Source organism: Streptomyces sp. NPDC006925, assembly GCF_042869575.1.
Lineage (GTDB): Bacteria > Actinomycetota > Actinomycetes > Streptomycetales > Streptomycetaceae > Streptomyces.
On the sequence record NZ_JBIAGB010000005.1, the window covers coordinates 282855 to 338964 of the forward strand.

General features: G+C 73.3%; 51 protein-coding genes and 2 pseudogenes (2 of these 53 only partly in view). 22 read left to right on the top strand and 31 right to left on the bottom strand.

Going from position 1 to position 56110, the window contains the following annotated elements; all coding sequences use genetic code 11:
• Positions 1–131 carry the 5' portion of an endopeptidase La gene (gene lon / locus ACFYNS_RS10445; RefSeq protein WP_360289559.1) on the bottom strand. It extends 2326 nt beyond the left edge of the window, so only the first 131 of its 2457 coding nucleotides appear in the window; it begins with the start codon at positions 129–131; its stop codon lies beyond the left edge, outside the window.
• Positions 132–567: 436 nt separating this feature from the next.
• Between lon and ACFYNS_RS10450 the strand changes: the two genes are divergently transcribed.
• The 4 genes from ACFYNS_RS10450 (at position 568) to ACFYNS_RS10465 (ending at position 7535) form a co-directional block, all read left to right on the top strand.
• On the top strand, positions 568–1353 hold the full coding sequence (locus ACFYNS_RS10450; protein WP_360289561.1) for a spermidine synthase: 786 nt from the start codon (positions 568–570) through the stop codon (positions 1351–1353).
• A 69-nt stretch (positions 1354–1422) separates the two neighbouring features.
• The gene (locus tag ACFYNS_RS10455; RefSeq protein ID WP_360289563.1) at positions 1423–2220 is read left to right on the top strand and encodes a response regulator transcription factor; all 798 of its coding nucleotides are present in this window, start codon (positions 1423–1425) and stop codon (positions 2218–2220) included.
• 90 nt (positions 2221–2310) lie between these two features.
• Complete coding sequence (locus tag ACFYNS_RS10460) at positions 2311–3456, top strand: ATP-binding protein (protein ID WP_388602118.1); 1146 nt, start codon at positions 2311–2313, stop codon at positions 3454–3456.
• Positions 3457–3680: 224 nt separating this feature from the next.
• Positions 3681–7535, top strand: coding sequence for a multifunctional oxoglutarate decarboxylase/oxoglutarate dehydrogenase thiamine pyrophosphate-binding subunit/dihydrolipoyllysine-residue succinyltransferase subunit (locus ACFYNS_RS10465; protein WP_360289565.1), 3855 nt, complete (start codon positions 3681–3683; stop codon positions 7533–7535).
• Between the two features lie 111 nt (positions 7536–7646).
• Here ACFYNS_RS10465 and fxsT read toward each other — a convergent pair whose 3' ends face one another.
• The 8 genes from fxsT to ACFYNS_RS10505 form a co-directional block, all read right to left on the bottom strand.
• Positions 7647–10667 carry an FxSxx-COOH system tetratricopeptide repeat protein gene (fxsT, locus tag ACFYNS_RS10470; RefSeq protein WP_360289567.1) on the bottom strand — a complete coding sequence of 1007 codons (3021 nt, stop codon included), beginning with the start codon at positions 10665–10667 and terminating at the stop codon, positions 7647–7649.
• Positions 10668–10728: 61 nt separating this feature from the next.
• Positions 10729–12042 carry an aKG-HExxH-type peptide beta-hydroxylase gene (locus ACFYNS_RS10475; RefSeq protein WP_388602040.1) on the bottom strand — a complete coding sequence of 438 codons (1314 nt, stop codon included), beginning with the start codon at positions 12040–12042 and terminating at the stop codon, positions 10729–10731.
• A gap of 25 nt (positions 12043–12067) precedes the next feature.
• Entirely contained in the window at positions 12068–12430 is a 363-nt protein-coding gene (locus ACFYNS_RS10480; RefSeq protein WP_360289570.1) for a hypothetical protein, read from the bottom strand.
• 239 nt (positions 12431–12669) lie between these two features.
• Positions 12670–15879, bottom strand: a complete 3210-nt coding sequence (locus ACFYNS_RS10485) for an SAV_2336 N-terminal domain-related protein (RefSeq protein WP_388602042.1) — start codon at positions 15877–15879, stop codon at positions 12670–12672.
• A gap of 7 nt (positions 15880–15886) precedes the next feature.
• Positions 15887–16942, bottom strand: coding sequence for a MoxR family ATPase (locus tag ACFYNS_RS10490; protein WP_360289574.1), 1056 nt, complete (start codon positions 16940–16942; stop codon positions 15887–15889).
• A complete protein-coding gene (locus tag ACFYNS_RS10495; protein WP_388602044.1) occupies positions 16939–19248 on the bottom strand; it encodes a trypsin-like peptidase domain-containing protein in 2310 nt (769 codons plus the stop codon). The genes ACFYNS_RS10490 and ACFYNS_RS10495 overlap by 4 nt, the downstream gene beginning before the upstream one ends.
• A gap of 429 nt (positions 19249–19677) precedes the next feature.
• Entirely contained in the window at positions 19678–20082 is a 405-nt protein-coding gene (locus ACFYNS_RS10500; protein ID WP_388602045.1) for a CU044_2847 family protein, read from the bottom strand.
• Positions 20083–20311: 229 nt separating this feature from the next.
• A complete protein-coding gene (locus ACFYNS_RS10505; RefSeq protein WP_388602120.1) occupies positions 20312–21754 on the bottom strand; it encodes an amidase in 1443 nt (480 codons plus the stop codon).
• A 103-nt stretch (positions 21755–21857) separates the two neighbouring features.
• Here ACFYNS_RS10505 and ACFYNS_RS10510 point away from each other — a divergent pair, with 103 nt between their 5' ends.
• A complete protein-coding gene (locus ACFYNS_RS10510; protein ID WP_388602047.1) occupies positions 21858–22508 on the top strand; it encodes a TetR/AcrR family transcriptional regulator in 651 nt (216 codons plus the stop codon).
• Between the two features lie 135 nt (positions 22509–22643).
• Here the strand turns inward: ACFYNS_RS10510 and ACFYNS_RS10515 are convergent, their stop codons facing one another.
• From ACFYNS_RS10515 to ACFYNS_RS10530, 4 genes are all read right to left on the bottom strand, one after another.
• Entirely contained in the window at positions 22644–23720 is a 1077-nt protein-coding gene (locus ACFYNS_RS10515) for a helix-turn-helix transcriptional regulator (protein WP_388602050.1), read from the bottom strand.
• Between the two features lies 1 nt (position 23721).
• Positions 23722–24750: a DUF4097 domain-containing protein gene (locus ACFYNS_RS10520; protein ID WP_388602053.1), complete on the bottom strand. Its 1029-nt coding sequence runs from the start codon at positions 24748–24750 to the stop codon at positions 23722–23724.
• Between the two features lie 325 nt (positions 24751–25075).
• On the bottom strand, positions 25076–25264 hold the full coding sequence (locus tag ACFYNS_RS10525; RefSeq protein ID WP_360302757.1) for a DUF6104 family protein: 189 nt from the start codon (positions 25262–25264) through the stop codon (positions 25076–25078).
• A gap of 162 nt (positions 25265–25426) precedes the next feature.
• Entirely contained in the window at positions 25427–25639 is a 213-nt protein-coding gene (locus tag ACFYNS_RS10530) for a hypothetical protein (protein WP_360302754.1), read from the bottom strand.
• 156 nt (positions 25640–25795) lie between these two features.
• Between ACFYNS_RS10530 and ACFYNS_RS10535 the strand changes: the two genes are divergently transcribed.
• The gene (locus ACFYNS_RS10535; protein WP_388602056.1) at positions 25796–27076 is read left to right on the top strand and encodes a sensor histidine kinase; all 1281 of its coding nucleotides are present in this window, start codon (positions 25796–25798) and stop codon (positions 27074–27076) included.
• Here ACFYNS_RS10535 and ACFYNS_RS10540 read toward each other — a convergent pair.
• Complete coding sequence (locus tag ACFYNS_RS10540) at positions 27049–27858, bottom strand: HAD-IA family hydrolase (protein WP_360302748.1); 810 nt, start codon at positions 27856–27858, stop codon at positions 27049–27051. The two genes, ACFYNS_RS10535 and ACFYNS_RS10540, sit on opposite strands and share 28 nt — an antisense overlap.
• 348 nt (positions 27859–28206) lie before the next feature.
• On the opposite strand from ACFYNS_RS10540, the gene ACFYNS_RS10545 reads away from it, so the two are divergent.
• Positions 28207–28809, top strand: a complete 603-nt coding sequence (locus tag ACFYNS_RS10545; protein ID WP_388602058.1) for a transglycosylase SLT domain-containing protein — start codon at positions 28207–28209, stop codon at positions 28807–28809.
• 102 nt (positions 28810–28911) lie between these two features.
• On the opposite strand, the gene ACFYNS_RS10550 is transcribed toward ACFYNS_RS10545, so the two are convergent.
• Positions 28912–29529 (bottom strand): TetR family transcriptional regulator, encoded by a 618-nt coding sequence (locus ACFYNS_RS10550; RefSeq protein WP_360303671.1) that lies wholly within the window; start codon positions 29527–29529, stop codon positions 28912–28914.
• 220 nt (positions 29530–29749) lie between these two features.
• Here ACFYNS_RS10550 and ACFYNS_RS10555 point away from each other — a divergent pair, with 220 nt between their 5' ends.
• On the top strand, positions 29750–30328 hold the full coding sequence (locus tag ACFYNS_RS10555) for a dihydrofolate reductase family protein (RefSeq protein ID WP_360303669.1): 579 nt from the start codon (positions 29750–29752) through the stop codon (positions 30326–30328).
• Positions 30329–30400: 72 nt separating this feature from the next.
• On the opposite strand, the gene ACFYNS_RS10560 is transcribed toward ACFYNS_RS10555, so the two are convergent.
• Complete coding sequence (locus ACFYNS_RS10560) at positions 30401–30916, bottom strand: DUF2269 family protein (protein ID WP_360303667.1); 516 nt, start codon at positions 30914–30916, stop codon at positions 30401–30403.
• Between the two features lie 128 nt (positions 30917–31044).
• Between ACFYNS_RS10560 and ACFYNS_RS10565 the strand changes: the two genes are divergently transcribed.
• Together ACFYNS_RS10565 and ACFYNS_RS10570 are read left to right on the top strand one after the other, a co-directional pair.
• Positions 31045–31437, top strand: coding sequence for a helix-turn-helix transcriptional regulator (locus ACFYNS_RS10565; RefSeq protein WP_360303665.1), 393 nt, complete (start codon positions 31045–31047; stop codon positions 31435–31437).
• Positions 31434–32114, top strand: coding sequence for a permease prefix domain 1-containing protein (locus ACFYNS_RS10570; protein WP_388602061.1), 681 nt, complete (start codon positions 31434–31436; stop codon positions 32112–32114). The genes ACFYNS_RS10565 and ACFYNS_RS10570 overlap by 4 nt, the downstream gene beginning before the upstream one ends.
• Positions 32115–32174: 60 nt before the next feature.
• Here ACFYNS_RS10570 and ACFYNS_RS10575 read toward each other — a convergent pair whose 3' ends face one another.
• The 3 genes from ACFYNS_RS10575 to ACFYNS_RS10585 are packed head-to-tail and all read right to left on the bottom strand — an operon-like array spanning position 32175 to position 35269.
• A complete protein-coding gene (locus ACFYNS_RS10575; RefSeq protein WP_360297757.1) occupies positions 32175–33182 on the bottom strand; it encodes an acyl-CoA dehydrogenase family protein in 1008 nt (335 codons plus the stop codon).
• 6 nt (positions 33183–33188) lie between these two features.
• Entirely contained in the window at positions 33189–34364 is a 1176-nt protein-coding gene (locus ACFYNS_RS10580; RefSeq protein ID WP_360297754.1) for an acyl-CoA dehydrogenase family protein, read from the bottom strand.
• A gap of 2 nt (positions 34365–34366) precedes the next feature.
• Positions 34367–35269, bottom strand: a complete 903-nt coding sequence (locus ACFYNS_RS10585; protein WP_360297751.1) for an enoyl-CoA hydratase — start codon at positions 35267–35269, stop codon at positions 34367–34369.
• Between the two features lie 142 nt (positions 35270–35411).
• Here ACFYNS_RS10585 and ACFYNS_RS10590 point away from each other — a divergent pair, with 142 nt between their 5' ends.
• From ACFYNS_RS10590 to ACFYNS_RS10605, 4 genes are all read left to right on the top strand, one after another.
• Complete coding sequence (locus ACFYNS_RS10590) at positions 35412–36203, top strand: SDR family oxidoreductase (RefSeq protein WP_388602066.1); 792 nt, start codon at positions 35412–35414, stop codon at positions 36201–36203.
• 61 nt (positions 36204–36264) lie between these two features.
• A complete protein-coding gene (locus ACFYNS_RS10595; RefSeq protein WP_360297746.1) occupies positions 36265–36876 on the top strand; it encodes a TetR/AcrR family transcriptional regulator in 612 nt (203 codons plus the stop codon).
• A gap of 17 nt (positions 36877–36893) precedes the next feature.
• Entirely contained in the window at positions 36894–38057 is a 1164-nt protein-coding gene (locus ACFYNS_RS10600; RefSeq protein WP_360297744.1) for an acetyl-CoA C-acetyltransferase, read from the top strand.
• A 72-nt stretch (positions 38058–38129) separates the two neighbouring features.
• Positions 38130–38954 (top strand): hypothetical protein, encoded by an 825-nt coding sequence (locus ACFYNS_RS10605; RefSeq protein ID WP_360297741.1) that lies wholly within the window; start codon positions 38130–38132, stop codon positions 38952–38954.
• Between the two features lie 9 nt (positions 38955–38963).
• Here ACFYNS_RS10605 and ACFYNS_RS10610 read toward each other — a convergent pair whose 3' ends face one another.
• The gene (locus ACFYNS_RS10610; RefSeq protein ID WP_388602069.1) at positions 38964–40001 is read right to left on the bottom strand and encodes an SDR family oxidoreductase; all 1038 of its coding nucleotides are present in this window, start codon (positions 39999–40001) and stop codon (positions 38964–38966) included.
• On the bottom strand, positions 39998–40756 hold the full coding sequence (locus ACFYNS_RS10615) for an SDR family oxidoreductase (RefSeq protein WP_360297735.1): 759 nt from the start codon (positions 40754–40756) through the stop codon (positions 39998–40000). The genes ACFYNS_RS10610 and ACFYNS_RS10615 overlap by 4 nt, the downstream gene beginning before the upstream one ends.
• A 197-nt stretch (positions 40757–40953) precedes the next feature.
• Between ACFYNS_RS10615 and ACFYNS_RS10620 the strand changes: the two genes are divergently transcribed.
• The 5 genes from ACFYNS_RS10620 to ACFYNS_RS10640 all read left to right on the top strand — a co-directional run bounded on the left by ACFYNS_RS10620 (position 40954) and on the right by ACFYNS_RS10640 (position 45562).
• Positions 40954–41721: an enoyl-CoA hydratase family protein gene (locus ACFYNS_RS10620; RefSeq protein WP_360297732.1), complete on the top strand. Its 768-nt coding sequence runs from the start codon at positions 40954–40956 to the stop codon at positions 41719–41721.
• Positions 41718–42584 (top strand): CoA-transferase, encoded by an 867-nt coding sequence (locus ACFYNS_RS10625; protein WP_360297729.1) that lies wholly within the window; start codon positions 41718–41720, stop codon positions 42582–42584. The genes ACFYNS_RS10620 and ACFYNS_RS10625 overlap by 4 nt, the downstream gene beginning before the upstream one ends.
• Positions 42581–43354: a CoA-transferase subunit beta gene (locus ACFYNS_RS10630; protein WP_388602071.1), complete on the top strand. Its 774-nt coding sequence runs from the start codon at positions 42581–42583 to the stop codon at positions 43352–43354. Before ACFYNS_RS10625 ends, ACFYNS_RS10630 begins: the two co-directional genes overlap by 4 nt.
• A gap of 65 nt (positions 43355–43419) precedes the next feature.
• The gene (locus tag ACFYNS_RS10635; protein ID WP_388602122.1) at positions 43420–44526 is read left to right on the top strand and encodes an NAD(P)H-dependent flavin oxidoreductase; all 1107 of its coding nucleotides are present in this window, start codon (positions 43420–43422) and stop codon (positions 44524–44526) included.
• 220 nt (positions 44527–44746) lie between these two features.
• Positions 44747–45562: a class I SAM-dependent DNA methyltransferase gene (locus ACFYNS_RS10640; RefSeq protein ID WP_388602073.1), complete on the top strand. Its 816-nt coding sequence runs from the start codon at positions 44747–44749 to the stop codon at positions 45560–45562.
• Positions 45563–45716: 154 nt separating this feature from the next.
• Here ACFYNS_RS10640 and ACFYNS_RS10645 read toward each other — a convergent pair whose 3' ends face one another.
• From ACFYNS_RS10645 to ACFYNS_RS10665, 5 genes are all read right to left on the bottom strand, one after another.
• Positions 45717–46679 carry a zinc-binding dehydrogenase gene (locus ACFYNS_RS10645; RefSeq protein ID WP_388602075.1) on the bottom strand — a complete coding sequence of 321 codons (963 nt, stop codon included), beginning with the start codon at positions 46677–46679 and terminating at the stop codon, positions 45717–45719.
• Between the two features lie 115 nt (positions 46680–46794).
• Entirely contained in the window at positions 46795–47700 is a 906-nt protein-coding gene (locus ACFYNS_RS10650; protein WP_388602077.1) for a TIGR03620 family F420-dependent LLM class oxidoreductase, read from the bottom strand.
• 100 nt (positions 47701–47800) lie between these two features.
• On the bottom strand, positions 47801–48592 hold the full coding sequence (locus ACFYNS_RS10655; protein ID WP_360297712.1) for an amino acid ABC transporter ATP-binding protein: 792 nt from the start codon (positions 48590–48592) through the stop codon (positions 47801–47803).
• Positions 48589–49545 carry an amino acid ABC transporter permease gene (locus tag ACFYNS_RS10660; RefSeq protein ID WP_360297709.1) on the bottom strand — a complete coding sequence of 319 codons (957 nt, stop codon included), beginning with the start codon at positions 49543–49545 and terminating at the stop codon, positions 48589–48591. Before ACFYNS_RS10660 ends, ACFYNS_RS10655 begins: the two co-directional genes overlap by 4 nt.
• A 66-nt stretch (positions 49546–49611) precedes the next feature.
• Positions 49612–50568: an ABC transporter substrate-binding protein gene (locus tag ACFYNS_RS10665; protein WP_360297706.1), complete on the bottom strand. Its 957-nt coding sequence runs from the start codon at positions 50566–50568 to the stop codon at positions 49612–49614.
• Between the two features lie 532 nt (positions 50569–51100).
• Between ACFYNS_RS10665 and ACFYNS_RS10670 the strand changes: the two genes are divergently transcribed.
• Complete coding sequence (locus ACFYNS_RS10670; protein ID WP_360297703.1) at positions 51101–52297, top strand: NADP-dependent malic enzyme; 1197 nt, start codon at positions 51101–51103, stop codon at positions 52295–52297.
• A gap of 125 nt (positions 52298–52422) precedes the next feature.
• Here the strand turns inward: ACFYNS_RS10670 and ACFYNS_RS10675 are convergent, their stop codons facing one another.
• Positions 52423–53211, bottom strand: coding sequence for a class I SAM-dependent methyltransferase (locus ACFYNS_RS10675; protein WP_388602081.1), 789 nt, complete (start codon positions 53209–53211; stop codon positions 52423–52425).
• 77 nt (positions 53212–53288) lie between these two features.
• Between ACFYNS_RS10675 and ACFYNS_RS10680 the strand changes: the two genes are divergently transcribed.
• On the top strand, positions 53289–53966 hold the full coding sequence (locus tag ACFYNS_RS10680; RefSeq protein WP_388602083.1) for a CGNR zinc finger domain-containing protein: 678 nt from the start codon (positions 53289–53291) through the stop codon (positions 53964–53966).
• Between the two features lie 92 nt (positions 53967–54058).
• Here ACFYNS_RS10680 and ACFYNS_RS10685 read toward each other — a convergent pair.
• Positions 54059–54340: pseudogene (locus ACFYNS_RS10685) on the bottom strand (S24 family peptidase); the annotation flags it as partial.
• 162 nt (positions 54341–54502) lie between these two features.
• Here ACFYNS_RS10685 and sodN point away from each other — a divergent pair.
• Positions 54503–54898 carry a superoxide dismutase, Ni gene (sodN, locus tag ACFYNS_RS10690; protein WP_075001616.1) on the top strand — a complete coding sequence of 132 codons (396 nt, stop codon included), beginning with the start codon at positions 54503–54505 and terminating at the stop codon, positions 54896–54898.
• Positions 54899–54905: 7 nt separating this feature from the next.
• On the opposite strand, the pseudogene ACFYNS_RS10695 reads toward sodN, so the two are convergent.
• The 3 genes and pseudogenes from ACFYNS_RS10695 to ACFYNS_RS10705 form a co-directional block, all read right to left on the bottom strand.
• Positions 54906–55056: pseudogene (locus ACFYNS_RS10695) on the bottom strand (site-specific integrase); the annotation flags it as partial.
• Between the two features lie 157 nt (positions 55057–55213).
• Positions 55214–55741: an AAA family ATPase gene (locus tag ACFYNS_RS10700; RefSeq protein WP_388602086.1), complete on the bottom strand. Its 528-nt coding sequence runs from the start codon at positions 55739–55741 to the stop codon at positions 55214–55216.
• Positions 55742–55808: 67 nt separating this feature from the next.
• On the bottom strand, positions 55809–56110 hold the 3' portion of the coding sequence (locus tag ACFYNS_RS10705; protein ID WP_388602088.1) for a hypothetical protein. The gene runs 214 nt beyond the window's last position; the window shows 302 of its 516 coding nt (coding positions 215–516); its start codon lies off the right edge, out of view — the gene reads right to left on this strand; it ends in the stop codon at positions 55809–55811.

Consider the following 56110-nt stretch of genomic DNA (forward strand, 5'->3'; position numbering starts at 1 on the left):
ACGGCGGCCCGCACATCGTTGTCCGAGAGTTCCAGCGGCACCACCATTCCCGGCAGCACGACACCGTCCTCGGCGTCGATGGGCAGCACGGGCAGGGTGAGTGGTGTGGACTCCAGGGACTCAGCAGCCATGATCTCTCCCTAGGCAGGCAAGTTGAGTAGTACCCGCTCAATGCTTTTGAGGCTGCTGATGTTCCCCACAGAGGGGGAGGACGTGTTCGCCGTGAGCGATCGGGCCTCCCGGCGCCCCGCATTCCCGGCGATCGCCCGGCCACCCCTGCACCCGCCGACACGAGGCGCCCTCCGGAGTGTCGCCACCGCCGCCGTCCTGCGGGCCGGTCCCTCCCGTCAGGGCGCCGCCCTCGGACCGGTCGCCCCTGTCGCAGTCATCGCTCCCGCAAGCACCGAGCGCGCCCAGTGCGACGACAGTGGCACCGAGAGCTATGGACCGACGCGCGTTCACATTCCCCCCACGTCCCGTTGAACACCCCTGCGATACGCCCCACCTCGGGGTGAGATTGACATGATCATTCTCATCGGATCACCACAGCCGCCCTACCCTGCTCCCATGTCGAACCCCGCGATCCCCGCGACCCGCTCAGCCGCCGCGGAGCAGACAGTCACCCTCGAGCGGCGCTCGGGCCCGTACGGCGAGGTCGTCCTGCGGCAGCGCGGCGCGCACTTCGAGATCATCGCCAATGGCTGCTTCCTGATGGACACCTCCGACGGCCGCTCGGAACGGCTTCTGGTGCGGGCGGCCCGGGACGAACTCTCCCGGGGTGGGGAAGACCACTCCGGTAGGGCGGTGACTCCCCCGGACCCGGAGGACCGCACGGACGGCACGGACCACCCGGCCGGCCCGCGGCTGCTCATCGGCGGCCTCGGGGTCGGTTTCTCGCTGGCGGAAGCAGCGGCCGAGCCGCACTGGGGCCGGGTGACGGTCGTCGAACGGGAGCCCGCGATCCTCGACTGGCACCGCGGCGGACCGCTCGCCGGCATCTCGGGACCGGCACTGGCCGACCCGCGCACCGAACTGGTGGAGGCCGACCTGGTGGCGTATGTCCATCGGGCCGCCGAGACCGGGCCCCGGTTCGACGCGTTGTGTCTGGACATCGACAACGGTCCGGAGTGGACGGTCACCGACGGCAACTCCACCCTCTACTCCCCCGCCGGGCTGGCCGCCTGCCGCGCGGCCCTGGCACCCGGCGGGGTCCTGGCCGTGTGGTCGGCCCAGCCGTCGCCCGCATTCGAGGGATCTCTGCGCAATGCGGGCTTCTGCCGTGTTCGGACGGATGAGATCCCGGTCGCCCGAGGCGTCCCCGACGTGGTCCACTTCGCGGCACGACCGGCGTAGCCGAGGCCCGTAGCAGGCCCTTACGCTGCTGTCTCAGGAAAGCCGGAAGAGCCACAGGGGCGGGGTCGCATGGACCAGAAGAACACCACTCAGACACCTGGCGGCGCTGCCGCCGCGACCACCCCGGGCGCGCAGCGCCGCATTCTCGTCGTGGAGGACGACCCCACCATCGTGGACGCCCTCGCGCGGCGGCTGCGCGCCGAGGGCTTCCAGGTGCAGACCGCCGGGGACGGGCCGGCCGCCGTGGACACCGCGGAGGCCTGGCAGCCGGACCTGCTGGTGCTGGACGTGATGCTGCCCGGATTCGACGGCCTGGAGGTCTGCCGCCGGGTGCAGGCCCAGCGTCCGGTGCCGGTGCTGATGCTGACCGCGCGGGACGACGAGACCGACATGCTGGTCGGTCTCGGCGTGGGCGCCGACGACTACATGACCAAGCCCTTCTCCATGCGCGAGGTCGCGGCCCGCGTGCATGTACTGCTGCGCAGGGTCGAGCGGGCCACCCTGGCCGCGCACACGCCGCGCAGCGGCATCCTGCGGCTCGGGGAGCTGGAGATCGACCACGCGCAGCGGCGGGTCCGGGTCACCGGCGAGGACGTGCACCTGACACCCACCGAGTTCGATCTGCTGGTGTGCCTGGCCCACTCACCCCGTGCGGTGCTCTCGCGCGAGCAGCTGCTGGCCGAGGTGTGGGACTGGGCCGACGCCTCCGGCACCCGCACCGTCGACAGCCACATCAAGGCGCTGCGCCGCAAGATCGGCGCGGAGCGGATCCGCACCGTGCACGGGGTCGGCTACGCGCTGGAGACGCCGGGCAACCCGGACGGCGCGCCGGCACCGGTCACGGGCGCCGCGGCCGAGGGCTCCTGACGGCCGGAGGGACGGAGCGAGGTGTCCGTTTCCGTGTCCATCTCCCTCCGCGCGCGCACCCGCTCGTGCGCGCGCCGGGTCGTCCGCTTCCTGGGCCGTGCGCTGGTCCGCTGCCGCCGGGCCGCGGCGCGGCAGGGTGCCGAGGCCTGGGGCCAGCTGTGGGAGGGCCTGCGGCCGGTCGACCCGTACCGGTCGGTGAAGGCGGCGCTGGGCTGGCTGGTGATCGTCTCCGTGGTGATCACCACACTGCTGGCGCTCTTCGCCGTGCAGTCCGCGACCGAGCTGCGCGTCATCACGATCATCTCCATCGTGGCCTCGCTGCTGATCACCCAGTTCGTGGCGCAGTCGCTGACCGCGCCGCTGGACGAGATGAGCAGCGTGGCCAAGGCGATGGCCGGCGGCGACTACTCCCGGCGGGTGCGCGGCGAGCGGCGTGACGAGTTCGGTGAGCTGGCTGCGAACTTCAACCGGATGGCGGCCGACCTGGAGGCCGTCGACCAGCACCGCAAGGAGCTGGTGGCCAATGTCTCGCACGAGCTGCGCACCCCGATCGCGGCGCTGCGCGCGGTGCTGGAGAACGTGGTGGACGGGGTCTCGGAGGCCGATCCGGAGACGATGCGCACCGCCCTGTCGCAGACCGAGCGCCTGGGCCGCCTCGTGGACCATCTGCTGGACCTCTCCCGGCTGGACAACGGGGTGGTACCGCTGGGCTCGCGGCGCTTCGAGGTGTGGCCGTATCTGGCGGGGGTGCTGAAGGAGGCCAACATGAGCAAGGGCTCGGGCCGCTCCCGCAAGGACGTCCATCTGCATCTGGACGTCTCCCCGCCCGAGCTGCGGGCCTACGCGGACCCCGAGCGGCTGCACCAGGTCGTGGCCAACCTGATCGACAACGCCGTCAAGCACAGCCCGCAGCACGGCCGGGTCACGGTGCGGGCCAGGCCCGGCGCGGCCGCCGAGGGCCACGGGAGCCTGGAGGTGGAGGTGCTGGACGAGGGGCCCGGCATCCCCGAGTCGGAGCGGGACCGGGTCTTCGACCGGTTCAACGGCACGCACAGCACCGAGTCGGCCACCGGCCGCAAGGGCGGCGGGATCAGCCCGGGAGGCGGCACCGGCCTGGGGCTGGCGATAGCCCGGTGGGCGGTGGAACTGCACGGGGGGCGGATCAGGGTGGCTGAATCTCCCCGCGGTTGCCGGATCCAGCTCACTCTTCCGGGGAAGAACGAGCCGCAGGTTTGACGTAGCCTCGCAGGTGAAACCCCGCAGACGCGAAATAGGGGCTGCCCGGTTCCGGTGCCGAGGCGGAACCGGGAGTGATTCCCGCCAAATTCCGCCCCGAAACCGCCGCCGCGATGTGATGTACGTGACCAAGAGCGGCCCGGACTCCACCAATCGTCCGGAGAGGCGTAGCCTTTATTTCCGCTGTCCACCACCTAAGGAAGCGGAAGAGGGCGGTTGCCGCCGTGTCGTCACAGTCCCCCAACAGCTCATCGAGCACCACCACGGAACGGAAGGACGGTCCGGGCAAGGACCCCGGCCCGTCGTTCGGCCCGAACGAGTGGCTCGTCGACGAGATCTACCAGCAGTACCTCCAGGACCCGAACTCGGTAGACCGAGCCTGGTGGGACTTCTTCGCTGATTATCAGCCGGAGTCCTCCGACGGAAGCACGGCGCCGAACAGCGCGGGCACCCCCCGGGACAACGCCCCGGCGCCAGCCAAGGCCGCCCCGGCCCAGCAGCCGGCCGCGTCCGGACAGGCCGCGGCACAGCCCGCCGAGGCACCCGCGCCGGCGCAGGCCGCCGCGCCGAAGCAGGCCGCCGCGCAGCCGAAGCAGGCACAGCCCGCGCCGAAGCAGGCCGCGCCCGCCAAGCCGGCGGCGCAGCAGCCCGCGCAGTCGGGCGGCGCGAAGGCGGCGGAGGCGGAGAGCGCCGAGGGACCGGAGTACGTAGCGCTGCGCGGCCCCTCAGCGGCCGTGGCCAAGAACATGAACGCCTCGCTGGAGCTGCCCACGGCCACGTCCGTGCGCGCGGTCCCGGTGAAGCTGCTGTTCGACAACCGCATCGTCATCAACAACCACCTCAAGCGCGCCCGCGGCGGCAAGGTGTCCTTCACGCACCTGATCGGCTACGCCATGGTGCAGGCGCTGAAGGCGATGCCCTCGATGAACCACGCGTTCACCGAGAAGGACGGCAAGCCCACTCTGGTCAAGCCGGACCACGTGAACCTGGGCCTGGCCATCGACCTGGTGAAGCCGAACGGCGAGCGGCAGCTCGTCGTGGCGGGCATCAAGAAGGCCGAGACGCTGACCTTCTTCGAGTTCTGGCAGGCGTACGAGGACATCGTCCGCCGCGCCCGGAACAACAAGCTGACGATGGAGGACTTCTCCGGCGTCACCTGCTCGCTGACCAACCCCGGCGGCATCGGCACCGTGCACTCCGTGCCCCGTCTGATGCCGGGGCAGGGCCTGATCATGGGCGTCGGCGCGATGGAGTACCCGGCGGAGTTCCAGGGCACCTCGCAGGACACCCTCAACCGGCTCGGCGTCTCCAAGGTGATGACGCTGACCAGCACCTACGATCACCGCGTCATCCAGGGCGCGGCGTCGGGCGAGTTCCTGCGCCAGGTGGCCAACCTGCTGCTGGGCGAGAACGGCTTCTACGACGAGATCTTCAAGGCGCTGCGCATCCCGTACGAGCCGGTGCGCTGGAACCAGGACATCGACGCCTCGCACGACGACGACGTCACCAAGGCGGCGCGGGTCTTCGACCTCATCCACTCCTACCGGGTGCGCGGCCACATCATGGCCGACACCGACCCGCTGGAGTACAAGCAGCGCAAGCACCCCGACCTGGACATCACCGAGCACGGGCTCACCCTGTGGGACCTGGAGCGGGAGTTCGCGGTCGGCGGCTTCGCCGGCAAGTCCATGATGAAGCTGCGCGACATCCTGGGCGTGCTGCGCGACTCGTACTGCCGCACCACCGGCATCGAGTACATGCACATCCAGGATCCCAAGCAGCGCAAGTGGATCCAGGACCGGGTGGAGCTGCAGCACGTCAAGCCGGAGCGCGAGGAGCAGCTGCGCATCCTGCGCCGCCTCAACGCCGCCGAGGCGTTCGAGACGTTCCTGCAGACCAAGTACGTGGGGCAGAAGCGGTTCTCGCTGGAGGGCGGCGAGTCCGTCATCCCGCTGCTGGACGCGGTGATCGACGCGGCCGCCGAGTCGCGGCTGGACGAGGCCGTGATCGGCATGGCGCACCGCGGCCGGCTGAACGTGCTGGCGAACATCGTGGGCAAGCCCTACGCGCAGATCTTCCGGGAGTTCGAGGGCAACCTCGACCCGAAGTCGATGCACGGCTCCGGCGACGTGAAGTACCACCTGGGGGCCGAGGGCGTCTTCACCGGCCTGGACGGCGAGCAGATCAAGGTCTCGCTCACCGCCAACCCGTCCCACCTGGAGGCCGTCGACCCGGTCCTGGAGGGTGTCGCGCGCGCCAAGCAGGACATCATCGGCAAGGGCGGCACGGACTTCACGGTGCTGCCACTCGCCCTGCACGGTGACGCGGCCTTCGCGGGCCAGGGCGTGGTGGCCGAGACGCTCAACATGTCGCAGCTGCGCGGTTACCGCACCGGCGGCACCATCCACGTGGTCATCAACAACCAGGTCGGCTTCACCGCGGCCCCCGAGTCGGCGCGCTCCTCGATGTACTCGACGGACGTGGCCCGTATGGTCGAGGCCCCGATCTTCCACGTGAACGGCGACGACCCGGAGGCCGTCGTCCGGGTGGCGCGGCTGGCGTTCGAGTACCGGCAGGCGTTCAACAAGGACGTGGTCATCGACCTGCTCTGCTACCGGCGCCGCGGTCACAACGAGACCGACAACCCGAAGTTCACCCAGCCGCTGATGTACGACCTGATCGACCGCAAGCGCTCGGTGCGCAAGCTCTACACCGAGTCGCTGATCGGCCGGGGCGACATCACGCTGGAGGAGGCCGAGCAGGCGCTCCAGGACTTCCAGGGCCAGCTGGAGAAGGTCTTCACCGAGGTCCGGGACGCCACCTCGGCGCCGGCACCGGCCGAGGTTCCAGCCCCGCAGGCGGAGTTCCCGGTGCACGTGGAGACGGCCATCAGCCAGGAGGTCGTCAAGCGGATCGCCGAGTCGCAGGTCAACATCCCCGAGCGGGTCTCGGTCCACCCCCGGCTGACGCCGCAGCTCCAGCGGCGCGCGCAGATGGTCGAGGACGACACGATCGACTGGGGCATGGGCGAGACGCTCGCCATCGGCTCGCTGCTGATGGAGGGCACCCCGGTCCGGCTGGCGGGCCAGGACTCGCGCCGCGGCACGTTCGGCCAGCGGCACGCCGTGCTGCTGGACCAGAACACCGGTGACGACTACACGCCGCTGCTGTACCTCTCCGACGACCAGGCCCGCTACAACGTCTACGACTCGCTGCTGAGCGAGTACGCGGCGATGGGCTTCGAGTACGGCTACTCGCTGGCCCGCTCGAACGCGCTGGTGATGTGGGAGGCGCAGTTCGGCGACTTCATGAACGGCGCGCAGACGGTCATCGACGAGTTCATCTCCTCGGCCGAGCAGAAGTGGAACCAGACCTCCGGGGTCACTCTGCTGCTGCCGCACGGCTACGAGGGCCAGGGCCCGGACCACTCCTCGGCCCGTATCGAGCGGTTCCTGCAGCTCTGCGCGCAGAACAGCATGACGGTCGCGATGCCGTCGCTGCCCTCCAGCTACTTCCACCTGCTGCGCTGGCAGGTGCACAACCCGCACCACAAGCCGCTCGTCATCTTCACCCCGAAGTCGATGCTGCGGATGAAGGCGGCGGCCTCGAAGACGGAGGAGTTCACCAGCGGCGGGTTCCGCCCGGTCCTCGGCGACACCATGGTCGACAACGGCAGTATCGACCCGGCCAAGGTCCGCAAGGTGGTCTTCTGCTCCGGCAAGGTCTACTACGACCTGGACGCCGAGCGGGCCAAGCGTGGGCTGACCGACACGGCGATCATCCGGCTGGAGCGGCTCTACCCGCTGCCCGGCAAGGAGATCCAGACCGAGATGGCGCGGTTCGCCAACGCCGAGAAGTACATCTGGGCGCAGGAGGAGCCGGCCAACCAGGGCGCATGGCCGTTCATCGCCCTGAACCTGGTCGACCACCTCGACCTGATCATCGGCTCGGAGCCGGTGCCGAACGCGGACCGGCTGCGCCGCGTCTCCCGACCGTCCTCGTCCTCGCCCGCCGTGGGCTCGGGCAAGCGGCACGCGGAGGAGCAGGCGCAGCTCATCAAGGAGGTCTTCGAGATCTGAGCGGTCCTGCCGTACGAAGCCGAGGGCCCCGCCGCGCATCTGCGGCGGGGCCCTCGGCCGTGCCGGGGGCGGACCGCGTGCTGCTGCGGCGGCCCGGCCCCGGCGAGCGGGTCAGCCCAGGTACGGCTCGTAGTCCCAGTAGGGACGGGTGCGCTGGCGGGCGGCGAGCGTGTGGTGGTGCTGGGCGCCGAGCGAGTGGGTGAACCGCTCCAGGGCCGTGCTCTCCAGCGCGCGGGCCTCCTCACGGCGCCGCAGCGAGCGCAGGTCGCCCGCGTGGGCGACCATGCACGACAGGGTGAGCGGATGGTCCTCGCCCAGTGCCCGCCGGGAGCGCTCCAGAGTGTCGCCGCTCAGCTCGTAGGCGTCCTCCAAGGCCTCGCTGAGGTTGCGGCCGCCGCTGGCGTTCAGGGCGCAGCCCAGAGTGGTGGGGTGGTCGGCGCCCAGCAGGGTGGTGAGTCCGACCAGCGCCTGCTCGAACATGTTGAGCGCGCCGTCGCGTTCGCCCTCCGCCTGGAGCACCAGGCCCGCGTTGGACTGCATCGCGGTGGGAACCGGGTGCGCCTGGCCGAGCAGCGAGCGGAATCCGTCCTCCGCCTCGATCAGCAGTTCCCGGGCCAGGTCCACGTCGCCCTGCTCGCGCAGGAAGTTGCCGTAGTCGGTGAGCAGCGACAGCGTGGAGTAGTGGCTGCGGTTGTGCACCTTCTCGTGCTGTTCCAGCAGGAGCGCCATGGCGGTGGCGATGTCCTGGCCCGGGGCGCCCGCCCTGCGCTGGCACAGCAGCAGATTGTGCCGGGCCATGAGGGTCTGCGGATGCTGGGCGCCGAGCACCTGCAGGTGCAGCCGCATGCCGAGTTCCTGCCGGGCCAGCGCCTCCTGGTAGCGGCCCATCAGCCGCAGGTCGCGGGCGCTGGCATTGCCGGAGGCGAGGGTGTGCGGATGCCGGGCGCGCAGTTCCTGCTCTCGTTTGCGGAGGGTGTCCAGATCCGTTTCGTAGGCGTCCTCGTAGCGGCCCAGTAGCCGCAGGCCGACGGCCAGATTGTGCTGGGCGAGCAGGCTCGTCCACTCCAGCGGGCCATAGAGCCGACGGGAGACCTCGACGACCTGCTCCTGCAACTGCAGCGCCTCGTCGTACTGCCCCAGCAGCCGCAGATCGGAGGCGAGGCAGCTGGTGGCGTCCATGACGGCCTCCTCGTGGAGACCGTCGGCGTGCGGCATTCCGCGCAGCCGCTGCAGCCTGGCGCTGTCGAGCACCTGCGCCTCCCGGAAGCGGCCCCGCTGGCGCAGCAGGTTGCCCTGGAGGGTGGCCAGAGCCAGCATCTGGTCCGCCGCCGGGTCCAGGAACGTCTCCCAGTCCGCGCGGATGCTCTCGGCCAGCTCGGAGCCGACGCTGTACTCGCCGCTGGCGAAGCAGTAGCGCAGGCAGTTGAGCAGCATCTCCTGGACGCGGCGCTCCTTGCTGGCGGGTGCCGCCGAGGCCACCAGGTGGGGCAGCATCTCGGCGTACCGGCCCCACTGGCGGCTGTCGTTCGGTGTTCCCGGGTCGGCCTCGACCAGCAGCCGGTGCACGGTGTCGCGGTAGACCTCGTCCTCGCGCCCTCGGGTCAGCTCGCCGATGACGCTGTGGACGACCTGGTGCATGTGCACGGAGTCGTTCTGGTCGACGTCGCCCATCGCGGGGGCGCGGGCCTCACGGGTGAGCACCGAGTAGTTGACGAGGGAGTCCAGGGCGCGGGACCAGCCGGAGCGGTCGCTGCTGAGCCAGCGCAGGCTCTCGGGGAGTTCGCCGGACGGGATGGCCCGGGCGAGGCCCAGCGGGATACGGCCGGGGGCGAAGACCGAGCACAGGGAGAGCAGCTCGACGGCGCGCGGTTCGGACTTGCGCAGCTTGTTGAGCAGCATCGACCAGGAGGTCAGCGACGAGTACGGGTAGTCGTCCGGCATGGTGTTGCTCTCCAGCCGGGTGAGCCCGACACCGCGCACCATGCGCAGGTACTCGGGCACCTCCATGCCCTCCTCGCCCAGCCAGGCGGCGGCCTGCGCGAGCTGCAGCGGAAGGTCCTGGAACTCGCCGGCCACCTGGTCGGCCTGCTCGACGGTGATGTGCGGGGCGCGGCGCATCAGGTAGCCGGTGGACTCGGCCCGGCGGAAGGCGCTGATCTGCTTGATGTCGGTGCCGGCCCGCCAGCTCTTGTTGCGGGAGGTGATCAGGACGTGCCCGCTGCCGCCCTGCGGGAGGTAGCCGGCCGCGTCGTCGGGCTCCTCCCAGCCGTCGAAGATCAGCAGCCAGCGGCCGGAGGGCTCGTTCCGGCGCAGTGCGTCGCGTACCGCGCGGACCCGCTCACCGACCTCCCCGGAGCTGTCGAGGCCGATCTCGGCGGCGAGCGCGCCGAAGGTGTCGCGCTGGGTGTTGCGCTGGTCGCAGTTGACCCACCAGACCACGTCGTAGTCGGGGGCGAAGCGGTGCGCGTACTCCGCCGCGATCTGCGTCTTGCCGATACCGGCCGTGCCGACCAGGGTGCAGACGGCGGCGCCGTGCTCGGCGTCCATCAGCCGCTGCTGGAGGTCGCCGAGGATGACGTCGCGTCCGGTGAAGCGGCCGTTGCGGCGCGGCACCTCGCCCCAGACGGCGGGGGGATCGTTGGGGTAGCGGCTGGCGTAGCCGGGCTGCGGGACGGGCACCCGGCGGGGCCGCAGCCCCAGCCGGTTCAGCAGCCGCCGCTCGGCCTCCTCCTCGCCGACGCCCCACAGATTGACCGGCTCCAGTACGGCGGTGGCGGGCAGCAGCTCGCGGTTGGTGAGGTTGACGGCGGCGAACTCCTCGGCGTGCTCGGCCACGTAGCCGCGCAGCACGGCGTTCCAGTCGGCCTCGGTGCGCGGGCCGAGCTGGAGGAACAGGTCGCTGATGACCAGCAGGACCCGTCCCGTGGCGAGCTGGAGGTCGCCGAGGGCTTCCGCCAGCGGCTGCTCACGGTCCGGGTCCCAGCGCTGGAGCGTGGTGCGGTGCCCGTGGCTCTCCAGCCGGTGCGCGATCCAGTTGCCCCAGCCCCGGTGATAGCCGGGGAAGACCACCACGAAGTGCTCGGACTCCCCTCCGGGCGGCCTGCCCCGAGCCGTTTCCCGCTGAGCGACCATGCCTGCGTTCTCCCTCGTCCAGCAGCCGTCGCCGCCCCCGCGGGCGACGTGTACGGCGAGATTACCCAAAGTGACCGTTCGTCAGCCTGTCTGCTGCGTTTTCCGCGTCGTCGGCCGGGTCACCGCCTTCGGCGTGCTCCGCGGCGCGGACGGCCGGCCCGCCGCCCGGGGACCCGAGCCGCTCGTGGCGGCGGCGCATGCCCTCCACGAACTCTGTGCCCTGTCGCGTGAGTTGACCAGAGCCCATAAGGAGGAAAAGGGCGTGGTCGACCTGGGCCCGGTAGTCCGCAGCGCGGCGCCGGGCGGCGGCGCGCTCGGCGGCCGGGGCCGCGGCCCGGTCCGCGAGCCTGCCCCACAGGTCGGCGAGGGCCAGATGTGCGTAGGTGCCCTGCATCACGGCGCCCAGCGGTCTGGGGTCGCTGCGCCAGCCCACCCGGTAGACGGCCTCGGCGGACTCGTGGCCGAGCCGGACGACTCCGCCCAGTACGGCCAGCTTGCTGTGCTGCACCTCGTGGACGAGCACCTCCGCCATCTCCTGCGGCGACTCCGGAAGGGTCGTCAGCACGGCCCAGGGCGCTGCCAGCCGGGTGGCGCTGGCCCGTCCGTCGGGCTTCCACCGGACGGGGACCACGGTCCGCACGAGGGCCGCCACCTCGGCGGCCCGCTCGGGGTCGGCGTCGCGCAGCAGAGCCAGCGCCCGCGTCCACAGCTCCTGCCACTCGCGGGCCTCGCCGGGTGCCGTCACGGTGGTCGGCAGCAGGCCCGCGAGCCCGGCACGGCCCTCCTCGCGGGCGAGGTGCGGATCGCGGTCGTCCAGGACGGCGCAGCCGCCGGGCAGCGGGTTCAGCGGGCGCCAGGGGCCGGTCGGCGGCACCTCGTGCCGCAGCAGGGCGCCGCGTGCCAGGGAGCTCGGCGCGCCGTCGGGCGGGGCGAGGGTGACGGTGCCGCCGTGTGCCGCGACCCGCACCCGGGGCGCCGCGCACAGGTACGCGCCGAGTCCGGGAAGGGTGAGCCGTCCGGCGGACACCGGGAGGTCGAGCCGGAAGTCGGCCCCGGCCGCGAGGGCGACGGCGGCGGCGAGCGCGCCCAGGTCGGCGACGGCCGCCGCGAAGTCCTCCCCGGGCGGTGCGGCGAGCGCGTGCGCCAGCCAGTTGCCGGCCGCCGGGGAGCCGAGGGCGCGGCGCGCCGCGGCGGGGTCGAGCTGCTCGGCGTCCTCCAGCAGCGTCCAGTGCGCACGCAGCGCGTGGGCCGCCGGCCCGGCGAGGGGGGCGCGCTCGGCCCGGGTCAGCAGGGTCTTGAGCAGCACGAGGCGTCTGCTGTGCAGCCAGCCTTCCAGCACGGTGGCCTCGCCCGGTACCGGTCGGGTCTCCCCCATCCGGAGCAGCCGGGGGCCCGGTATCTCAAGAGGGTTCATGGCGGCCCACGCCGTCTCCCGGGCCCGCGGGCGGGTCGGAGACGCCGTGGACCGGACTGAAGGTTGACCGGATCGCGCCCCGTTTCCGGCCTGTCCGCGGGGTGTTCACCTGCGGGGTGCCGGAGTGCCGCCGCTCGACCTGACCGCCCTGGGTGCCGGACGAGCGCCACACGTGCGACAGTTCCTCGGGGGCGTGCAGCGCGCTTTCCACCGCGGCGGTGACAACAGGATCGTCGCAGGTCCGAAGGGCGCGCAGGGTCACACCCGTCAGATCGGGCAGGGGTGGCTGCGGTGCGGCAGCGGGCCCGCGGCCCGGGCTGCGGACGGTGCCCTCGGTCCGCTTCGGCACGCTCTTCTCCTCCCTGGGGCCCCGCTCCGGGGTCGTGGTACGGCTGGTGTCTCTTTCCCGAGGCGGATAGCCGGAAACCCGCGCAAGCGGCGCCGCCGCCGCATTCGGCCGGTCCTCGTCCTCCCCCGTGCACCGCATCGGTTCTCCCCCTTCGCCTCTGGGGCTGTCGGTCCGTCGCCCCTCGGTCCGTCGTCACCGCTCCGTCCGCCCCCGCCCGCCGTGTCGGCCGGGCCGGGCCGTCACCCCGCCAGTCCGGCCATCCGGTCCCGGGTGGCGCGCACCTCGGCCCAGGGGATGTCCGCGAGGTGACCGGCCAGCAGCTGCCACTCGGTCTCCGCAGCGCGGTAGTCGGCCAGCGCCTCCTCGGTGCGCCCCTGGGCGCGGTGGAACTCGGCCCGCCCGTGCAGGGCCCTGGCCGCGGTGAGGGAGCCGCCCGCACGCGTACCGGACAGTTCCTCCAGTGCTCTGCCGAACTCGCCGGCCGCCTGCTGGACCTCGGGAGCGCCCGCGGGGAAGTGCGCGCGCGCCGCGGCCAGCCGCAGCCACGCCTGTGCACGGCTCTCGGCCTCCGGGCCCTGGCGGGCCGCCTGCTCCAGCAGATGGCACCCCTCGTACAGGTCGGGCAGGAAGCTCTCGCGTTCGTAGCGGAGCAGCAGGAGGCGGCCCAGCAGCAGCCCGGCCCTGGCCACGGTGGGGCTGCCGGACGGGGCACGCGTGAGGGCCTCGCGCAGCGGGCCCTCCGCGCGCGCGAGGGCACCGACCTCGGTGAACAGCATTTCGCCCCACTCGACGAGCAGGTCGCCGCGCTGCGCGCTGTCGCGGTCGGACAACTGCTCGGCCTCCGCGTACGCCTCGTTCGCCGCTTCCAGGTCCCCTGTCTCGCGCAGCACCCGGGCGCGCTCGCGGACGCAGCGCAGCCGCAGTCCGGAGTGCTCCCCCGCCAGACTCCCGGCGCGCGTCAGCACCTCGAGGCGCTCCTGCGGCGGTGCGCCGCTCAGCCGTAGCGCGGCCGCCAGGTCGAGGAGGGCGCCGCAGTGCTGCGCCCGGTGCTCCTCGGGGTGCTGTCCGGGCACCGTCGCGGGCCGGGGTTCGGAGGTCGTGGGGGCACCGGAGGGCTCGGGGGACCCGGGGGCGCGGTCTGCCAGCATGTCGCTCGCTTCGCGGAGTTCGCCGGCGGCCTCGGCGGCCGCCCGGTGACGGTGTTCGGGCGCGGTCCGGGCCAGTGCGAGCAGCACCCGGCCCAGCCGGAGTTTACGGGTGCGCTCGGCGTCCGGCGGGAGCGACGGGTCCGTCGTGTCCCGGCCGGTCGCGGTGGTGCGTCCGGCCAGCGAGCGCAAGAGCCCCTCGGCGCGCAGCAGGTGCCGGGTGCCGACCGGGTCGGGAGCCGCCTGCCCGCCGCGCGCCTGCCACAGCGAGTACTCCACGCCGGCGCGCTCCAGCAGCGTGCCGGGAGCGTCGCCGGTCAGCAGTTCGGCGGCCTCCCTGAGTAACGGCTCGGGGCCCTGCGGGCTACGGCGTACGGAGGCCGTGCCGGCGAGGGCGTGCAGCACCCTGCCCAGGGCCAGCCGGGCGCGGAGGCTGTCGCGGTCGGCGGTGCGGGCGGCCTCGCCCACCGAGCGGGCGCGGTGCAGGAGTTGGATGTCGCCCTGGTCGCGCCAGCGGCGCAGCAGCCGCTCGGTCTCGGCGACCTGGTCGACCGCGGTCTGCTCGGGCAGGTAGAAGCGGACCACTTCGGCAGGGATCGTCGCGAACATCTCGTCCCCGTCCTCGGCCTCGTCGGGCTCGGTGGCCTCTTCCACGGGCCCTCCGGGGGGCCGGACCGGCTGCGCCGGGCCGGTGCGGCCGGAGAGCTGGGCGACGGCCACGGCGGCGAAATTGCGGGTGCCCTTGCCGAAGCGCTGCGCCACATAGCCGGACAGATGTTTGAGGATGAGGACGGCGGCGCCCTGGTCGAGCGACTGCAGCAGCAGCTCGCGCACACCCGGCGCGAACGCGTAGCGCGGCCCGGACGGTTCTCCACGGCCGCCGGCTGCCTCCCCGCGGCCGTGCGGGCCGTCCTCCTCCGGCAGCCGGGTCAGCAGTCCGGACAGCAGCACTTCGGCGAGCTCCATCGGCCCCGTATCGGGCAGCATCGCCTCCTGCACCAGATGGATGACCGGCAGCAGCAGCGGCACCACCGCCAGGTGCACGGCCAGGTCGAGGGCGCCGGGTGAGGCGCTGTTGCGGAACTCGCGCAGCAGGGTGCGGGCCGGTACGCCGCCCGGGTAGGTACGCGGCGCGGGCATCGCCGGGTGCCGGGGCAGCACCCAGGCGGCGGCACCGGCGACCGCCCGCTCGCTCTCGGTGCCCAGCAGCCGCGCCCAGTTGCCCAGCGCCTCGGGTGTGGGCAGCAGCACCGGCACCGGCACCGCGTCGTCCTGCCCGGGCACCGCGAAGCTGTCCGGTTCGAAGGTGACGCGCCCGCCTGCGCTGCGCTCGCGCAGCAGCAGGCCGGGCTCGGCCGGCAGCGCGGTACGCGGCCACAGCCGGGGCGGCAGCGGCTGCACCACGGCCAGCGGGGAGCGCCCGGACCAGTGGTGCAGCAGCCGTTGGGCGCGCCCGTCCTGCCACAGCGCGCCGACGCAGTCGCTGACCACGAGGGTGAGCCGCCGCCCGGTGGTGTCGCGGTACTCGTCAGCGGGGCGCAGCCGCGCGGTCCCGTCGGCGGGGCCGGTGCCGATGAGCGGGGCTCCGTCCGGGGCGCGGTGCAGATAGCGGACCTGGACGTCGCGGAAGGCACCGAGTTGTTCGAAGGTCTGCCGCAGCCGCTCCAGGGTGGGCTGCCACACCGACGCGGTGGGTGAGGCGTCCATGAGGAGCTGGATCTCGCTGTAGCGGCGTACCTCGGTGCCGAAGACGGGCAGCACGGTGGTGGAGCGGGCGCTCAGGTCGGCGGTGGCTTCCTCGTCCAGCGCGCCGGTGGCCGGGGGCAGCGGCGGCCGGTAGCCGTGCAGCGGGCGCAGCGCGTGCTGCAGCTCCAGCAGTCCGGACAGTGCCCCCGCCGCGGGCGCCCGCACCGGGAAGCCGGCCGGCGGGGCTCCGCCGTGCCGACGCGGCGCGAACAGCGAGACCGGTGCCGTGCGCTCCTGGACCGGGTGGGTGTCGGCGGGTTCGTCGGCGTCGTGGTCCTCGACTGGGGGCATGGGAGGCTCCGGCTGCGGCGTCCGGCTCCCTTGGTAGCGGGGGCCGGTGGAGTCCGCGTCGGGTTCCCGTGCAGCGCAGCCCGAGGCGAAGCGGGCGAGCCACAGCGCCTCGGCGAGTTCTTCGGACCCCGGCTCCCGGCCCGCGGCGCGCAGCCGTGCCACCAGTTCCGTGACGTCCTGCCGGTACCGCTGCGCGGGACCCGGTTCCGCGGTGGACTCCCGGCCGCTGCCCGGAGGCCGCCGCGGCGGGGTCGGCGCCGCACTCATGTCACGGTCACCTCGGGCGGTCGAGCGGCCGCAGCAGCATCTCGGCGAGCCGGTCGCGGGAGACCCGCTCGACGCCGGAGGCGTGCTGGGTGAGGAACAGGGCGTTGAGGAGCTGGTCGGTGGCGATGACCTGGCCCGGCTGGCGCCGCAGGAACCGCTGGACCAGTTCGGCGCCGTCCTCCAGCGCCTCCTCCCCCAGGTGCGCGAGGACCATCGCGGCGAGCTGCTCGTCGCCGGGCGGTTTGAGGTCGAGCTGGATGCACCGGCGCAGCAGCGCCGCCGGGAAGTCCCGCTCGCCGTTGGAGGTGAGGACGATGAACGGGAAGGCGGTGCAGCGCACCCGGCCGCCCTCGATCCGGGCCCGGTCGCCGTCCGCGGTCAGCACTTCGGTGACCGGCTCGCGGTCGGCGATGCGCTCCAGCTCGGGAAGGGTGAACTCGCCGTCCTCCAGGACGTTCAGCAGGTCGCTGGGCAGGTCGATGTCGCTCTTGTCCAGCTCGTCGACGAGCAGCACCCGGGGCAGCGGGTCCCCGCCCGGCTCGGCGGGGCGCGCGGGCAGCAGCGCCGTACCGAGCGGGCCCAGCCGCAGGTAGGAGCCGATCGGCGGGCGGGCGGACGGGGTGCCGTCCCCGGCCACCGCGCGGTCCAGTTGGACGTCCTGCAGCCGGCCGATGGCGTCGTAGTGGTAGAGCCCGTCCTGCAGGGTGGTGCGGCTGACGATGGGCCAGCGCAGCACTCTTCCCAGGCCCAGTTCGTGTGCGACCGCGTGCGCGAGGGTGGACTTTCCGGTGCCGGGGTTGCCGGTGACCAGCAGCGGACGGCGCAGGTACAGCGCCGCGTTGACGGCCTCGACCTCCTCCGGGCGCGGGTGGAGGCTCTCCACCAGGCGGCGCCGGGCCCCCAGTCGGCGGGCGGTGTCGGCGCCCTCCGGACCGTCCCCGCCGTCCGGGGAGTCCGGCCCGGTGCCGGCGCCGGTGAAGTCCCGCCAGGGCGGCGGGTCGGGCAGCTCGCGCACAGCCTCGTGCGGCACCCCCGCACCGCGGTAGATGCGCCAATCGCTCACGGTGTGCTCCTCAACGCTGTCGGCGGCCTGGGCATGAGCGGTGGTTCGCGCAGCGGTCCGTCCCCCGAGGTCCTGTGGGGCGGATCGTAGAGCAGGACGATATGCCGTGCCCAGGCCGCCGAGGGATCAATTGGCGTGCTGTTGACGCCTGTTGACTCTTCTGAGTCGTCGGCGGACTCGGCGTTGCGGTTGCGCAGGGTCCTGATGTGCAGCGGGACCTGCCGCGCGGAGTGCACCCGGGCCAGCAGTTCGGCGGCGCGCCGGTGGAACTCGGCGCAGTCGTCGTGGTCCTGGCCGTCGCCGCAGCCGTGCCGCCACAGCGCCATGGCGTGCCCCGCGCCGAGCGCCGCCGCCATGGCCCGCGCACCCGGGCCGCTGCCGACCCGTGCGCAGTAGACCGGCACCGCACCGGGCGAGGCCGCGCGCAGCCTTCCGTAGGTGGCCTGCCCGCCCTCGGGACCGGGCCCGTCGTGCCCCGCGTCGGGCACCTCCCGGCGCAGCGGCACGGCCTCCAGGGGGCCGCTCAGGACGGCGGCGGCGCGGGTGCGGCACTCGGGGGTGAAGCCCTGGTCCTTGCGCGTCCGGTCGCGTACGACCACGAGTCTGCGCTGGCCCAGCGGCATGGTGTGCGGGTTGAACGGGTCGTCGGGGTCGTAGGGGCGGGCCCGCCACCCGTCCACCGGTTCGTCGAACAGCGGGCGGGGCAGCATGAACTCCACCGCCGCGAGGTGGTCGTCCACGTCGCACTGGTCGAGCGCCTGGGACAGCGCGGCGCGCACCGCCTCCTCCAGGCCGGGGCGCGGCGCGTCCTCCCGGCTCTGCTCGACGGTGATCTCCTCCCGCTCGCCGTCCTCACCCGCGGCCTGGTCCGCGTCGGACAGGCCCCCGAAGGCTCCGCCGGCGGCCTCTCCGGGGGTCTCGTCCTTGTCGGCCGGGCGCACCAGCGCCACCCGCCAGGCGTGCCGACCGGAGCCGTAGATGTCCGGCTCTATCTCCACCAGTACGTCGGCACGCGCCGCGGAGGCCGCGCGGTGGCCGTCCAGCACGCCGGGGACCCGGGCCCGGATGACGTCGTTGAGCAGGGTCCGCGCCGTGCGCTCCACCCACTCGCGCAGCTCGGCCAGTGCGCGGACCGCGCGCGGCGTACGCCCGGGACCCGATCGGTGGAGCGCGGCCGTCACCTTCGCGGCGTACAGCACCACCGCTTCCAGCGCGAGGTCCGGGGACGGTTCCTCCTCGGCCGTGCTGTGGTCCCGCGGGTCGTAGAGCAGGCCCGCGCCCTCCCGCCAGGAGCGCGGATCGTGGTCGCGGAGGGTGTAGGGCCGGCGCAGCACCATGTTCCGGGCCTCGTTGGCGAGTTGCAGCACCTGACCGGCCCCGGTGGGCGGCTCGACCTCGGCGAACAGCGCGTACAGCTCCGCGCGCCGGTCGACGGTGAATCCATAGGCGGGCTCGCCGCCGGTGGGGCCCAGCCGGGCGTGCTGCCGATGCCAGCTGTGGCCGAATCCGGTGTAGCGGCTCAGGTGGTGCCGGTCGTGCGCGGAGAGCACCTCGTGCAGCACCCGGGCACCGCGCGGTCCCGCGTCGCACAGTCGGCGCAGGGCCGTGACGGGCGTCGCCAGGCCCGTGCCCGGCCGCCGGCCGGCTCCCTTGCTGACGCCGAGCACCGTGCCGCGCCGCTGGTCGAGCACGGGACCGCCGGAGCAGCCCTCGGTCAGCTGGTCGCCGCTGAGCATGAGCGGGCGGCCGACGACGCCGGTGGCCTTCCCGAGTCCGGTGAAGAACATCTGGTCGCCCCGGACCTCACCCGGCGCCCAGCCGTACAGTCCGATGTCCGCGGGGGTCAGTACGGAACGGTCGCTCAGCCACAGGCAGTCGGCGTCCTCGGCGCCCGGCACCCGCACCAGCGCCAGATCGGGGAAGGGCCAGGGGGAGGGCGGTGCCTGGGAGTCCTCGGGGCGCGGCAGTCCGAAGGCCAGCTCGCCGAGGAGGACGGTGCCGCCGCCCCCGCCGGTGCCGTTCGCGGCGGCGGGGCCGCTCGCGCTGTCCGCGGCGTCCCCGATCGTGATGCCGATGGCGCGCTCCCCCCTCCAGACGGGCGCGGCCCCCTTGCCGAGGACGTGTGCGCACGTGAGGACCCATCCGGGCGCGACGAAGAAGCCGCTCCCCCAGAACGCTCGCCGGCTCCTGTCGCTGCGGCGGCTGTCGCCGCTTGTCCCGCTGCTTCCGTCGTACCCCTCGGGGGGTGCCCCGATGCGCACGACCGAGGCGCGAACGGAGTCGGCGAGGTTCGCGGGGGCGTTCATACGGCACAGGGCGCGCACGGCAGCACGCCGAATCGTGAACCGCCGTGTCGCGCGGCTCGCACTCCTGTCACAACGCTCCCCCTCTACGCCGGGTTCCCCGCAACCCTCCAGCAGGCTAGTGGCCGCAACTGACAGGCGGGAGGCGCGGGTTCGCAGCCCGCCCGTCTCCGTCTCCGTCTCCGTCTCCGGGTGGGACGGTGGCCCTTCCCCCCGGTCCGCCCTTCGCCGGTCGCCGTCCGCGAGGCCGGCGTTCGTCGGCCCGCGCGCTCTCCGGTCGCCGCGGTCCCGGCCGGGGCGGCGACCGGGGCGCGCGGGGGCACTTCGGCGCCGGGGCGCGTCAGTTGTCGCGCGCCGACGCCGCGCCTTCGTACGCCCGAGGTGCGTCGTTCCCCGCGCCCCCTGCCGGGGCCCCGGCGGTCGGACGCCGGCTCACCCGTTCTGCGGCGCGCCGCTGCCACCGGTGCCGGAGTCCGGCCCGGGGGCGGCTGCCTCGGGTTTGCGCCAGGTGAGGGTGACGGAGACGGCGCCCTTGGCCTCACCCTCGGCGAGAACCGCGGCCAGGGCCTTGCCGGACTTGACGGCGAGTTCGACGCCGAACGTCGCGCTGACCTCGTCGGGGCGCGCGTGCCGGGCAGCGGCGAGCACCGCGGAGCCCACTCCGCCGATCACCTCGTTGAGCTGCTGGGCCCGCGCGACGAGCATGTCCTGCATGCCCACGTCGTCGTACTGGAACTCCTCGGCCTCCAACGGCACTTCGTCGTCATCCAGTACGTGCACCCGGGCCAGCACCGTCTCCCCGCCCGGCAGCGTGATCTCCCGGATCTCCTGCTCCATGTGCGCCCCCTCGCCTCTGCCGCCGACGCTCCCCGTCGAGGCCCCTGCACGCCTCAACCTGCCCTGTACCAGGCCTCCTTGAACCCTCCCGGCCCTCCGGTCCCGGTCGCACCGGCCGGGACCGGAGGCCCGGGGCCGGACGGGGGTCGGGCGGGGGCCGGACCGGGGTCGGACCGGGGCCCGGCGGAATACCCGGTTCCGCGCGCCGCCGTCCCGCGGCGCGGCGCTCCTAGCGCGCTGCCGCCGGCGCGGCGTCCGGGCGAGGATCGAGGGGGGTGAGCACACCGAGGCGGTCCTCGACCGCCTGAGCGGCATCCAGGCACAGGTCCTCGCGGAACGCGCGCCCGACGAGTTGCACACCGAGCGGCAGCCCGTCGGCGACTCCGGTGGGCACGGCGACCGCGGGCACGCCCGCGAAGCTGGTCACCGTGCACAGGCGCATCGCCGAGCCGACCCGCTCCCGTCCTGCCCGGTCGCGCGACTCCAGCCCGGGTTCGACGGGCGGCTCGGTGAACACGGGGCCGAGCAGCAGTGGGTAGGTGTCGAGGAACTCCGCCCAGGAGCGGCGGACGCCCAGCCACACTCCCATCAGCTGCATGAACTCCGCGGCGGTCGCGGGCGGGGTCTTCTCCATCGTCATCTCGATGTAGCGGTCCCCGCCCTCGCCGAGCAGGGTGCGCAGCACCGGCCAGTTGGGCGCGAACTCGGTCATGACGATCCGCTGGTACGCCTCCAGCGCCTCGTCGAGCCGCGGCACGTCCGCCACTTCCCGCACGTCGTAGCCGGCGTCGCGCAGCGCGTCGGCCGCGGCCGAGACCGCGCCGCTGACCGCGGCGTGGACCCCGTGGCCGCCGGGGTCGGCGACGACCGCGACCCGCACCGGCCCGGGCAGCGGCTCGCCGCGGACGGGTACCGGAACGGCCCGCGGGTCCCGCGGATCGGTCCCGGCCAGCACCTCGTACGCCAACCGCAGATCGGCGGTCGTGCGCGCCAGGGGGCCGTCGGTGACGAGTATCTGCGAGGCCGGCCCCGGGTCGGCCGGGCCGAAGAGCCGGTGATCGGCGGGGAACCGGCCGGCGGTCGGTTTGAGTCCGGCCACACCGCAGAACGAGGCCGGGATCCGCACCGACCCGCCGGAGTCGTTGCCGAGGCCGAGCGCGGCCATGCCGGTGGCGACTGCCGCTCCGTCGCCGCCGCTGGAGCCGCCCGGAGTCCGGCTCGGGTCCCACGGGTTGACGGTGTCGCCGAACAGTTCGCTGCGGGTGTGCATCCCGGCCAGGATCAGGGTGGGGACGTTGCTGTGGCCGATGGGTACGGCTCCGGCGGCGCGCAGCCGGGCCACCGGGGGCGCGTCGGCCTCCGCGACCAGATCGCGGAACCGGGCGGCTCCCATGGTGGTCGGCACGCCCTCGACGGCCGTGGTCTCCTTCACCGTGAAGGGCACTCCGGCGAGCGGCCCCGGTTCCGCACCGGCGGCCCGGCGCGCGTCCGTCCGCGCCGCGGCCTCCCGCGCGCGCTCGGCCATGAGCTGAGTGACCGCGTTGACCCGCGGGTTGACGTCGGCGATGCGGTCCAGGTGGCTGCCGACCAGTTCGGCGGCCGATACGTCACCGTTCCGGACCGCCGCCGCCTGGGCCGCGGCCGGCATCTTCCAAAGGGCGTCCCGCACGATTGCTGCCCTCCCCGTTCCTGTGTCGAATCCTGTGTCGAAGTGCTCGCCGCGGCACCCTAACCCAGATCCGATACACTTGTATTGAATTAAGGAGGCGCCCCGCATGCCCAAGCAGGTGGACTACGAGGACCGACGCCGGCGGATCGCCGAGGCCGTCTGCGTGCTCGCCGACGCACACGGCCCCGAAGGGGTGACGATGCGCGACGTGGCCGCCCACGCGGAGGTCTCGCTGGGCGCCGTGCAGCGCTGCTTCCGCACCAAGGAGGAGATGCTGGTGTTCGCCGTCGACCACGTCGGCGAACGCGTCACCGCGCGCATGCGGGCCCGGCTGTCCGACAGCCCGGAACTGTCGCCCGGCACCGCCCTGGAACACGCGGCCACCGAGATCGCCCTGCTCGACAGCGCGCACCGCGCCGAGGCCCGGGTGTGGCTCGCCTTCGTCGCCCAGGCCGCGGTCAGCGAGCCGCTCGCCGCCCGACTCCGGATCAGCTACGCGGCCCTCCAGGGCCTCCTCGCCCGCCTGGTCATCGACGCCGTCCGGGGCGGTCCCGGTGACCCGGACGGCCCCGACAGCGGCGCGGCGTCGGTCGATCCCCAGCGCGAGGCCCGCGCCCTGCTCGCCCTCGCGGACGGCCTGACCAGCCACGTCCTCATCGGACACCTGAGCACCGAGGAGGCCGAGGACACCCTCCGCGCGTACGTGGTCCGCCTCTGGGAGCACCCCCGCACCGCTCGGGCAGCCCGGGCCGAGTGACGGCGGTCGCCAGGCCGGTGCCGGACGCCGGAGAGCCCTGTGCCGGAACCTCGTCCGGGGCCGCAGGGGTCATCCGCGCCGCGGGCCAGGTTCCGGCAGGGACGGCGGGTCGTACCGGCCCGCCGCGGGCGGGGTTCAGTTCCCGCTCGCGGCGCCCTCCGCCGATCCGCCGCCCGAGGCGTCGGCTCCTCCGCCGGAACCGCGCAGCACGACCCCGATGTGGGCCGCCGCGGTGGACAGCTGCCGCCGCACCTCGCGCAGTTCGCCCTCGCCGACGCCGTGGTCGCGCGCCGCGTCCCGCACGTCGTCACGGAAGCGGTCCAGGAGGCGCTCCAGATCGCGCGCCGGGTCGCCGGTGGAGTCGGAAAGCAGCAGACCACCTCTGTCATCGGACTCCGCTCCGGCGGGGCCGGGGTGCTCCTCCGCGGGGCGGGGCGGCTGACCGGCGAACCGCCCCAGGTCGCCCATCTCACGGGCGAGTTCGGACATGCCGTCGCGGACGGCGCCCGACCAGTCGCCGCCCCGCATCCGGGTCTGCACCTGTTCCTGCACCTGGTGCGCGATGCGCCGCACCTCGGCGAGGGCCGCGCTGTGCGCCTCGCGCTCCTTGCGGGCCTGCTGCTTGGCCTGCTGGGCCTCTTCCTTGGCCCTGCGGGCCTGCTCCTTCCACTCGTCCTTGGCGCGGCGCATCTCCTCCTTGGCCTGGCGCCACCCCTCCTTGTCGCCGCGCACACCCTCCCAGGCGCCGCCCCAGGCGCTCTCGGCGCCGGGAGCCGCACCGGTGGCTGCGGAGCGGCTGCGTCCGCGCCCGTTCTTGGCGCGGCCGCGGGCGTCCCGGGCCTGCTCGCGCATCTCGCGCCGCAGGTCGCTGGCCGTGCCGCTGACGTCCTCCCGGATGTCGGCGGCGAGCGCGGCCACGGAGTCGCGGATCTCCACCTCCAGCTCGGCGAGTTCGGCCTGCCGGTCGACCAGCTCGGCCCGGCCGGCCTCCGTGATCGAGTAGACCTTCCGGCCGCCCTCGGTGGTGTGACTGACCAGCCGCTCGGCCTCCAGCTTGGCCAGCCGGGGGTAGACGGTTCCGGCGGAGGGCGCGTACAGCCCCTCGAACCGCTCCTCCAGGAGGCGGATGACCTCGTAGCCGTGCCGGGGCGCCTCGTCGAGCAGCATCAGCAGATACAGGCGCAGGCGGCCGTGTGCGAAGACGGGGGGCATGTCACAGGTCCTTCGCCGGAGAGGGGGTGCCCGGCTGCCCGGGCGGGTGCGGGTCGCGGGCCGGCGCCGCCTCCCGGGCGGGCGCGTCGCGGCCGGAGCCGGGCCCCTGCGCGGGCCGCGGAACCCCGACGCGGGAGGCGGCACCGGGGTCGGGACCGGGGCCTGCCGGGTCGGCACCGTTCTCGGCCGCGTGCTCGGCGGCCTCGCCGGGGGGCCGGCGGAGAAGAGCGAGGCCGCCGGAGACGTTCACGGCGTGCAGCGCCCCGCGGCCGGTGCCCAGGGTGCCGGTGATGCGGTGGTCGCCCCAGCCGCCGGTGTGCAGGTTGTCGAAGGCGCTGGAGACGGCGCCGCCCGTGGTGTGCGCGTCCACGGTGAGGTCCGCGTCGTCGGGGAGCCGGAGTGCGAGCTCACCCGAGACGCTGGAGAGCCGGATGTCGGCGGGCCGGTCGCCGCGGGGCGAGGCCAGGTCGAGGATCATCGCGCCGCTGACCGAGTCCGCCCTGATCTGATCGGCGGAGGCGTCGATGCAGGTCAGATCCCCGGAGACGGTGGAGAAGCGCAGCGAGCCGGAGAGCCGCTGGGTCTCCACGCTGCCGGAGACGGTGTCCGCCGCGACGGGACCGCACAGCCCGACCAGGGTCGTGTCACCGGAGACGCCGGCCACCCGGGTGCGGCCGCGGACCCCGGAGACGACGGCTCCGGCCGTGACGACACCGACCGACAGCTCGGCGTGCGCCGGCACTTGGACGGAGACCTCGACCTCGCGCCGCCAGCCCTTGCGGTCCAGCCACTTGTTGAAGCCCCGCCAGGGCAGGTCGTCGTAGGCGAGGACGAGTCTGCCGCCCTCCCGCCGGACGCGCAGCGGCGGTCCCTTGACCTTGCCGATCTCGACGCGGGTGGTCGGCTCCTGGGTACCGACGACGTTGACGGTCCCGCCCACCACGCGGACCTGGAGTTCCGTCACCGGATCGTCGAACTCGATCCGCTGCGGCGTCGTGATCTCCCACGAGCGATCGTCGGGTGCGGACACTGCGCGGCCTCCCAGGCTCGGGCACTGCGGGCGCACGGGAAGGCCGTACGGAACCGGCCGTACGGCACCGCAGCGCGACGACATATCGCGTATCGCTGTGAACACGATATGTCGCGTATCGCGAGCGGTGCAAGCCACCGGGGGCGGCGAGCCCGCGCGCACGCCCCGAACCGGCGTTCTCAGGCCCCCCCACCCCTGTCCGGCGACGGCGACGACCCGCCCGGAGCGGACCGCCCCGAACCGGACCGGGCCGAACCGGACCGGGCCGGACCGCGCCCGGTCCGTCGTCCGGCCGTAAGAACCTGAACGGCCCTGTCCGCCCTCGTCAGTCGTCGTCCTCGTCGTCCTCGTCGTCCAGCCGCGCCAGCCAGGTCGCCAGCCGCTCCACCGGCACCTCGAAGTCGGGGTTCAGATCGACGAAGGTGCGCAACTGCTCGGCCAGCCACCCGAGGCTGACCTCCTCCTCGCCGCGCCGCTGCGCCAGCTCTTCGATGCCACGGTCGGTGAAGTACACGGTTCTGCTCCTGATCGGTCCGTACGGGGAGTGGCAGTGCGACCTGCCGCCGCCTCAGAATATGTCGCGGCCCGCACCCCTCCCGCCCCGCCGGGCGGGACCCCCGGCCCGTGCGGCCGCCCGCGCCGCCGCGTCACCACCGCCGGCCGCCGTCGGCAGCCGTCAGCCGCGCCGCCCCACCGCGTCCGAGGCCACACCGACCGCGACACCGAGGACGAGCAACAGGACGCAGGCGTACACCTCGTAGCCGTCGAGAAAGCCGATCCGCTGGACCACCGTCCACAGGTTGAACCGGCCGCCGGTCACCTCGTGCAGGAGGCCGCCGGCGCCCTGGGCGAGGAGAACGAAGGACACGAACCCGAGAAAATTCTTCATGACGGCAGACTGGCCCGCTCCGGCCGGCCGCCGGATCGGGCTTCGGCCTCGGCGGAGGCGACCGAAGTATGCGTCATGGCCCGCGGACGTCATACCGAAGTCGCCGCCTCCCCGGCACCGGTCCCGACGGCACGCGGTCCGCCGTAGATTCGCCGCATGGAACTGCTCGGGACCGAACGCGGTGAACGACTACCCACGGTGGAGCGGCTGCTGCACCGCGGCAGCGAGCCGGTGCGCCGCGCCGCGCGACGGATACGCCGGACCCGGCGGCACCGCGAGGAGCGCGGCGCCGCCTCCCGCACCCGCCGCGGGACACGGGACCGGGTCGTCGACACCGGCGCGTTCCTGTTCGCCGGATGCTTCCTGGTACTGACCGCGGACTCGGTGGTGATCGACTCCGGCACCTCCGAGACCGCACTGTTCCTGGATCAACTGACCGGCGCACTGGCCTGCGCGTCACTGTTCCTGCGGCGTTGGCAACCGGTGTCGCTCGCCGTCGGACTGCTGCTCCTGGAGCCCTTCTCGCACTTCGTCACCGGACCGATCCTGGTGGCGCTGTTCACCGTCGCGGTCGACAAGCCGCCCCGCGTGACCGGGTACCTGGCGTGCGTGGCCTTCGCGCCGGTGCCGTTCCTCCTGGCGAACGGACCGGCGCCGGACGACCCCAGAACCGCGTCGGCCGCCACCTACTTCGCACTGGTCGCCGGGAGCATCGGCTGGGGGCTGTACGTACGGTCGCGGCGGCAACTCGTCATCTCGCTGCGCGAGCGGGCCGCACGGGCCGCGGCCGAGTCGCGGCGCGAGGCGCGGGAGGACATCGCCCGGGAGATGCACGACGTGCTGGGCCACCGGCTCTCCCTGCTGAGCGTCCACGCGGGCGCCCTGGAGTTCAACCCCGGCGCCACCCCGCAGGAGATCGGGCAGGCCGCCGCCGTGATCCGCGACAGTGCCCACCGGGCGCTGGAGGACCTGCGGGACGTCATCGGCGTGCTGCGTGCGCCGGAGGACGGCAACCGCCCTCAGCCGGTGCTCGCCGACATCGGAAACCTGGCGGACGAGGCCCGGCGGGCAGGCGCCTCGGTCGCACTCGATGTCGCGGTGGCGGGTGGTCCGGACTCGGCACCCGCGGTCGCGGGCCGCACGGCGTACCGCATCGTCCAGGAGGGTCTGACGAATGCCCGCAAGCACGGCGCGCATCCCACCGCGCCCGTCTCCGTGACCGTACGCGGCGCCTCGGGTGCGGGCCTCACCGTCGAGGTTCGCAACCCGGTGCGGCACGACGGCGCCGCCCGCGACCCCACCGGTCCGCGGCTCCCCGGCGCGGGGCAGGGCCTCATCGGACTGGCGGAGCGCACACTGCTCACCGGCGGCACCCTCGAACACGGCAGGGACGGCGCCGACTACCGCCTCTACGCGGCGCTTCCCTGGCCGGACTGACCGGGCGGGCGGCCGGTACACGCGGGCGGCCCGCTCCAGCTGGCCGCGCCCGCTTTCCGTATGCCGGCCAGGTGCAGCACGGCGTCCAGGCCCCGGACCCCTCCGGGGGACGCGCCGGCCGGCAGGACGTAAGCGCGCAGACCCGCGCCCGCGGCACCGCCGTCAGCGGCCGGGTGGTCACCGACCATCAGCGTCTCGTCCGGATCCGCGCCGAGTTCCCGGCAGGCCGTCCGGAAGAGCGCGGGGTCCGGCTTCTCGGTGGCGTGCTCGTAGGAATGCACCCAGCACGAGAAGTACTCGGCAACTCCATGGTGGGCAAAGGTCTCCCGCAGGTCCCAGCCGACGTTGCTGAGGACGCCGAGCGTCAGCCCGGCGCCGCGCAGCGCAGCCAGTGTCGCGCCGGTGTCGGCGTACGGGACCCAGTGCCCAGGGGCGCGCAACTGTTCGTAGAGCACCTCCGCGACGGGAGCGAGCGCCGGCACCGAGGCGTACCAGGCGGTGAAGGCCCGCCGGTGAGCGGCCGCTGAGACGTCCCTGGCCTGTTGTGCCGCCACCACGGCCGGTTCGGTGAGCCCCCGTTCCAGCCCGTCGAGCAGGTGGTCCATCTCGGCTTCGCCCACCGGACGCCCCAGGGCGGCCCGGATCCGGTCCGCGTACGTGCCGATCTGGAACAGCGTGCCGGAGAAGTCGAAGAGGACGGCGCGGAGTGGGACAGGAGCCGCGGAGGCGGTGGCTCCGGCCCTGATCGGACCTTCGGGACCGCAGACAGGGACTGTATCCATCCGCACGTCCTACCACCCCCGGTGCGGCGTCGGGAACGGTCGCGGTGTGCTTGGGGGCGATCACTGGGGGTGCGAGGGAGGGGGTCTGGCGGGGGTGGGGGTTGTGAGGCCGCCCATAGGGCCCACGTCACGTACGACCCGCCCTCGTGTGTCCGAAATGCCGGGTTCGGGGTGAGTGTGGGGACGGGAGGCCCGGGCGGGCGCGGGGGACTAAACCGGGTCGTAGGTCACATGGTTGCCGGGGTGGGGGGTGCCTCCCGCACGGTGGGCCCCACGCCGCAACCAGACCACCGGCAGCCCCCGTGCCGGGTGCGGCGCCACGTCCCCCCGCGAAAGGTTCCTGCCCCCATGCGCACCACCCTCACCGCTCTGAGTACCGTCCGCCCCACCCGCCGGCTGGCCGTCAGCGGCCTGACCGCCCTGGGCGCGGCCGGTATCGCCGCCACCGCCCTGACCGGCACCGCCCACGCCGCCGCCCCCGACGCCGCCGGCCCGGCCTCCCACCAGGCCGCCACCACCGCCCAGCACCTGACCACCCAGGCCGACCACGCTGCCAAGACCGCCAAGACGACCAAGACGACCAAGGACAGCGGCAAGGACAGCGGCAAGAGCGGGGCGAAGGCCAAGTACGCCGACAACCTGGACGGCTGGATCCGCGAGGCCCGCGCCGTCATGGCCAAGCACGACATCCCCGGCAGCTACGACGGCATCAAGCGCAACATCATCCGCGAATCCACCGGCGACCCGAACGCCGTCAACGACTGGGACATCAACGCCCAGAAGGGCATCCCCTCCAAGGGACTCCTCCAGGTCATCCAGCCCACCTTCGACCAGTACCACGTCAAGGGCACCCCCGACGACCTCACCGACCCCGTCGCCAACATCGTCGCCGCCTGCAACTACGCCGCCGACCGCTACGGCAGCATGGACAACGTCGACTCCGCCTACTGACACACGCACCCGACAACACACCACCCCCACACCACCAAGGAGCGGGCGGGAGGAACACACCTCCCACCCGCTCCTTCGCATGTGCTCTGCCGGGACCACCGGTCAGCTGCCGCGCGCCTCCTCGCCTCCCTCGTCCGGCGCCGCACTGTCGCCGAAGACGCGGGACACCATCGCCTGGATCAGGCGGTCGGCGCCGAAGGGGTCGCGCAGGATGTCCGGGGCTGTCATGTCGTCGAGCAGCAGGCCCGCCATGGCGAGGTAGAGAAGGGCGACGCCCAGGTCGTCGCCGGGCATCCCGGCGTCGCGGTGGTAGCCCAGCAGGCCCTCGAACTCAGCGCGCAGGAACCCGGACAGCTCCTCGTACAGCTCGGGACGCCGGGTGGCCTCCAGCCGCAGTTCCAGCATGGCCAGATAGCTGCTGCGGTCGGCGCGCATCCGGGCCAGCAGGTCGCGCATCAGCTCCACTTCGAGCCCGAGCGTGCGCGGGGCGCTCATCCGCGCGGCCAGTGCCGCTTCGTCCGGTGTGAGCCGCTCGCGGGTGCGGCGCATGGCCTGGGTGAGCATGTCGCCGCGGTGGGCGAAGTAGTTGGAGGCGGTACCGGTGGGCACTCCCGCTTCCTTGTCGACGGCCCGCAGCGTCAGCCCGCGGGAGCCCTCCCGCGCCAGCACTTCGATGGCCGCGTCGAGCAGCGCGGTGCGCCGCTCGGTGTTCTGCCGCATGACGACTCCCTGGTTCTCCTGAAGGTTTCCGCGGGTCCGCACCGAACCCTTGAACCACTTCACTTGAAGTACTATATTCAAACCACTCCAATCAGAGTACTCCGAGCGAAGTGCTCGGCTCCGCGAGGCTCCCCCAGCACGCAATGACACGGAGAACGGGGTCGCGGCACCGCCCCACCGCCCCCGGCAGAGCAGTCATCGACCACGAAGGAGCAACCCCGTGCGCAAACTCGTCTACTACGTCGCCGTCACGATCGACGGGTTCATCGCAGGCCCGCAGGGCGAGTACGACTTCTTCCCGGTGCCCGACGACTTCGTCTCGGCGACCCTGGAGAATCTGCCCGAGACGATCCCCACTCCCGCCCGGGCGGCGATGGGCCTGCCGGAGACGCCGAACCGGCGCTTCGACACGGTGCTGATGGGCCGGGGCACCTACGAGCCCGCACTCAGTCAGGGCGTCACCAGTCCGTACGCGCATCTGCGGCAGATCGTCTTCTCCCGCACGTTGCCGCCCGAGACGGACCCGGCGGTGGAGATCGTGCGGGACCGGGACCCGGTCGAGGTCGTACAGGAACTCAAACAGCAGCAGGGCCAGGACATCTGGCTCGCGGGCGGCGGGAAGCTGGCAGGCCCGCTGCTGGAGGAGATCGACGAACTGATGATCAAGCGCAGCCCCCGGCTGGCCTGCGCCGGAGTCCCGCTCTTCGACGGCGCGTTCACACCGACCCCGTTCCGGCCCGTGGCCACCCGCGACTTCGCGTCGGGCATCAGCATGACCACCTACGAGCGGGAGCGCTGAACCGGGCACCGGGCGCCGGCCCGTTCGCGGCGCCGGCCCCCGCGCGGGGGTCCGGTCGCCGCGGGCGGGATGTCAGGCACTCGTGGTGGAGCCCGGGCGGAGGATCATCAGGACGACCACCGTCGCCCACAGCAGGTTGAAGACGCCGGTCACCATGGCAAGTCGGGCCGCCGCGGCACGCGGGTCGGGTATCTCCGGCACGGCCTCGCCCTCGTCGAGGCCGACACCGGCCGCACCCAGCAGTCGCGCCTGCCGGGGCAGGACGACCGCGCCGAGGAGGACAGCAGCGAGGGTCGTCAGGACGACGGAGGCGAGCAGCCAGGCGTCGGTGAGGACCCCGAGCTGGGCGCCGGTGGCCACACCGAAGACCGGTACGGCCACACCGAAGACGGCGTAGGCCCGGCAGACGCGGTGCAGCAGGGCCGCGCCCGCCGCGCTGCCGGGCGACGCCCCGCCACCTGGGGCACCGGAGGCGCCCGCAGCGAGCAACTCCCGGGCCCTGCGGGGGAACATCGAGGCGGCGACGGAGATCGGTCCCACCGCCAGGATCGCGGCCAGGACGTGCAAGGGGAGCAGCAGCTTGGTCACCAGGGCTCCGATTCGGCAGGGCGAGGGGGCAGGGGCGCCGACGCGTCCGCCGTGGGCACCGACGCTCCTGCAATGCATTGGCAGGCAATAGGTAGCACAGCAATATATTCTCTGCCTACACTCTGCGCATGAAGACGGAAGCGGTACGCGGACACCTGGACGGGCTGCTGCTGGCAGCGCTCGAGGACGGGCCGCTGCACGGATACGCGATCATCACCGCGGTCCAGGAGCGCAGCGGCGGGGTGCTGGAGCTGCGGACGGGCACGGTCTATCCCGCGCTCAACCGGCTGGAGCGGCTGGGCCTGCTGGCGAGCGACTGGCAGTCCGTCGGCGAACGGCGCAGGCGCTGCTACGCCCTCACCGGAGCCGGGCGGCGGACGCTCGCGGACGAGCGCACCGGGTGGCGGCAGTTCACCGCGGCGATCGGCGCGGTGCTCGATCCGTCCGCGGCGACCGGGAACGCCCCGGCCACCGACGGGCCGGCACCCCTCGGTCCCGCCCGGCACCGGCCCGCCACATGAGCGCGCCCCAGCAGCGCCCCGACCCGCTGCTCAGCTACACCGCGGAGCTGCGCGCGGCGCTGCCGGGACCGGCCCGGGCCGCGTCCCGCATGGTCGAGGAGATCCACCACGGGCTGCTGGACGCGACGGACGCCTATGCCCGGGAGGGCATACCGCGCGCCGACGCCGCACACCGCGCCGTGCACGACTTCGGGCCGGTGGCCGAACTTGCACCCGAGTGCCGACGGGAGCTGGCGCTCGCCCAGACCCGGCACACCGCGCGTGCGGCCGCGCTCTGCGCCCCGCTGCTGCTGGCGTGCTGGGCGCTGGCGCGCGCGGCGCTCGGTGCGGCGGCCGCTCCGCTGGCCGTCCTCGCCGCCGTCAGCGCGCTGCTGGCCGCGACCGCCCTGGCCGCGACCGGTGGCCCACCGGCGCGCCGGTTCCGCGTCCCCGAGGCGCTGCCCCGCCTGGTCGCCTGGACGGGAACCGGCGCGAGTGCCGGCATGGCGGCGGCCACCGTGGCTCTGGCGTGCACCGCGGCCGCCACCGCGCAGTGGCCGCTGCTCCTGCTCGCGGGGGCGCTGTCCGCCGCCTCGCACGCCGTGCTGGGCACCTCCGTCCGGGTGTCCCGCCGCTGCCTCGTGCCTGCGGGCGTGCGCCCCGGGCAGGGGAACGGACCCGTGGCGCGCACCGGGTGATTCCGCGCCCCGTGAGCCTTCACTCCGCCGCCCCGGGACGAGGCTGGCAGCGGGGCGTCGTCAGTCCGGCACCGGCGCGCCGCCGAGGACGGCCGCCCTGCAGGCGGCCCGTGTGCCCCAGGCCGCCTGCAGGGCGCGCACCTTGCGCAACGGCAGACTCAGTTCGTACTCGTCCGTGTATCCCACGGCACCGTGCACCTGCAGCGCCGTGCGGGCGGCCAGGTGGGCGGCGTCCGCGCAGGCCGCCTTGGCGGCGGGCAGATCGCGGGGGTCGGCCGCCGAGTCGCCCCGCACGGCGAGCGCCCCGCCGTACAGCAGGGGGCGTGCGAACTCCAGGGCCACGGCGACATCCGCCAACTGGTGCTTGACCGCCTGGAACGCGCCCACCGCCCGCCCGAACTGCCGCCGCTGCCGCACATACCCCACGCTCGTCGCCAGCATGGCCTCGCCCGCGCCGAGCAGTTGCGCCGCGGTCAGCAGCGTGGCGAACGCGCGCAGCCGCGGCAGGTCGGCGGGCACCGGCTCGCCCGGCACGCAGCGCACCAGGCGGCGGGCGGGGTCGAGGGAGCGCAGCGGGGCACCGGAAACCGACCCGATGGCCAGGCCGGCGGCCACCGGGACGAACACCGCGTCGGCCAGGTGCGCGTCCACCGCGTACCCGACCGCCTCCGGCTCACGGGCCCTGCTGTCCTCGGCCTCGGGTGCGGTGGCCGGGTCGACGACGGTCGCCAGCCGGTCGCCCGCCAGCAGGGCCGCGGTCCAGGGTGCGGCGGCGGGCAGCGCGGCGGCCAGCGCGACCGTCTCCACCAGCGGGCCGGGCGCCGCGGCACGGCCGATCTCCACGAAGGCGGCGGCGAGTTCGGCCGGGCGCCGGCCCAGCCCGCCGTCCCGCTCGGGGACGGCCAGCGCGGGCAGCCCGGTCTCCGCGAGGGACCGCCACAGGGCGCGGCCCGGCGCGTGGTCGCCCGCGGCCCAGGCCCGGGCGGTCCGGTGGGTCCCGGCGTCGGCGAGCAGGCGGCGGACGGTCGCGGTGTAGCTGCGGTGGTCCCGGTCGGGCAGAAAGCGCATCGCGGCTCAGCGTCCCCTCGGCAGGCCGAGCGCCCGCTCGGCGACGATGTCGCGCTGGATCTCGTTGGTGCCGGCGTAGACCGGACCGGCGAGGGCGAAGATCCAGCCGTCCAGCCAGCCGGAGTCCGGCAGCCCCTCGGCGATTTCGGACCTTGCCGGTCCCAGCAGGTCGAGCGCGGTCTCGTGCAGGTCGATGTCGAGCTCCGACCAGAAGATCTTGTTCATGGAGGGCAGGGCTTCGGCAGCGCGTGGAGCCTCGGCCGGATGTTCCTGGGCGGACGCGGCCGCGTAGCCGGCCAACTGGTAGGCACGGGCCCGTATCCACCCGTCGGCCGCCCGTGCGGCGACCGCGCCGTCGACGGGTGCGGCCTGCTGCCGGAGCAGGGCCAGCAGCCGCTCGGCGGTGGCGGTGAAGCGCCCCGGGGACCGCAGGGTCAGCCCCCGCTCGCTGCCCGCGGTCGACATCGCGGTGCGCCACCCCTGGCCGGGTTCGCCGATCACGTCCGCGTCCGGCACGAAGACGCCGTCCAGGAAGATCTCGGCGAACGCGGGCCTGCCGTCCAGCCGCCCCAGCGGCCGTACGGTGACACCGGGCGCGTCCAGGGGGAACATCAGGCAGCTCAGCCCGCGGTGCCGCCGCTCGCGCGGGTCGGTGCGGAAGAGGCCGAAGGCGCGGTCGGCGAATGCGGCACGGGAGGACCAGATCTTGTGCCCGGTCAGCAGCCAGCCGCCGCCGTGCTGTGCGGTGCGCTCGGCGCGGGAGCGCAGTGCCGCGAGGTCGGACCCGGCCTCGGGCTCGGACCACGCCTGCGCCCAGACCGTGCTGCCGTCCGCCATCGGCGGCAGGATCCGGGCCAGCTGCTCGCGGGTGCCGTGCGCGAAGAGGGTGGGGGCGAGGAGGCTGATGCCGTTCTGGCTGACGCGCCCGGGTGCTCCGGCCGCGTGGTACTCCTCCTCGAAGAGCAGCCATTCGGTGAGGCCGACGCCGCGACCGCCGTACTCGCGCGGCCAGGAGACGGCCGACCAGCCGCCGTCGTACAGCACGCGCTCCCAGTCGCGGTGCGCGGCGAAGCCCTCGGCCGTCTCCAGCGACGGCAGCGGCTCGGCGGGCACATGGGTACGCAGCCAGTCCCGGGCCGCGGCGCGGAACTCCTGCCGGCCGGCGCTCAGGTCCAGGTCCACGGTCAGGCACCGTCCTCGGAGCCGGTACCGCCGGCGGGGCGCTGCGGGCTCCGTGCCGCCGCCCGCATGGCACGCGCGTCCATCCCGGCGAGTGCGTCGGTGCCGGTCTCGGCGTTGTGCGCGTGCGCGAGGTGATGCAGGCCGAAGACCGAGTCCAGCCCGCTGTGCAGGCCCATCAGGTCCTCGGCCTGGTTGACCGCGCGCTTGGCCAGGGCGAGGCCGAAGCGCGGCATCCCGGCGATCCGGGCCGCCAGCGCCTCGGCCTCGGTGTCCAGGTCGGCGTCCGGGACGACGCGGTTGACCATGCCGATCTCGTGGGCGCGCCGGGCTGTCATCCGGTCCCCGGTGTAGAGGAACTCCTTGGCGGCGCGCGGTCCCATCACCCAGGGGTGCGCGAAGTACTCCACGCCGGGGATGCCCATCCGCAGCACCGGGTCGGCGAAGAAGGCGCTCTCCGCGGCCACGATCAGGTCGCACACCCAGGCGAGCATCAGTCCGCCTGCGACGCAGGCGCCCTGCACGGCGCAGACGACCGGTTTGGGCAGCTCGCGCCACCGGCGGCACATGCCCAGATAGACCTCGGACTCGCGGGCGAAGCGCGCTTCGGCGCCCTGCTTGCCCACGTGGTCCCACCACAGTCCGGCCGTGCGCGGGAAGGACAGGTGCGCATCCCGGCCGGGGCTGCCGATGTCGTGCCCGGCGCTGAAGTGCTCGCCTGCTCCGGCGAGGAGGACGGCGCCGACGGCGTCGTCGGCGGCGGCGCGCCGGAACGCCGCGTCCAGCGCGTAGGTCATCGCGGAGTTCTGCGCGTTGCGGTACTCGGGGCGGTTGAGGGTGACGCGGGCGACGGCGCCGGTGCGCTCGTACGTCACCGTCTCCGGAGCCCCTGCGCCGTGATCGGCCATGTGCGCTCCTCGGACAAGGCTTCCCTAACAAGTGTTTGGTAGATTAACCTGGCCCCGCCCGCACGTCGAGAGTCCGCGGAACCCCGCGAAGCCGGGAGACCCGCGGAGCCGCGAGAGCCACCGATCCGCGAGGGGGCACCGTATGAGCAGTGCCGCACCCGTCTGCCCGGAGCCGCACGAGCTGCTGGCGGACCGCTCCGTCGTCGTCACGGCCGCGGCCGGGAGCGGGATCGGCGGCGCGACGGCGCGACGCATGCTGGCGGAGGGCGCGGCCGGCGTGGTCCTCGGCGACGTCCACGAGCGGCGCCTCGACACGACACGGCGGGCGCTCGCCCGGGAGTTCGGGTCCGACCGGGTCCGCGCGGTCCGCTGCGACGTCACGGACGAGAGCGAGGTGCGAACGCTGCTGGAGACCTGCACGGCGGCGTACGGCCGCATCGACGTCCTGGTGAACAACGCGGGCCTGGGTGGCACCGCCGAGCTGGTGGAGATGGCCGACGAGCAGTGGGCCCGCGTCCTGGACACCACCTTGACCGGCACCTTCCGCTGCACCCGCGCGGGGCTGCGCGCCATGCGCGAGCAGCCGGGCGGCGGGGCGATCGTCAACAACGCCTCGGTCGTCGGCTGGCGCGCCCAGCGCGGCCAGGCGCACTACGCGGCGGCCAAGGCGGGGGTCATGGCGCTGACCCGCTGCGCGGCGGTGGAGGCGGCGGAGTACGACGTGCGGGTCAACGCGGTCTCACCCTCGCTGGCGATGCACCCGAACCTGGTGAAGGTCACCACGCCGGAGCTGCTGGAGGAGCTGACCGCGCGGGAGGCGCAGGGGCGATGGGCGGAGCCCTGGGAGATCGCCAATGTGATCGTCTTCCTGGCCAGCGGCTACTCCTCGTACATGACGGGCGAGACGGTCTCCGCCAGCAGCCAGCATCCGTGACCGGCACCGGGACGCCCCCGCCTGCGGTCACCCGCACCGGCGCCGGACGGACAATGGACTCATGGTGACGCCGAAGAAGACCCCCGGTGCCGGGCGCCGTGCCGAACTGCTGGCGACCGCGGCCGACGTGTTCGCGGAGCTGGGCTACAACGCGACCACCGTCCGCACCATCGCGGACCGTGCCGGAATGCTGGCGGGCAGCCTCTATTACCACTTCGACTCCAAGGAGTCGATGGCCGACGAGATCCTCAGCGCCTTCCTCACCGACCTGTGGGACGGCTACCGGCGGACCGAGGAGGCCGGGCTGGGCCCGCGGGAGACGTTCGAGGAACTGGTCACCGAGTCGTTCCGGCAGATGGCCCGGCACCGCCCGGCGGTCGTCATCTACCAGAAGGAGGCCCGCCGGCTGGCCGCGCAGGAGCGGTTCCGCTATCTGGCCGACTCCCACGAGCGTTTCCGGAAGCTGTGGACGCGGACGCTGGAGCGCGGAGTGGCCGACGGCAGTTTCCGCGGCGAGCTGGACATCCCCGTCACCTACCGGTTCGTCCGCGACACGGTGTGGGTGGCCGCGGTCTGGTTCCGGCCCTGGGGCAGCAGAACCGCGTCGGAGATCGCCCAGCAGTACACCTCGATGGTGCTCGACGGAATCGCCACCCGCCCGGTGGCCCGATGATCCAAGGAGCGTGACCGATGTCCCGCGGTGAGGCGTACATAGTGGAGGCGGTCAGGTCGCCCGTCGGCAGGCGCGGCGGTGCACTGGCCGGTGTGCACCCGGCGGATCTGGGCGCGCACGTGCTGCGCGCGCTGGTGGAGCGGGCCGGGGCGGACCCGGCGGCGGTCGAGGACGTGGTCTTCGGCTGCCTGGACACCGTCGGACCGCAGGCCGGTGACATCGCGCGCACGGCGTGGCTGGCCGCCGGGCTGCCGGAGTCGGTGCCCGGCGTCACCGTCGACCGGCAGTGCGGTTCCTCGCAGCAGGCCGTGCACTTCGCGGCGCAGGCCGTGCTGTCCGGGACGGCCGACCTGGTGGTCGCGGGCGGGGTGCAGAACATGTCACAGGTCCCCATCGGCTACGCCTCCCGACAGGCGGGCGTGCCGCTCGGCCTCACCGACGGCCCCTTCCGCGGCTCGGAGGGCTGGCGGGCCCGCTACGGCGACGCGCCCGTCGACCAGTTCCACGGCGCGGAGCTGATCGCCGCACAGTGGGACATCAGCCGTGTGGAGATGGAGCAGTGGGCGCTGCGTTCGCACGAGCGGGCACTGCGCGCCACCGACGAGGGCCGCTTCGCGCGGGAGATCGCCCCCTGGGGGGAGCACGCCGTGGACGAGGGGCCGCGGCGCGACACGGACCCGGCGAGAATGGCGGCCCTCGATCCGCTGGTGCCGGGCGGCCGGCTGACCGCTGCCGTCTCCTCGCAGCTCTCGGACGCCTCCGCCGCGGTGCTGCTCGCCTCCGAAGAGGCGGTGCGCGCGCACCGTCTCACCCCGCGGGCCCGGGTGCACCACCTCTCCGTACGCGGCGAGGACCCGATCCGCATGCTGACGGCACCGATCCCGGCGACCGCGCACGCGCTGGAGCGGACGGGCATGACACTGGACGACATCGATCTGGTCGAGATCAACGAGGCGTTCGCCTCCGTCGTACTGGCCTGGCTGCGGGAGACGGGCTGCGACCCGGACAAAGTCAACGTCAACGGCGGCGCCCTGGCCCTGGGCCACCCCCTCGGGGCCACCGGCTGCCGGCTGCTGACCACCCTCCTGCACGAACTGGAGCGCACCGGCGGCCGCTACGGACTGCAGACCATGTGCGAGGGCGGCGGGCAGGCGAACGTGACGATCATCGAGCGCCTCTGAACCGGGCGCAACCGCGCGCCCCGGCAGGGGGTTCCGGCACGCCCGCCGGGGCGGTCTGGGAGCGTGGGCCCCATGTGTGTCTCCCTGGGCCCGGCCGACTTCTCCGGCACCACGCTGTACATGGGACGGCTGCACCACCCCGGACACGGGCTGGTGCACGTCCTCGGCTACCAGAACACCGCCGTCAACCGCGCCGAGGGCCCCAACGCCATGCTGCTGCATCTGCCCGCACGGGAGATGACGCGGGACAACTTCCTCCACGTGGGGCGCGGTTCCGACGTGCTGCAGCGGATGGTGGGGGCGGTGCGGCCCCGGTCGCTGGCGGCGGGCGGCATGGCCTGGATGGGACAGGAGGCCCCGGCGTCCGAGGTGCAGATCTTCGAGCACGACATCTACACGGTGCTGCTCGCCTCCGACCCCACGGCGGTGCCCGCCGCGCTGCACCGCGTCCCCGCAGCCAGGCGACCGTCCCTCGACCCGGCGCTGCTGCGGTTCTACGCCGAGCGCTATCCCGGGTACGCGATGGCCGTGTGCTGCTTCGAGAACACCGAGGCGGCCCGGGCCAAGCCCCTGCTGATGTGGTATCCGCCGCTCGCGCCCGACGTGCTGACGGCACCCGCACTGGACGCCCACACCGGTCGGCCGCCCGGCATGGTGGGCAAGGTGCCGGTCGACCACTGGGTGCTCCACGGCAGCGACGAGACACCACCGGGCTGGGGTGCACCGGTCGACTACGGCCGCGGGCCCGGCCATCGGCTGCGGGAGTTCCTGCCCGCCGAGGTGCGCGGCGAGCACTTCTCCGGGCTGCTGCCCAACGGGGATTTCGCGCTCCGCCACGCCGACCTGCTGTCCGGCGCTCCGGGCCGGGTGGCGCGGAGCGCCGAGGCGGTGGGCTGAGCCGACCGTTCACCCCGTGCCGTACACCGGTTCCGGCGGAGGCGACGCGGCGAGCAGTTCGCGCACCGGCCGGTCCAGTGCGGCCGCCTCCCAGCAGCCGCCCCGGTCGGTGCGCGCCGCGGGGCGCCAGCCGTCCATGACGGCGATCCGGCCGCCCGCCACCTCGAAGACCCGCCCGGTGACGCCGTCGCAGCCGTCGGAGCCCAGGTAGACGACGAGCGGGGAGACGTTCTCCGGGGCCATCGCGTCGAAGGCGCCGTCCGCGGGCGCGGCCATCTCCGTCGCGAAGGCGCGCTCGGTCATCCGGGTGCGGGCGGCCGGTGCCACCGCGTTGACCTGGACGCCGTAGCGGCCGAACTCGGCCGCGGCGACGAGGGTGAGCGCGGCCACCCCGGCCTTGGCCGCCGCGTAGTTGCCCTGTCCCACCGCACCCAGCAGACCCGCGCCCGAGGTGGTGTTGACGATCCGGGCCCGCGGGGTGCGGCCCGCCTTCGCCTCCGCGCGCCAGTGCCCCGCCGCGTGCCGCATCGGCAGGAAGTGGCCCTTGAGATGGACCCGCACGACCGCGTCCCAGTCGTCCTCGCCGAGGTTGACCAGCATCCGGTCGCGCAGGAACCCCGCGTTGTTGACGAGCGTGTCCAGTCGGCCGAAGCGGTCGAGAGCGGTGCGGATCAGCCGCTCCGCTCCCTCTCCGGTGGCCACGTCGTCGGTGCTGACGGCCGCCTCGCCGCCCGCCGCCCGGATCTCGGCCGCCACCTGCCCGGCCGGTGTCCTCGCGCGGTCCGCGGCGGCGCGCCCGCCGTCCAGGGCGACCCCCAGGTCGTTGACGACGACGCGGGCGCCCGCGTGTGCGAAGGCGAGGGCGTGTGCCCGGCCGAGCCCGCGGCCGGCGCCGGTGACCACGACGACGCGGCCCTCCGCGGCGCGGTGCCTGGCGGGGTGCTCCGGGGCGCTGCGCTCGGCGGGGTGGTCCCGGCGGGCGCGGTCCGGTGCGCGGGTGGCGTGCTGGTGCGGCATGGTCTCCTCCGGTTCGGTGGAAGGGCTCATCGCCTGTCGACAGTGGCGGCGTCCAGGAACGCGGGGCGCTCGCCGCCGCCGTGCACCGCGAGGGAGGCGCCGGTGATGTAGCCGGCGGCGTCCGAGGCCAGGAACACGCAGGCGTCGCCCACCTCGTCGGGCTCGGCGAGCCGTCCCAGCGGCACGGTGGCGCTGACGGCGGCGACGCCCGCAGCGTCGCCGTAGTGCAGCTCCGTCAGTTCGGTGCGGGCCATCCCGAGCACGACGGTGTTCACCCGCACCCGGTCGGCGGCCCACTCCATGGCCATCGACCGCGCCAGGTTCTCCAGCCCCGCCTTGGCGGCGCCGTACGCGGCCGATCCGGGCGAGGGGCGGCCGCCGCTGACGCTGCCCACCATCACGACGGCACCGCCCCGCCGCTGCCCGCGCATGACCGCGTGGGCGGCGCGGGAGAGGTGCAGGGGCGCGAGGAGGTTGAGTTCCAGGACGCGCGCGTGGTGCCGCGGCGCCCCCTCCGCCAGCGGGCGGTAGGGGGTACCGCCCGCATTGTTGACCAGCACGTCCAGGGAGCCCAGATCGCGGACGACGCGGTCGCAGAGCTGGGCTGCGGCCTCGGGGTCACGGACGTCCAGCGGGAGGTAGCGGGCCTGCCGGTCCCCGGCCGCGAGGGGGTGCGGGGGCGGGCGCCGGGCGCAGACGACGACGTCCGCGCCGTCGCGGAGGAACGCGCGGGCGATCCCCGCACCCACCCCGCGGGTTCCGCCGGTGACGACAGCGACGCTCATGGGCACCTCCGGGTGTCGGCGGGCGGGCGGTGCGGGGCCCGCTGGGCGGGACCGCGTGCTCCGGCGCGGCCGCGCCGGAGCGGCCCGGTGCAGCGGAACTCCGCGATCGAGCCCGGCACTTCGGCCCTTCCGTGCGGACCAACCCCCTGCTAGCTTGCACCAAACAAACGTTAGGTGGAAAGGTAGCTGATCCCGCGATGTCTGTCTCCACCTCCACACCGCACGACGGCGTCGCCGTGGTGACCGTCCACCAGCCACCGGTCAACGCCCTCCCGGTGCACGCCTGGTACGCGCTGGCGGACGCGGTGACGGCGGCGGGCCGCGACCCCGCGCACCGCGCCGTGGTGCTTACCGGCACCGGACGCGGCTTCAACGCGGGCGTCGACGTCAAGGAGCTGCAGCGCGCCGCGGACCACAGCGCGCTCATCGGCGCCAACCGCGGCTGCGCGGCGGCGTTCTGCGCGGTCTACGAGTGCGAGGTGCCCGTCGTCGCGGCCGTGCACGGCCACTGCCTGGGCGGCGGCATCGGCCTGGTGGGCAGCGCCGACGCGATCGTGGCGACCCGGGACGCCACCTTCGGGCTCCCCGAACTGGACAGGGGCGCCCTGGGGGCGGCCACGCATCTGTCCCGGATGCTGCCCCCGCACCTGGTCCGCCCGCTCTACTACACCGGCCGCACCCTCACCGCCGCCGAACTGCACCACCACGGTGCCGTATGGGCACTGGCCGAGAGCCGGGCCGCGCTGCTGGAGACGGCGCTGGAGCTGGCGGCACGGATCGCGGCCAAGGACGGCTATCTGCTCCGTCTGGCCAAAGAGGCGCTCAACGGGATCGACCAGAGCGACGTGCGCCGCCGCTACCGCTACGAGCAGGGCTTCACCTTCGAGGCCAACCTCGCGGGCGTCTCCGACCGGCACCGGGACGCCTTCCTCGACCGGCGTGCCGGGGACGGGAGCCGACCGTGACCGACCTCGACAAGCGGCTGCCCCTCACCGCGTTCGCGGACCGGATCGAGTCCGGCATGACAGTGGGCATCGGCGGCTGGGGCGCTCGCCGCAAACCGATGGCGCTGGTGCGGGCGCTGCTGCGCGGCGGAGCCGACGAGCTGACCGTCGTCTCCTGCGGCGGCCCTGACGTGGGTCTGCTGGCCGCGGCGGGCCGGATCCGCCGGCTGGTGGCGCCCTTCGTGACGCTGGACTCGGTGCCGCTGGAGCCGCACTTCCGGGCCGCCCGCGAGGCGGGGACCCTCGCCTTCGAGGAATGGGACGAGTCGCTGTTCCTGTCAGGGCTGACGGCCGCGGCGCACCGGCTGCCGTTCCTGCCGGTGCGCGGCGGCCTCGGATCGGACATCCCGCGCCGCAACCCCCGGCTGCGCACGGTCACCTCGCCGTACCCGGACGGCGAGGAGCTGCTGGCGGCGCCCGCGCTGACGATGGATGTGGCCCTGGTGCACATGAACCGCGCCGACGTCCGGGGAAACGGGCAGTACCTGGGGCCCGACCCGTACTTCGACGACCTGTTCACGGAGGCGGCCGAGCACACCTATCTCTCCTGCGAGCGGATCGTGGACCGCTTCACCGGACCGCCGCAGTCGCTGCTGGTGCAGCGGCAGAACGTCACCGGTGTCCTGCACACCCCCCGCGGCGCGCACTTCACCAGTTGCGCCCCCGACTACGGGCGGGACGAGGCATTCCAGCGCGCCTACGTGCGGGCCGCCGCCGACCCGTCGGCCTGGCGGGAATTCACCGCGCGCTTCCTCTCCGGCGGCGAGGACACCTACCAGCAGGCGGTGCACGAGCACCAGGCGCGTACGGAGGCGGCACGATGACCGGGATGACCGGGATGACCGGGACGACCGCCCCCACCCGTGCCGAGGTCTGCGTCGTCGCCTGCGCGGAGGCGTGGCGCGGCGACGGTGAGGTGCTGGCCGCGGCGGCGGGCGGCGTGGTCCCCGCGCTGGGAGCCCGCCTGGCGCGGCTGACGTTCAGCCCGCACCTGCTGCTGACCGACGGCGAGGCGATGCTGCTGAGCACTCCCGAGGATCCCGGGCGCTTCGAGGGCTGGCTGCCCTATCGCAGGCACCTCGCGCTCGCCGCACGCGGCAGGCGCCACATGATGATGGGCGCCGCCCAACTCGACTGCTACGGCAACCAGAACATCTCCTGCATCGGCGACCACGACCGGCCGGCGCGGCAGTTGCTCGGTGCGCGCGGGGCGCCGTCCAACACCGTCAACCACCCGGTCTCCTACTGGGTGCCGCGCCATTCGGTGCGGGTCTTCGTGGAGCGCGTGGACATGGTCAGCGGCGTGGGCCACGACCGGGCGGCCGCTGCGGGTCCGGGCGCCGCCCGCTTCCACGGGCTGCGGCGGGTGGTGACCGACCTGGCGGTGCTGGACTTCGCGACCGTGGACCGCCGGATGCGGCTGGCCAGTGTCCACCCGGGCGTCGACGTCGCGCAGGTGCGCGAGCGGACGGGATTCGACCTGGCGGTACCGGACGAGGTGCCCGTCACCCGCCGGCCGACCCGGCGCGAGCTGCGACTGCTGCGGGAGGTACTGGACCCGCATGGCGCCCGCGAGCAGGAGGTGCGGGCATGACAGGACGGCCGGAGCCGCCCGCCGCCCGCGCCACCGCTGCGGACCCGGAGCCGGAGTGGGCCCCGCTGCGCACCGCCTTCACCTCGCTGGTCGGAGTGCGCCATCCGCTGGTGCAGACGGGCATGGGCTGGGTCTCCGGACCTCGCCTGGTGACCGCCACGGCCGAGGCCGGGGCGCTGGGAATCCTGGCCTCGGCGACCATGACGCTGCCGCAACTGCGCTCCGCCGTGCGGGAGGTGCGGTCCCGCACGGCGGCGCCGTTCGGGGTCAACCTGCGGGCCGACGCGAGCGACGCGGCCGACCGGGTGCGGCTGCTGGTCGACGAGGGGGTGCGGGTCGCGTCGTTCGCGCTGGCACCCTCCGCGGAGCTGATCGGGCGGCTCAAGGACGCGGGGATCGTCGTACTGCCGTCCGTGGGGGCGGTACGGCATGCGCGGAAGGTCGCCGCCTGGGGTGCGGACGCCGTCCTGGTGCAGGGCAACGAAGGCGGCGGCCACACCGGACCGGTCGCCACCTCGGTGCTGCTGCCGCAGGTGGTCGACGCGGTGGGGCCCGAGGGCCTCCCGGTCGTCGGGGCGGGCGGCTTCCACGACGGGCGGGGGCTTGCCGCCGCGCTGTGCTACGGCGCGGCGGCAGCCGCCATGGGCACCCGGTTCCTGCTGACGCGCGAGTCGACGGTGCCCGACGCCGTCAAAGCCCGCTACCTCGCGGCGCGGGTCGAGGACATCACCGTCACCACACGGGTGGACGGCCTGCCGCACCGGATGCTGCGCAGCGAGGTGGTCGCGGCCCTGGAGTCCGGCGGCCGGGCCGCCGCGCTGCTGCGCGCGCTGCGCCACGCCGCCGCGTTCCGGAAGCACACGGGCCTGTCCTGGACGTCGATGCTGCGCGAGGGGCGGGCACTGCGGCACGGCAAGGACCTGACCTTCGGCCAGACGCTGCTCGCCGCCAACACGCCCATGCTGCTGCGGGCCGCCATGGTGGAGGGCCGCGCGGACGCCGGAGTGCTGGCCGCGGGCCAGGTCGCCGGGGTGATCGACGACCTGCCGAGTGTCGCGGAGGTGGTGGAGGGCACGGTGGCCCGGGCAGCCGCGCTGCTGCGGGAGCTGGGCGCGCGGGCCGGGGGCCCGCCCTCGGGCGCGGGCGCGTCGGCGCCTGCCCGGCTCGGCTGAGCAGCCATCCCCGTGTCCGCGGACCTCCCCGCGGACCGTGGGTCACCCCTGCGGGTGACCCGGGGCCCGGACGGCGGAGCCCGGCCGTGCGGCGGCGGCCGCGGCCGCCGACACTCGAGGCAGGGCGCTCACGGTGTCAGGCGCGCTGCCGGCGCACCGGAGGCGCCGCTCCGCCCCGTCGCCTCCCCGCCCGTGCCACCGCCTCGCCGCCGGAGTCCGCATGGCCAGCAGGAAGAATCTCGTCGCCGACCGGACCGCCCTCGCCCACAAGGCCCGGTACGCGCTGGCGCACCCGCAGCGCGTACCGGGCCATCTCCGGCGTGCGGGCCGCGACCGGTGGCTGGCGTTCAAGCACCGCGACCATGTCAGCTACTACCGCGCGGTGATGGCCTCCGACACCCGGCGCGATCCGGACGCCGCGGTCGGCAGCCCGACCCGCGAGGGGTGGCTGAGGCTGGGCGAGCTGCAGTTCAAGTATCTGCGGCGGCACGGCCTGGCGCCGTCGGCGCGGATGCTGGACATCGGCTGCGGCAATCTGCGTGCGGGTTGGCGTTTCATCGAGCACTTGGAGGCGGGCCACTACTACGGCATCGACATCTCCCCCGACGTGCTGATCGCCGCGAAACGCACGCTCACCGAGCGCAATCTTCAGGCCAAGCTTCCCCATCTGACCCTGACCCGGGATCTGACGCTGGACTTCCTGCCGGACGCGCACTTCGACGTCGTCCACGCGCACAGCGTCTTCTCGCACTCGCCGCTCGACGTCATCGAGGAGTGCTTCGCGCACGTGGGCCGGGTGCTGGCACCGGGCGGATTCTTCGACTTCACCTTCGACCGCACGGTCGGTGCCGAGCACAACGTGCTCCGCGAGGACTTCTACTACCGGACCGAGACGCTGACCGAGCTGGCCGCGCGGCACGGCCTGCACGCCCGCTTCATGGACGACTGGGAACTCCTGGGACACGGCCAGTCCAAGATCCGCGCCACCGCCGGGACCGCCCGGACCGCCGGGACCGCGCCGCCCCTTCCGGCGTGAGGGCGCGGGCCCCCGGTTGTCCGTCTTCGGGGTCCGGCCCCGCGCGGCTGCGGCACCACGCGGCACCGCGTCGCGTGCCCGGCCCGGCGGCACCGCACCGGGCACGCGCGAAGGCCGGGTCCCGACGGCCCGGCCGACCGTGCGCGGTTGCGGCTCAGACCGTCAGCACGATCTTGCCGAACAGTTCGCCCTCCGCCATCTTCGTGAAGCCCTCCCGGGCCCGGTCGAGCGGGAGCACGGAGTCGATGACGGGCCGGATCCCCTTGGCGGCGCAGAAGTTCAGCAGCCCCGCCAGCTCCTCCTTGGTGCCCATCGTGGAGCCCACCACCCGCAGCTCCAGGAAGAAGATCCGGTTCAGCTCGGTCGCGGGCGGGTTCGGACCACTGGTGGCGCCGGAGATGACCAGAGTGCCCCCGGGGCGCAGCGACTTGACCGAGTGCGACCAGGTGGCCGCGCCCACCGTCTCCAACACCGCGTCCATCTTGTGCGGCAGCCTGGTGCCCGCCTCCACCGCCTCCTCGGCGCCGAGTTCCAGGGCCCGCTTGCGCTTGGCCTCGTCCCGGCTGGTGGCGAAGACCCGCAGCCCGGCGGCGGCGCCCAGCACGATGGCGGCGGTGGCCACCCCGCCGCCCGCGCCCTGCACCAGCACCGAGTCCCCCGGGCTGACCCCGGCGTTGGTGAACAGCATCCGGTAAGCCGTCAGCCAGGCCGTCGGCAGGCAGGCCGCCTCCTCGAAGGAGAGTTCCGCCGGTTTCGGCAGCACGTTCCACTGCGGCACCGCGACCCGCTCGGCGAACGTGCCCTGGTAGCGCTCCGTCAGGATGGAGCGCGGCTCGCGCGGGCCGACCCCGTGGCCGGACTGCCCGATGACCGAGTGCAGGACGACCTCGTTGCCGTCGTCGTCGACCCCCGCCGCGTCGCAGCCGAGGATCATCGGCAGCGACTCCTCGCCGATCCCCACGCCCCGCAGCGACCAGAGGTCGTGGTGGTTGAGCGACGCCGCCTTCACCGCCACGGTCATCCATCCCGGAGGCACCTTGGGCTCCGGCCTCTGCCCCAGCTCCAGCCCGCTGAGCGGCTCTTCCCTGTCGATACGAGCGGCGTAAGCAGCAAACATGCCCCGACGCTACGCCGCCTCGCCGACCCACCGACAGACCATCCGGCCCCGGAGCGACCGATCTCACGCCGTCGGCGCACGTCCGCCGAGGCCCGGAGCCGCTCCCGGCCGCCGCTCAGTCCCGCAGCGGCATCGCCTCGGCCAATGCGCGCCACTCCTCCCGGGGAAGATCGGTGCCGGTGGCGGCGGTGACCACCTGGAGGGCGACGTGGTCGGCGCCTGCCGCCAGGAACGAGTCCACCTTTGCTCGTACCGCCTCGGCGTCGCCGATGGCGAACAGCGCGTCGACGAGCCGGTCGCTGCCGCCGCCGTCGAAGTCGGATTCCGCGAAGCCGAGCCGGAGCAGGCTGTTGCGGTAGTTGGCCAGGGCCAGGTACCGGGAGAGGTAGTCGCGCGCCGTGGCGTACGCCGCGGCGGGGTCGGCGCCCGGCTGCCGCAGGACCACCTTCAGCTCGGGGGCCAGCAGCGGGTCGGCGCCGAGGATGTCGCGGGCCTCCGCGGTGTGCTCGACGGTGACGAGGTAGGGCAGCGCGCCCAGCGACCGCTCGGCGGCCAACTGCAGCATCTTCGGACCGAGCGCCGCCAGCGCACGCCCGGCGGCGGGCACCGGACGCGGCGCGTTGTCGAGCGTGTCGAGATAGGAGCGCATGGCCGACCGGGGCCGGCCGGCCAGTGGATGGTCCAGCGCGTGCCCGCTGCGCGTCTCCGCGTGGCTGACCCCGAGGCCGAGCAGGAAGCGGCCGCCGTACTCGTCCGTCAGCTGCGCGTGCCGCGCGGCGACCTCGACAGCCCCGTGCTCCCAGATGTTGAGGATGCTGGTGCCGACCGTCGCCCGCGAGGTGGCGGCCAGCAGCCGCTGCGCCATGTCCGGCGAGGGGCTGCCGCCGATCCAGAGCGTGCCGTAGCCCAGCTCGTCGAGTTCGGCGGCGGCCTCTTCTGCCAGGGGGCGCCGCGCCGCGTCGTCGGTACGCAGCGCGGAGGCCCAGATGCCGACCCTGCCCAAGGATGCGTGATGTGCCATGGCGGACACAGCATCACACTGCGGGCCGGTATTCCGGGAACCGCTGCCCGGCCCGGCCCGGTCGGACGGGGCCGGACAGCGGTTCCCGGAGTGCGACGGTCTAGAGCACCTTCGAGAGGAACGACTTGGTGCGCTCGTGCTGCGGGTCGGTCAGGACGTCCCTGGGGTTGCCGGACTCGACGACGACACCGCCGTCCATGAAGACCAGCGAGTCGCCGACCTCCCGCGCGAAACCCATCTCGTGGGTGACGACCACCATCGTCATCCCGTCCCGGGCCAGCGCCTTCATCACGTCCAGCACCTCGCCGACCAGCTCCGGGTCGAGCGCGGAGGTCGGCTCGTCGAAGAGCATCAGCTTGGGGTCCATGGCCAGCGCCCGCGCGATGGCGACGCGCTGCTGCTGGCCTCCGGACAGCTGCGCGGGGAACGAGTCGATCTTGTCGGCCAGCCCCACCCGGTCCAGCAGCTCCGCGGCCCGCTTGCGCGCCTCGGCGCGCGGGGTCCGCTTGACCTGGACGGGCGCCTCCATCACGTTCTCCACCGCGGTCATGTGCGGGAAGAGGTTGAAGCGCTGGAAGACCATCCCGATGTCGCGGCGCTGGGCCGCCACCTCGCGGTCGCGCAGCTCGTAGAGTCTGCCGCCCTTCTCGCGGTACCCGACGAGCGTGCCGTCGACGTACAGCCGGCCGGCGTTGATCTTCTCCAGGTGGTTGATACACCGCAGGAAGGTGGACTTGCCGGACCCGGACGGACCGACGATGCAGAACACCTCGCCGGTCTTCACCTCGAGGTCGATGCCCTTGAGGACCTCGACGTGGCCGAACGACTTGCAGACGCGCTCGGCCCTGACCATCGGGCCGCCGCTCTCCGTCTTCTTGACCGACGTGTTCATGCGCCCTGCGCCCCCGATCCGGTACCGCGCCCGAAGGCGAAGACGTTCTTGCGTACGCGCTGCCACGGGGTCTCGGGCAGTTGGCGCAGGGAGCCGCGCGCGTAGCGCCGCTCCAGGTAGTACTGGCCCACGCTGAAGACGCTGGTGATGACCAGGTACCAGATGGTGGCGACCAGCAGCATCTCCACGACGGCACTGGAGTTGTTGCCGATGTTCTGCGCCTTGCGCAGCAGTTCCTCGTACATCACGACCGAACAGAGCGAGGAGGTCTTCAGCAGGTTGATGAACTCGTTGCCGGTGGGCGGCACGATCACCCGCATCGCCTGCGGGAGCACGATGCGCCGCATGTTCTGGCCCTGGGTCATTCCCAGCGCCTGGGACGCCTCGGTCTGGCCCTCGTCCACCGACTGGATGCCCGCCCGGCAGATCTCCGCCATGTAGGCGGCCTCGTTCAGCCCCAGGCCGAGGAGCGCCGCCATGAACGGGGTCATGACGTCGGTCATCTCGTCCTTGTAGAGCGGCATCAGGTTCAGCACCGGGAAGATCAGCGCCAGGTTGAACCAGAGCAGCAGCTGCACATAGACGGGCGTGCCGCGGAAGAACCAGATGTAGCCCCAGGCGACGGAGGAGGTCACCGGGTTCTTCGACATCCGCATGACGGCCAGGACGATTCCCAGCACCAGCCCCATGAGCATCGAGAGCACGCTGACGACCAGCGTGTTGCGGACGCCCTCGAGGATCTGGTCGTTGAAGAAGAAGTCCCCCACCGCCTGCCAGCGCAGCCCCTCCGCGGTGGCGAAGGCGCGGATGAGCAGCGCCAGCAGGGCAAGGACCACGACGGCGGAGACGTACCGCCCGTAGTGCCGTACGGGGATGGCCTTGATGGCCTCCGGTGCGTCCTTCGACGGAGGTGCCCCGCCGGAGGGGATCTTGTCGGTGGTGGGTGGTGTCACGGGGGCTTGCCTCTCAGCGTCCTGGACGTCCTGCGGGGTGTGTCTGGTGCGTCGTCGCCGGGCGGCTCAGGAGCCGCCGTTGATCGCGGCCTTCTTGACGCCGCCGTCCTCGACGCCCCACTTCTCCAGCGCCTTCTTGTACGAGCCGTCCTCGATGATCGCGTCCATCGCGGCCCGGAGAGCGTCGCGGAGCTGCTTGTTGTCCTTGGCGACGGCCATGCCGTAGGGGGCGGACTGCATCTGGTCGCCGACGACCTCGAAGTCGGAGCCGGACTTGGCCGCGTTGGCGGCGACCGGGAAGTCCGAGATGTCGGCGACGACGCCGCCGGCCTTCAGTCGCACCCGGGCCTCGTCGTCGGTGTTGTACGCCTCGATGCCGATCTTCTTCTTGCCGTCCTCGACGCACTTCTCGGTCTGCGTCTTGAGGATCTCGTGCGAGGTGGTGCCGCGCTGGGTGGCGATCTTCTTGCCGCACATCTGGTCGACCGACTCGATCTTGTCCGGGTTGCCCTTCTTGACCAGGATCGAGGAGCCCGCGGAGAGGTAGTCGACGAAGTCGACGCCCTTGCCGGCCTTCTTCCCCTTGTCGTCCAGGCCCTCCTGGCGGTCCTTGGTGTCCGTCATCGACGACATGATCATGTCGAAGCGGCCGGTCTGCATGGAGGTGATCAGACCGTCGAAGGTGCCGTTGGTGAACTCGAAGCGGACCCCCAGCTTCTCTCCCATCGCCTTGGCGAGGTCGGGGTCCAGACCGACGATGTCGGCCCCTTCCTTGAACTCCATCGGCTTGTACGCGGCGTCGGTGCCGACCTTGATGACACCGGCGCTGCGGATCCTGTCGGGCAGCTTCGAGCTCAGCTCGGCCTTCTCGCCGGAGCTGCCGCCGTCGGCACCCTCGGTCTGGTCGCCGCAGCCGGTCAGCAGCAGGGCGCCGCCGGTGAGGAGGGCGACGGGGATGATCCCGGCGCGTCGAGCGGCCGTACGTGCGGCCCGGCCGGCGGTCATGCGCCTGCTAGCGGTCATGAGCGGGTCCTCCTGCGATGGGGGAGAGCAGCCGTGGGGTCGGGCACACACCTTCGGATGTCGCGACCGTGTCCGACGGATGAACGGATGAACGATGGGGGGCATCTTGCCATCCGGACAAGCGGCAGCAGGACGCCTCCGAGGTCAAAATCGGATAACGGATACAGGACTCCGGATACAGGGCGGTGGGAACGGCCGTAAAGGGGGTTACGGGCCGGAGTGCGGTCTCTCACACCACCCGGCCGTCTCACCCTGCGGACTTCGAGTCGGAGTCGAGGCGTTTTGCCCTGCATTCCGCCAGCTTGGACACCGGTGCGGCCGGAAGTAGGTCGTCCCCGGCGGCGGGTGTCGGGTAGAAAGGTCGATTACACCCCTCACCCGGGGACCAGGGCGCGTGTGCGGCGCGCCCGGCGTCCGTACCTCCCTCCGGGCAGCGGCAGGCCGCTCGCCCGGGAAGCGGACGCGGTGCCCGCCCGTTCCTCACCGCAGGGAGCGGTCACCCTCACCAGATTCGACTAAGGGGTTCAACACAGTGGCAGCGGAGATCGTCAATCAGAAGGACGGGCTGGAGCCGGACGTGATCGATCCGGCGTTCGCCCTGCACCGGGGCGGCAAGATGGCCGTTCAGGCGACCGTGCCCGTGCGGGACGCGGACGACCTGTCCCTCGCCTACACGCCGGGCGTCGCCAAGGTCTGCAGCGCCATCGCGGAGCAGCCCGATCTCGTCGACGACTACACCTGGAAGTCCCAGGTCGTCGCGGTGGTGACCGACGGCAGCGCGGTGCTCGGGCTGGGCGACATCGGCCCCGGCGCCTCGCTCCCGGTCATGGAGGGCAAGGCCATCCTCTTCAAGCAGTTCGGCGGCGTCGACGCGGTGCCGCTCGCGCTGGACACCCAGGACACGGACGAGATCGTGGACACGGTCCAGCGGCTGGCGCCCTCGTTCGGCGGGGTCAACCTGGAGGACATCTCGGCACCCCGGTGCTTCGAGATCGAGGCCCGCCTCAAGGAGAAGCTGGACATTCCCGTCTTCCACGACGACCAGCACGGCACGGCCATCGTCACGCTGGCCGCGCTGCGCAACGCGGCGAAGCTGAGCGACCGCGCGCTGGGCTCGCTGCGCGCCGTCATCTCCGGCGCGGGCGCCGCCGGGGTGGCCATCGCGAAGATCCTGGTGGAGGCCGGTATCGGGGACGTGGCGGTCTGCGACCGCAAGGGCGTCGTCTCCCGCGACCGCGGCGACCTCACCCAGGTCAAGCGGGACCTGGCGGGCTTCACCAACAAGGGGAACCGCACCGGTTCCCTGGAGTCCGTGCTCGAGGGCGCCGACGTGTTCATCGGCGTGAGCGGCGGCACGGTGCCCGAGGAGGCCGTCGCGCGGATGGCCGAGGACGCCTTCATCTTCGCCATGGCCAACCCGAACCCGGAGATCCACCCGGACGTGGCGCGCAAGTACGCGTCCGTGGTGGCCACCGGCCGCAGCGACTACCCGAACCAGATCAACAACGTGCTGGCGTTCCCGGGCGTCTTCGCCGGAGCCCTGCAGGTGCGCGCCACGGACATCACCGAGGGCATGAAGCTGGCCGCCGCCGAGGCGCTGGCCGCCGTGGTGGCCGACGAGCTGAGCGCGGACCGGGTGATCCCCTCGCCCTTCGACGAGCGCGTCGCCCCGGCCGTGACCTCCGCGGTGGCGGCGGCGGCCCGCGCGGAGGGCGTCGCCCGCCGCTGAGCCCCACCAGGGCCGCCCGCCCCCGCCGTGCGGGCGGGCGGGCGGCCCGGGCGCTGCCCTGATCGGCGCGCGTGCCGGTCCGGCGGCGTGCACCGGCCCGGTCGCGCGGGCCTCGTGCGAAGCGTTCAGCGCAGCCCCAGGACCATGGCGTCGGCGGGCGAGGACCAGACCGTCCGGGCCTCGCCGAATCCGGCCTCGCGCAGGGCGGCCGCGTGCCACTCCGCGCTCTGGAACTCCTCGTCGTTGTGGTCGCTGTGCTGCGCCTCGGCCGGGTTCCCGAACAGGGCGAACCGCTCGGCGGCGGCCGCCTCCAGCTCCGGGTCCTCCCCCAGCGCGCGCCACCACCCCTTCCAGTCCTGCGCCCCCTCGGCGGTCCGCCGCGCGCGCCGCTCCTCGTCGAAGACGTGCACCGCGGCGTTGATGCGCGGGGTCGACTCGTCCGGCATGTGGTCGGCGTTGAGGAACACCCCGCCCTCCCGCACCAGGCCCGCGAGCCGGCCGTAGAGCGCACGCAGCGGTTCGGTGCGCATCCAGTGCAGGGCCGTGGCCGTCAGGATCGCGTCGTAGGGGCCCTCGGGCAGCGTGGCAGGCCAGTCGGGGTCGCTCAGGTCCGCCGTGACGAAGCGCGCCCGCCCGTCCCCCTCGAAGGTGCCGCGCGCGATGGCCAGCAGCGCCGGGTCCCGGTCGACGCCGACGGTGTTCGCGCCCGGCATCCGCCGCAGCACGCGGTCCGAGATACTGCCCGTACCGCAGGCGAGGTCGAGCACCCGGGGTGCGGAGCCCACCAGGGCCTCGGTCATGTCGAGCATGACCCGGAACCGCTCCTCGCGGTCGGGCAGGTACCACTCCTGCTGTCGGTCCCAACTCTCCTGCCGGCGCCGCCAGTCGGCAGCGCTCCGTGCGTGGGTCGCCATATCCGTCCTCCGCCGTAATACGCTCTAACAACTTTCAACCATTACTGACGATAGACCGCCCGCTGTAAGGACCACAAGTGGAACTGAACTATTACTCAGATCTGGCAGTGCGACTCGTGAACAGCGAGCAGCCCGAGCGCGGCGAAGACACCCTCACCTCCGTCGGCGCCGTCCTCGAACTCTTCGGGTCGCACGGGACCATGGCGCGCCGCGTGACCGAGGCGGACGTCAGCCGGCTCCGCGCCGTGCGCACCCGGCTGCGCGCCGTCTTCACCGCGGCCGCCGAGGGCGACGAGGTCCGCGCGGTCGACCTGCTGAACGCCCTGCTGATGGAGTTCCCCACGAGTCCGCAGATCTCCGGACACGGGGACCTGGACGACGAGGGGCGGCCCCGCTGGCACATGCACCTGGCCGAACAGCCCGCCAACGCCACCGCCGCCTACGCGGCGACAGCCTGCATGGGGCTCGCCTTCCACCTCACCGACCTGGGCGTGGACCGGCTGGGCATCTGCCAGGCCACGCCCTGCCGCAACGCCTACCTGGACACCTCCACCAACCGCTCCCGCCGCTACTGCTCCGACCGCTGCGCGACCCGCGCCAACGTGGCGGCCTACCGGGCCCGCAAACGCCTGGAGAGCAACCCGGCCGCCCTCGAGGACACCCCTGACCCCGCGGGCGGACGCGGCCGCAGCGGACCGACCAGCGGGCGCACGGCGGAGGATGCCCAGCGCACCGCGGACCCCGGCGAGCGCTGAGCCCCGCGCGGCGGGCGCAGCCGCAGCCAGGCCCGGGCCACGACCAGGTCGTCGGGGACCGCGCCGAACTCCCGGCTGTCGTTCTTCACCCGGGGGTTGTCACCGCGCACCCACCACCCGCCGGGACGCCGCTCGACCGCGCGCTTGACGATGAGCAGGTCGTGCTGGAACGGGTGACGCAGCACCACGACGTCCCCCGGCCGCACCGCGGCCCCGTAGCCGACGACCAACTGGTCCCCGGGCAGCAGGGTCGGCCGCATCGACGGGTTGTAGACCTCGGCCAGTCCGATCCGCTTCAGCAGCCCCTCGTGCCGATCCCCCTCCCGGCGCTCCGCCCCGTGGCTCGGCCCGCGCTGCGGCGTACGCTCCGGCATATTCCCGCCTCCGGTCCCAAGGCCGCCTCCGGCCCGATCACTCCAGCAGATCCAGTCCGTCACCGGACTTTTGTCCTAGGCCCGTGGGGGCACACGCGAAAAGACTTCCCACACGGAGTAATCTCGCACGTGAGAAGACGATCACGAGGAAGGACGGCTTTTATGCTCTCCCGACTGTTCGCCCCCAAGGTGCAGGTCAGCGCCCATTGTGACCTGCCCTGCGGTGTCTACGACCCGGCACAGGCCCGGATCGAGGCCGAATCCGTGAAGGCCGTTCAGGAGAAGTACCAGGCCAACGACGACCCGCACTTCCGGGCCCGGGCCACCGTCATCAAGGAGGAGCGCGCGGAACTCGCCAAGCACCACGTCTCGGTGCTGTGGAGCGACTACTTCAAGCCGCCGCACTTCGAGAAGTACCCGCAGCTCCACCAGCTGGTGAACGACACCCTCAAGGCGCTCAGCGCCGCCAAGGGCTCCACCGACCCGGCCACCGGGCAGAAGGCGCTGGAGCTCATCGCCGAGATCGACAAGATCTTCTGGGAGACCAAGCAGGGCTGACCTGATCTCAAGCCCTTTGACCTGCGGTTTCCTTGATCGCCTGGTCATCCTGTCCGCACCCGGTCCGGCAGACCGCCGAGCACGGCGCCCATGCCAGACCGGGTGCGGTCTTCTTCACCCGGCCACAGATGCACGTGGATGCGCAGCGCGATGACGGCACCTACCGGGAGCGAGCCGAGCGCGGGGGGCACAGGTATCACCGATGGTGCTCGACACGGGCCCTGGACCTGCCCTCGGAGAACATCTGAAGATCATTTTTCAGGGAACGGACATCTCTGGCCCGTCTGGATGACGACGCCACCCAGCGGTGCGTATTCAGGTCCGGCGTCTGGCCTCAGCCAGTGCCGCCAGGAGTGATTCGAGGTCTCCGCTGTAGACGATCGCTTCCTCCTCGTCGGCCGGAGCGTCGAAGCGGTCGAGGAAGTCATCGAGGGCTTCGGGGGACACGGTGAGAGCGTTGGCGTCCTCCCGACGGTTGCGCTCGGCCAGACGTCGCAACAGTTCGTCGCGGTCGGCGGGGAGGTAGACGACCACGGGCAGGCCGCCCGCTTCTCGAGCGGCCCGCCGCCAGGCATCACGATCGCCCCGACGCCACAGCCCGTGATCCAGGACAACGTCGTTGCTGGCTTCCAGCTCCTTGACGAACCGTGTCCGGACCGCCTTGACGACGGGCCGTTCGCGCTCGAAGTAGGCGTGCTCGGGATAGTCGACGCCGTAGCGCCCGTGGAGTCGGTGGACTTCCTCGTCAACAGACAGCCGAATGAAGCCGTGGCCGGTGAGGGCCTGAGCAACGGTGGTCTTCCCGGATCCGGTCAACCCGGTCAGGAGAACGGCTAGGGGCACGGGGCCGTCCCTTCCGCAACGAGCGTGGGCGAGTGAACAGTGTCTCTGCTCCCGGCCGGTGTGCGCGTCAAGGACGCCAGGTGGTGAGGAGGCCGCGCGCTTCGGAGTTCCAACCGTGCGGCATCCGGTCCATGCTCACTCGACGGAAGGCGAACCGCGGATCACTGGTGTTGATCACACCTCCGTGCCTTCCTACGTGGGCCAGCAGGCGGTCGGCCTCGTCGCGAACGGCCGGAGTGTGCTCCTGCCAGAGGCCCGTCGTGAAGTGCTGGACCCTTCGACGGAGGTCGTCCAGCACGCCCGAACGCCACTTGAAGTGGTGGACCGCACAGATCCGGTCCACATCCGGTCGGTGACCAGGTGCCCGGT

Bases quoted from the DNA above. Each gene is read 5' to 3' on its own strand.
- ACFYNS_RS10450 (WP_360289561.1), top strand. From the start codon at position 568: ATGTCGAACCCCGCGATCCCCGCGACCCGCTCAGCCGCCGCGGAGCAG.
- ACFYNS_RS10455 (WP_360289563.1), top strand. From the start codon at position 1,423: ATGGACCAGAAGAACACCACTCAGACACCTGGCGGCGCTGCCGCCGCG.
- fxsT (WP_360289567.1), bottom strand. From the start codon at position 10,667: ATGGTCGCTCAGCGGGAAACGGCTCGGGGCAGGCCGCCCGGAGGGGAG.
- ACFYNS_RS10475 (WP_388602040.1), bottom strand. From the start codon at position 12,042: ATGGGGGAGACCCGACCGGTACCGGGCGAGGCCACCGTGCTGGAAGGC.
- ACFYNS_RS10485 (WP_388602042.1), bottom strand. From the start codon at position 15,879: ATGAGTGCGGCGCCGACCCCGCCGCGGCGGCCTCCGGGCAGCGGCCGG.
- ACFYNS_RS10495 (WP_388602044.1), bottom strand. From the start codon at position 19,248: ATGAACGCCCCCGCGAACCTCGCCGACTCCGTTCGCGCCTCGGTCGTG.
- ACFYNS_RS10500 (WP_388602045.1), bottom strand. From the start codon at position 20,082: ATGGAGCAGGAGATCCGGGAGATCACGCTGCCGGGCGGGGAGACGGTG.
- ACFYNS_RS10510 (WP_388602047.1), top strand. From the start codon at position 21,858: ATGCCCAAGCAGGTGGACTACGAGGACCGACGCCGGCGGATCGCCGAG.
- ACFYNS_RS10515 (WP_388602050.1), bottom strand. From the start codon at position 23,720: ATGCCCCCCGTCTTCGCACACGGCCGCCTGCGCCTGTATCTGCTGATG.
- ACFYNS_RS10530 (WP_360302754.1), bottom strand. From the start codon at position 25,639: ATGAAGAATTTTCTCGGGTTCGTGTCCTTCGTTCTCCTCGCCCAGGGC.
- ACFYNS_RS10535 (WP_388602056.1), top strand. From the start codon at position 25,796: ATGGAACTGCTCGGGACCGAACGCGGTGAACGACTACCCACGGTGGAG.
- ACFYNS_RS10540 (WP_360302748.1), bottom strand. From the start codon at position 27,858: ATGGATACAGTCCCTGTCTGCGGTCCCGAAGGTCCGATCAGGGCCGGA.
- ACFYNS_RS10545 (WP_388602058.1), top strand. From the start codon at position 28,207: ATGCGCACCACCCTCACCGCTCTGAGTACCGTCCGCCCCACCCGCCGG.
- ACFYNS_RS10550 (WP_360303671.1), bottom strand. From the start codon at position 29,529: ATGCGGCAGAACACCGAGCGGCGCACCGCGCTGCTCGACGCGGCCATC.
- ACFYNS_RS10565 (WP_360303665.1), top strand. From the start codon at position 31,045: ATGAAGACGGAAGCGGTACGCGGACACCTGGACGGGCTGCTGCTGGCA.
- ACFYNS_RS10570 (WP_388602061.1), top strand. From the start codon at position 31,434: ATGAGCGCGCCCCAGCAGCGCCCCGACCCGCTGCTCAGCTACACCGCG.
- ACFYNS_RS10575 (WP_360297757.1), bottom strand. From the start codon at position 33,182: ATGCGCTTTCTGCCCGACCGGGACCACCGCAGCTACACCGCGACCGTC.
- ACFYNS_RS10585 (WP_360297751.1), bottom strand. From the start codon at position 35,269: ATGGCCGATCACGGCGCAGGGGCTCCGGAGACGGTGACGTACGAGCGC.
- ACFYNS_RS10590 (WP_388602066.1), top strand. From the start codon at position 35,412: ATGAGCAGTGCCGCACCCGTCTGCCCGGAGCCGCACGAGCTGCTGGCG.
- ACFYNS_RS10595 (WP_360297746.1), top strand. From the start codon at position 36,265: ATGGTGACGCCGAAGAAGACCCCCGGTGCCGGGCGCCGTGCCGAACTG.
- ACFYNS_RS10600 (WP_360297744.1), top strand. From the start codon at position 36,894: ATGTCCCGCGGTGAGGCGTACATAGTGGAGGCGGTCAGGTCGCCCGTC.
- ACFYNS_RS10605 (WP_360297741.1), top strand. From the start codon at position 38,130: ATGTGTGTCTCCCTGGGCCCGGCCGACTTCTCCGGCACCACGCTGTAC.
- ACFYNS_RS10610 (WP_388602069.1), bottom strand. From the start codon at position 40,001: ATGAGCCCTTCCACCGAACCGGAGGAGACCATGCCGCACCAGCACGCC.
- ACFYNS_RS10615 (WP_360297735.1), bottom strand. From the start codon at position 40,756: ATGAGCGTCGCTGTCGTCACCGGCGGAACCCGCGGGGTGGGTGCGGGG.
- ACFYNS_RS10620 (WP_360297732.1), top strand. From the start codon at position 40,954: ATGTCTGTCTCCACCTCCACACCGCACGACGGCGTCGCCGTGGTGACC.
- ACFYNS_RS10630 (WP_388602071.1), top strand. From the start codon at position 42,581: ATGACCGGGATGACCGGGATGACCGGGACGACCGCCCCCACCCGTGCC.
- ACFYNS_RS10640 (WP_388602073.1), top strand. From the start codon at position 44,747: ATGGCCAGCAGGAAGAATCTCGTCGCCGACCGGACCGCCCTCGCCCAC.
- ACFYNS_RS10645 (WP_388602075.1), bottom strand. From the start codon at position 46,679: ATGTTTGCTGCTTACGCCGCTCGTATCGACAGGGAAGAGCCGCTCAGC.
- ACFYNS_RS10650 (WP_388602077.1), bottom strand. From the start codon at position 47,700: ATGGCACATCACGCATCCTTGGGCAGGGTCGGCATCTGGGCCTCCGCG.
- ACFYNS_RS10655 (WP_360297712.1), bottom strand. From the start codon at position 48,592: ATGAACACGTCGGTCAAGAAGACGGAGAGCGGCGGCCCGATGGTCAGG.
- ACFYNS_RS10665 (WP_360297706.1), bottom strand. From the start codon at position 50,568: ATGACCGCTAGCAGGCGCATGACCGCCGGCCGGGCCGCACGTACGGCC.
- ACFYNS_RS10675 (WP_388602081.1), bottom strand. From the start codon at position 53,211: ATGGCGACCCACGCACGGAGCGCTGCCGACTGGCGGCGCCGGCAGGAG.
- sodN (WP_075001616.1), top strand. From the start codon at position 54,503: ATGCTCTCCCGACTGTTCGCCCCCAAGGTGCAGGTCAGCGCCCATTGT.